43 protein-coding genes and 2 riboswitches (2 of these 45 running past the window's edge) are annotated in these 57,671 nt (G+C 61.3%); of the genes, 31 read left to right on the forward strand and 12 right to left on the reverse strand.

What is annotated here, in order from left to right; all coding sequences use genetic code 11:
* A protein-coding gene (locus DSCA_RS25775; protein WP_155319180.1) for a fumarate hydratase crosses the window boundary here: on the forward strand, positions 1-901 show its 3' portion. It extends 707 nt beyond the left edge of the window; only the last 901 of its 1,608 coding nucleotides appear in the window; its start codon lies beyond the left edge, outside the window; it ends in the stop codon at positions 899-901.
* A 204-nt stretch (positions 902-1,105) separates the two neighbouring features.
* Here the strand turns inward: DSCA_RS25775 and DSCA_RS25780 are convergent, their stop codons facing one another.
* Positions 1,106-1,816 carry a FadR/GntR family transcriptional regulator gene (locus tag DSCA_RS25780; RefSeq protein WP_155319181.1) on the reverse strand — a complete coding sequence of 237 codons (711 nt, stop codon included), beginning with the start codon at positions 1,814-1,816 and terminating at the stop codon, positions 1,106-1,108.
* 872 nt (positions 1,817-2,688) lie between these two features.
* Here DSCA_RS25780 and DSCA_RS25785 point away from each other — a divergent pair.
* From DSCA_RS25785 to DSCA_RS25810, 6 genes are all read left to right on the forward strand, one after another.
* Positions 2,689-4,848 (forward strand): acetate--CoA ligase family protein, encoded by a 2,160-nt coding sequence (locus DSCA_RS25785; RefSeq protein ID WP_155319182.1) that lies wholly within the window; start codon positions 2,689-2,691, stop codon positions 4,846-4,848.
* A 101-nt stretch (positions 4,849-4,949) separates the two neighbouring features.
* Positions 4,950-6,836 (forward strand): bifunctional acetyl-CoA hydrolase/transferase family protein/GNAT family N-acetyltransferase, encoded by a 1,887-nt coding sequence (locus tag DSCA_RS25790; protein ID WP_155319183.1) that lies wholly within the window; start codon positions 4,950-4,952, stop codon positions 6,834-6,836.
* A 16-nt stretch (positions 6,837-6,852) separates the two neighbouring features.
* Entirely contained in the window at positions 6,853-8,064 is a 1,212-nt protein-coding gene (locus tag DSCA_RS25795; protein ID WP_155319184.1) for an MFS transporter, read from the forward strand.
* A 191-nt stretch (positions 8,065-8,255) separates the two neighbouring features.
* Positions 8,256-11,903: a pyruvate:ferredoxin (flavodoxin) oxidoreductase gene (gene nifJ / locus DSCA_RS25800; RefSeq protein ID WP_155319185.1), complete on the forward strand. Its 3,648-nt coding sequence runs from the start codon at positions 8,256-8,258 to the stop codon at positions 11,901-11,903.
* Positions 11,904-12,071: 168 nt separating this feature from the next.
* On the forward strand, positions 12,072-12,878 hold the full coding sequence (larB, locus tag DSCA_RS25805; RefSeq protein WP_155319186.1) for a nickel pincer cofactor biosynthesis protein LarB: 807 nt from the start codon (positions 12,072-12,074) through the stop codon (positions 12,876-12,878).
* Positions 12,878-13,087, forward strand: a complete 210-nt coding sequence (locus DSCA_RS25810; protein ID WP_155319187.1) for a hypothetical protein — start codon at positions 12,878-12,880, stop codon at positions 13,085-13,087. The genes larB and DSCA_RS25810 overlap by 1 nt, the downstream gene beginning before the upstream one ends.
* A gap of 134 nt (positions 13,088-13,221) precedes the next feature.
* Here DSCA_RS25810 and DSCA_RS25815 read toward each other — a convergent pair whose 3' ends face one another.
* Complete coding sequence (locus DSCA_RS25815; RefSeq protein ID WP_155319188.1) at positions 13,222-14,940, reverse strand: methyl-accepting chemotaxis protein; 1,719 nt, start codon at positions 14,938-14,940, stop codon at positions 13,222-13,224.
* Between the two features lie 244 nt (positions 14,941-15,184).
* Between DSCA_RS25815 and DSCA_RS25820 the strand changes: the two genes are divergently transcribed.
* The gene (locus DSCA_RS25820) at positions 15,185-16,693 is read left to right on the forward strand and encodes a multiheme c-type cytochrome (RefSeq protein ID WP_155319189.1); all 1,509 of its coding nucleotides are present in this window, start codon (positions 15,185-15,187) and stop codon (positions 16,691-16,693) included.
* Positions 16,694-16,780: 87 nt separating this feature from the next.
* On the opposite strand, the gene DSCA_RS25825 is transcribed toward DSCA_RS25820, so the two are convergent.
* Positions 16,781-17,197, reverse strand: a complete 417-nt coding sequence (locus DSCA_RS25825) for a hypothetical protein (RefSeq protein WP_155319190.1) — start codon at positions 17,195-17,197, stop codon at positions 16,781-16,783.
* A gap of 262 nt (positions 17,198-17,459) precedes the next feature.
* Between DSCA_RS25825 and DSCA_RS25830 the strand changes: the two genes are divergently transcribed.
* The 6 genes from DSCA_RS25830 to DSCA_RS25855 all read left to right on the forward strand — a co-directional run bounded on the left by DSCA_RS25830 (position 17,460) and on the right by DSCA_RS25855 (position 23,791).
* A complete protein-coding gene (locus DSCA_RS25830; protein WP_155319191.1) occupies positions 17,460-18,410 on the forward strand; it encodes a hypothetical protein in 951 nt (316 codons plus the stop codon).
* 835 nt (positions 18,411-19,245) lie between these two features.
* Complete coding sequence (locus tag DSCA_RS25835) at positions 19,246-19,740, forward strand: universal stress protein (RefSeq protein WP_155319192.1); 495 nt, start codon at positions 19,246-19,248, stop codon at positions 19,738-19,740.
* A gap of 150 nt (positions 19,741-19,890) precedes the next feature.
* The gene (locus DSCA_RS25840) at positions 19,891-20,298 is read left to right on the forward strand and encodes a formate/nitrite transporter family protein (RefSeq protein ID WP_155319193.1); all 408 of its coding nucleotides are present in this window, start codon (positions 19,891-19,893) and stop codon (positions 20,296-20,298) included.
* A 482-nt stretch (positions 20,299-20,780) separates the two neighbouring features.
* Positions 20,781-20,885, forward strand: a riboswitch (TPP riboswitch).
* An 80-nt stretch (positions 20,886-20,965) separates the two neighbouring features.
* The gene (gene thiW / locus DSCA_RS25845; RefSeq protein ID WP_231716280.1) at positions 20,966-21,487 is read left to right on the forward strand and encodes an energy coupling factor transporter S component ThiW; all 522 of its coding nucleotides are present in this window, start codon (positions 20,966-20,968) and stop codon (positions 21,485-21,487) included.
* On the forward strand, positions 21,484-23,139 hold the full coding sequence (locus DSCA_RS25850; protein WP_155319194.1) for an ABC transporter ATP-binding protein: 1,656 nt from the start codon (positions 21,484-21,486) through the stop codon (positions 23,137-23,139). The genes thiW and DSCA_RS25850 overlap by 4 nt, the downstream gene beginning before the upstream one ends.
* The gene (locus tag DSCA_RS25855; RefSeq protein ID WP_155319195.1) at positions 23,132-23,791 is read left to right on the forward strand and encodes an energy-coupling factor transporter transmembrane component T family protein; all 660 of its coding nucleotides are present in this window, start codon (positions 23,132-23,134) and stop codon (positions 23,789-23,791) included. The genes DSCA_RS25850 and DSCA_RS25855 overlap by 8 nt, the downstream gene beginning before the upstream one ends.
* A gap of 119 nt (positions 23,792-23,910) precedes the next feature.
* Here DSCA_RS25855 and DSCA_RS25860 read toward each other — a convergent pair whose 3' ends face one another.
* The 3 genes from DSCA_RS25860 to DSCA_RS25870 are packed head-to-tail and all read right to left on the reverse strand — an operon-like array spanning position 23,911 to position 26,362.
* On the reverse strand, positions 23,911-24,855 hold the full coding sequence (locus tag DSCA_RS25860; protein ID WP_155319196.1) for an ABC transporter substrate-binding protein: 945 nt from the start codon (positions 24,853-24,855) through the stop codon (positions 23,911-23,913).
* The gene (locus DSCA_RS33025) at positions 24,852-25,628 is read right to left on the reverse strand and encodes an ABC transporter permease (RefSeq protein WP_269434619.1); all 777 of its coding nucleotides are present in this window, start codon (positions 25,626-25,628) and stop codon (positions 24,852-24,854) included. Before DSCA_RS33025 ends, DSCA_RS25860 begins: the two co-directional genes overlap by 4 nt.
* Entirely contained in the window at positions 25,625-26,362 is a 738-nt protein-coding gene (locus DSCA_RS25870; RefSeq protein WP_155319197.1) for an ABC transporter ATP-binding protein, read from the reverse strand. Before DSCA_RS25870 ends, DSCA_RS33025 begins: the two co-directional genes overlap by 4 nt.
* Before the next feature lie 48 nt (positions 26,363-26,410).
* Positions 26,411-26,519, reverse strand: a riboswitch (TPP riboswitch).
* Between the two features lie 283 nt (positions 26,520-26,802).
* Here DSCA_RS25870 and DSCA_RS25875 point away from each other — a divergent pair.
* From DSCA_RS25875 to ppdK, 12 genes are all read left to right on the forward strand, one after another.
* Positions 26,803-28,170 carry an APC family permease gene (locus DSCA_RS25875; RefSeq protein WP_155319198.1) on the forward strand — a complete coding sequence of 456 codons (1,368 nt, stop codon included), beginning with the start codon at positions 26,803-26,805 and terminating at the stop codon, positions 28,168-28,170.
* Between the two features lie 628 nt (positions 28,171-28,798).
* Positions 28,799-30,223: a F0F1 ATP synthase subunit beta gene (gene atpD, locus DSCA_RS25880; protein WP_155319199.1), complete on the forward strand. Its 1,425-nt coding sequence runs from the start codon at positions 28,799-28,801 to the stop codon at positions 30,221-30,223.
* A complete protein-coding gene (locus DSCA_RS25885; protein WP_155319200.1) occupies positions 30,220-30,609 on the forward strand; it encodes a F0F1 ATP synthase subunit epsilon in 390 nt (129 codons plus the stop codon). The genes atpD and DSCA_RS25885 overlap by 4 nt, the downstream gene beginning before the upstream one ends.
* A 30-nt stretch (positions 30,610-30,639) precedes the next feature.
* The gene (locus DSCA_RS25890) at positions 30,640-30,945 is read left to right on the forward strand and encodes an AtpZ/AtpI family protein (RefSeq protein ID WP_155319201.1); all 306 of its coding nucleotides are present in this window, start codon (positions 30,640-30,642) and stop codon (positions 30,943-30,945) included.
* The gene (locus DSCA_RS25895; RefSeq protein WP_155319202.1) at positions 30,938-31,237 is read left to right on the forward strand and encodes an ATP synthase subunit I; all 300 of its coding nucleotides are present in this window, start codon (positions 30,938-30,940) and stop codon (positions 31,235-31,237) included. The genes DSCA_RS25890 and DSCA_RS25895 overlap by 8 nt, the downstream gene beginning before the upstream one ends.
* Complete coding sequence (locus tag DSCA_RS25900) at positions 31,234-31,962, forward strand: F0F1 ATP synthase subunit A (protein WP_231716281.1); 729 nt, start codon at positions 31,234-31,236, stop codon at positions 31,960-31,962. The genes DSCA_RS25895 and DSCA_RS25900 overlap by 4 nt, the downstream gene beginning before the upstream one ends.
* Positions 31,955-32,233, forward strand: a complete 279-nt coding sequence (locus DSCA_RS25905; RefSeq protein ID WP_155319204.1) for a F0F1 ATP synthase subunit C — start codon at positions 31,955-31,957, stop codon at positions 32,231-32,233. The genes DSCA_RS25900 and DSCA_RS25905 overlap by 8 nt, the downstream gene beginning before the upstream one ends.
* A 3-nt stretch (positions 32,234-32,236) precedes the next feature.
* The gene (locus tag DSCA_RS25910) at positions 32,237-33,013 is read left to right on the forward strand and encodes a F0F1 ATP synthase subunit B family protein (protein WP_155319205.1); all 777 of its coding nucleotides are present in this window, start codon (positions 32,237-32,239) and stop codon (positions 33,011-33,013) included.
* Between the two features lie 7 nt (positions 33,014-33,020).
* The gene (locus tag DSCA_RS25915) at positions 33,021-34,538 is read left to right on the forward strand and encodes an alternate F1F0 ATPase, F1 subunit alpha (RefSeq protein ID WP_155319206.1); all 1,518 of its coding nucleotides are present in this window, start codon (positions 33,021-33,023) and stop codon (positions 34,536-34,538) included.
* 16 nt (positions 34,539-34,554) lie between these two features.
* Entirely contained in the window at positions 34,555-35,436 is an 882-nt protein-coding gene (locus DSCA_RS25920) for a F0F1 ATP synthase subunit gamma (protein WP_155319207.1), read from the forward strand.
* A 79-nt stretch (positions 35,437-35,515) separates the two neighbouring features.
* Positions 35,516-35,986 (forward strand): universal stress protein, encoded by a 471-nt coding sequence (locus tag DSCA_RS25925; protein WP_155319208.1) that lies wholly within the window; start codon positions 35,516-35,518, stop codon positions 35,984-35,986.
* Positions 35,987-36,045: 59 nt separating this feature from the next.
* Positions 36,046-38,775: a pyruvate, phosphate dikinase gene (gene ppdK, locus DSCA_RS25930; protein WP_155319209.1), complete on the forward strand. Its 2,730-nt coding sequence runs from the start codon at positions 36,046-36,048 to the stop codon at positions 38,773-38,775.
* Positions 38,776-38,799: 24 nt separating this feature from the next.
* Here the strand turns inward: ppdK and DSCA_RS25935 are convergent, their stop codons facing one another.
* Positions 38,800-40,215 carry a deoxyribodipyrimidine photo-lyase gene (locus tag DSCA_RS25935; RefSeq protein ID WP_155319210.1) on the reverse strand — a complete coding sequence of 472 codons (1,416 nt, stop codon included), beginning with the start codon at positions 40,213-40,215 and terminating at the stop codon, positions 38,800-38,802.
* A 332-nt stretch (positions 40,216-40,547) separates the two neighbouring features.
* On the opposite strand from DSCA_RS25935, the gene DSCA_RS25940 reads away from it, so the two are divergent.
* On the forward strand, positions 40,548-42,761 hold the full coding sequence (locus tag DSCA_RS25940; protein ID WP_155319211.1) for a response regulator: 2,214 nt from the start codon (positions 40,548-40,550) through the stop codon (positions 42,759-42,761).
* Positions 42,762-42,898: 137 nt separating this feature from the next.
* Here DSCA_RS25940 and DSCA_RS25945 read toward each other — a convergent pair whose 3' ends face one another.
* A complete protein-coding gene (locus DSCA_RS25945; RefSeq protein WP_155319212.1) occupies positions 42,899-43,054 on the reverse strand; it encodes a hypothetical protein in 156 nt (51 codons plus the stop codon).
* Between the two features lie 603 nt (positions 43,055-43,657).
* On the opposite strand from DSCA_RS25945, the gene DSCA_RS25950 reads away from it, so the two are divergent.
* Positions 43,658-44,935: a DEAD/DEAH box helicase gene (locus tag DSCA_RS25950; protein WP_155319213.1), complete on the forward strand. Its 1,278-nt coding sequence runs from the start codon at positions 43,658-43,660 to the stop codon at positions 44,933-44,935.
* Between the two features lie 153 nt (positions 44,936-45,088).
* On the forward strand, positions 45,089-45,784 hold the full coding sequence (locus DSCA_RS25955; protein ID WP_155319214.1) for a spermidine synthase family protein: 696 nt from the start codon (positions 45,089-45,091) through the stop codon (positions 45,782-45,784).
* 299 nt (positions 45,785-46,083) lie between these two features.
* Here the strand turns inward: DSCA_RS25955 and DSCA_RS25960 are convergent, their stop codons facing one another.
* The 4 genes from DSCA_RS25960 to DSCA_RS25975 all read right to left on the reverse strand — a co-directional run bounded on the left by DSCA_RS25960 (position 46,084) and on the right by DSCA_RS25975 (position 51,106).
* Positions 46,084-46,812 (reverse strand): DUF4197 domain-containing protein, encoded by a 729-nt coding sequence (locus tag DSCA_RS25960; RefSeq protein WP_155319215.1) that lies wholly within the window; start codon positions 46,810-46,812, stop codon positions 46,084-46,086.
* A gap of 212 nt (positions 46,813-47,024) precedes the next feature.
* On the reverse strand, positions 47,025-48,524 hold the full coding sequence (locus DSCA_RS25965; RefSeq protein ID WP_155319216.1) for a right-handed parallel beta-helix repeat-containing protein: 1,500 nt from the start codon (positions 48,522-48,524) through the stop codon (positions 47,025-47,027).
* 21 nt (positions 48,525-48,545) lie between these two features.
* Complete coding sequence (locus tag DSCA_RS25970; protein WP_155319217.1) at positions 48,546-50,786, reverse strand: C10 family peptidase; 2,241 nt, start codon at positions 50,784-50,786, stop codon at positions 48,546-48,548.
* 140 nt (positions 50,787-50,926) lie between these two features.
* On the reverse strand, positions 50,927-51,106 hold the full coding sequence (locus DSCA_RS25975) for a hypothetical protein (protein ID WP_155319218.1): 180 nt from the start codon (positions 51,104-51,106) through the stop codon (positions 50,927-50,929).
* 113 nt (positions 51,107-51,219) lie between these two features.
* On the opposite strand from DSCA_RS25975, the gene DSCA_RS25980 reads away from it, so the two are divergent.
* Complete coding sequence (locus DSCA_RS25980; protein ID WP_155319219.1) at positions 51,220-52,062, forward strand: hypothetical protein; 843 nt, start codon at positions 51,220-51,222, stop codon at positions 52,060-52,062.
* A protein-coding gene (locus tag DSCA_RS25985; protein ID WP_155319220.1) for a phage tail protein crosses the window boundary here: on the forward strand, positions 52,046-57,671 show its 5' portion. 383 nt of this gene lie beyond the right edge of the window; 5,626 of the gene's 6,009 nt are visible here — the first part of the coding sequence; its start codon is at positions 52,046-52,048; its stop codon lies beyond the right edge, outside the window. Before DSCA_RS25980 ends, DSCA_RS25985 begins: the two co-directional genes overlap by 17 nt.

Here is a 57,671-nt window from a genome sequence, read left to right on the forward strand (position 1 = left end):
AGAGTTCAACCTGAAGACGGTCAAGCTGGCGTCGGCCGGCTACCTGGACGGGCTGCCCACCGCCGGCAGCGAGACCGGCCATGGCTTCCGGGACCGGGGACTGGAAAAAGAGCTGCTGGCGCGGGCGCGTGACCTGGACATCGGCGCCCAGTTCGGCGGCAAGTATTTCTGTCTGGACGTCAGGGTCGTGCGCCTTCCGCGCCACGGCGCCTCCTGCCCCATCGGCATCGGCGTCAGCTGCAGCGCCGACCGCAACGTCAAGGCCAAGATCACCGCCGAAGGAATTTTCCTGGAGCAGCTGGAAACCGATCCCGCCCGTTTTCTCCCCGAACCCGCAGGGGCCGAAGATGACGCCGTGGCCATCGACCTGAACCAGCCCATGGACGACATCCGGGCCATCCTGACCCGATACCCGGTGGCCACCCGGCTGAAACTGTCCGGCAAGATCATCGTGGGCCGGGACATCGCCCATGCCAGGCTCAAGGAACGGATGGACAGCGGCGAGGGGCTGCCCCGGTATCTGAAAGATCACATCATCTACTACGCCGGCCCGGCCAAAACACCGGACGGATATGCGTCGGGCTCCTTCGGTCCCACCACGGCCGGCCGCATGGATCCCTACGTGCCCATCTTCCAGGCCCAAGGCGCATCCATGGTCATGCTGGCCAAGGGCAATCGCTCCCGGGAGGTGACCGACGCCTGCAAGAAATACGGCGGGTTCTATCTCGGTTCCATCGGCGGGCCGGCCGCCCGGCTGGGCAAGGATTGCATCACCTCGGTAGAGGTGCTGGAGTATCCTGAACTGGGTATGGAGGCGATCTATATGATCACCGTCAAGGATTTTCCGGCATTTATCCTGGTGGACGACAAGGGCAATGACTTCTTCGAAGGTTTGCTATAGAATGTTGAACTTAGAGATTGGAAATTAGAAATTTAGGGGAGATGAAACAAGATTGTGGATTAGGATGCCTGCAAATTGGCACCAACGCTATCAAATAGAAAATAAAGCATGAACAACCCAATTTCTAATTTCCAATCTCAACCTTACGTGAGCGGGGTACGAATGATCTAACCGTCTCCAACCTCCAACACCAAACCTCCCATCTCATTTCCCCTGGCCTTCGAAGAAATGGTAGACGAAGTCGATGTGCCGTTTCATGGCGCGGTAGGCGGTCTCCGGGTTGTGTTCACGGATGGCCCGGTAGATGGCATTGTGCTGGTCCAGAATGATGTCGATGTTGCCCGGTATTTTGTAAAGGCCCTCCAGGTTGACCTTGATGCCGGTAAACAGAAAATCGTAAAAGTTTTTCATGATGAAAACCTGGAGCGGGTTGTTCGTCGCATAGGCGATGGCCATGTGGAACGAGGCGTCGGCCTCGGTGCCCAGCCTTCCGGATCGGACTTCCTTTTGCATCTCCTCGATGCTTTTCTCCATGAACTGGAAATCCTTTTCCACGGCCCGGGTAGCCGCCATGGCGGCGGCATTGCATTCCAGCCCCATGCGGACTTCCAGCAGGTCGGTAATGGAAGCGTCCTGACTCTCCACCATGTTGGCCACGATGCTCTTCTCTCTGGATTCAGGCGACCGGACGAAGGTGCCCTGGCCCTGGCGCTGTTCCAGCAGCCCCATGACCACCAGTTTGTTGATGGCATCTCTCACCGAGGTGCGGCTGACACCAAAGGCTTCAGCCAGTTCCCGCTCGGTGAGTATTTTTTCGCCGGGTTTGAATTCACCGCGGAAGATCAGTTCCCTCAGCTGGTCGAACACCTGGTCGGAAATTCGTTTGGGTTTGATGGGTTTGAGTTTGTGTGGCATGGTCTGCTTACCGTTCCGTTTGATATTGTCGATGGCTCCCGTGAAGGACAGGTGTCTTCGATGGTTGGCGTGGCCGTCATCGTGGTGCCGGGCCGGGGCGGCTACGGGTGATGCGGTTCATGGTTCGTCCGTGCCCGAGGACGCTGGCGATACTAACGGATTTGGGACCGCACTGCAATTCAAAACTTTCCAGTGATGCCAGCCCGTTGCAGGAGGAACCGCGGGAAACGGCGGGGCGCTGGGGCGTGGAAGTTTCTGCCGATGGATTGACACATGGAAAAGGAATTAAATTGGTCTTACCATGTCAAACCCCGGGGATGTAGCCCTGCTTCCGCCGGATCTCTCCCTTCCGCCCAGGATCTCAATATCCGTATAATAGCATGGGGTTATTTATAGTTCAAGTCGGATAGCGCTTTGTGCTTGACAGGCGTCAGCGCCCTTCGTTATCTATGGTATAACCAATAATTAATCTGGTTTCTGGTCTGCCCGGAGCCCATAAGCGTTGCGGTTGATCAGGGAGGGGACGATTTTTATAAAAAGGGAGTTGCATCGGATCTGAAAATACGGATAATGATACTGTTGGTGGTCGGTCGGAGAGGGGCCTTTCGGTTCACCGAACAGCGGAATATCGGAGCGGCCGAGGCCATGGTGACGGCAGCCCGTAATTGTGGTTGCCGCATCGCATGATCGCGGATCCCGCAAGGACCGGATCACCGGCCCGGGCCGAACGATGCCTGCAGGGGCTGCTTGTAGCTTTACAAACAACTATCGATCGAATCGGGATGCGCGCACGGAATGGAACCGACGCGATCCCTTTTTTAATTTTTTAACGGCTGAATCAGCCGGATAATTACGAAAGCAGGTGTTTATCTATGGAAGGTCTTGATGCATTGTTCAACCCGTCCTCCGTGGCGGTGGTCGGCGCCTCCAGCAGCCCGGGGAAGGTCGGTCATGATATCTTTGTCAATATTCTTAAAGGCGGTTTTACCGGTACCCTGTACCCGGTCAATCCCAGGGCGAAGTCCATTGCCAGCGTTCGCGCCTATCCGGATATCAAGGATATTCCGGATCCCATTGAGCTGGCCATCATCATTCTTCCCCCGATTCACGCGGAAACGGCCATCAAGCACGCCATCGACAAGGGCGTCAAGGCCGTGGTCATCGTTTCCGCGGGATTCAAGGAGGTCGGCGGCGAAGGTCTTGAAATCGAACAGCGTATTGTGGCCATGTGCCGTGAAGCCGGCGTCCGGGTGGTCGGCCCCAACTGCCTGGGGGTGATCAACCCCATGGCCGATGTACGTCTTAACGCCAGTTTTTCCGCCCGCATGCCGGCGGCCGGCAACATCTCCTTCATTTCCCAGAGCGGCGCCCTGTGCACGGCCGTCCTGGATTTCGCTGCCGATAAGGACTTCGGGTTTTCCAAGTTCGTCTCCATCGGCAACAAGGCGGATGTGGATGAGCTGGACCTGTTGCGCTATTTTCACGCCGACCCGGAGACCGAAGTCATCATGCTCTACATCGAAGAGCTGCAGCGGGGGCCCGAATTCATCCAGGCGGTCAAGGAGATTACCGGCGGTGACCGGCCCACACCGGTACTGGCCATCAAATCCGGCCGCACCAGCGCCGGGGCCCAGGCCGCCGCGTCCCACACCGGCTCCCTGGCGGGCAGCGAAGCCGTCTACGATGCGATTTTTACCCAGAGCGGCATCATCCGCGTGGAATCGATCAACGAATTGTTCGATTTCGGAACCGCCTTTGCCTACAAGAACGAAAGCGCCCTGGGCAAGATGCGCCGCAAGGTGCCGCTGGGAAACCGGGTGGCCATTGTCACCAATGCGGGAGGCCCCGGCATCGTGGCCACGGACATGACCGTGTCCTCCGGACTGGAACTGGCAACGTTCAGCGACGACACCATCGAGGTGCTCAAAAGCCATCTGCCCCTGACCGCCAACGTGAACAATCCCGTGGATGTGATCGGGGACGCGGCCCAGGACCGCTATGAAAATGCCCTTTCCGCGGTCATCAAGGACGAGGAGGTGGACGGGGCCCTTGTGATCCTGACCCCCCAGAGCATGACCAATGCCATCGGCACGGCCGAGGCCATCGTCCATATCGCCCGGCGGTCACACAAACCCATCCTGTGCTGCTTCATGGGGATCATCGATGTGTCCGCCGGCGTCAAGTACCTGCAGGAAAACGGTGTTCCCGTGTATCGCTTCCCCGAAAGCGCGGCCAAGACGTTCGGCGCCCTGTACCGCTATTCCCGATGGCTCAACCGCCAGCAACTGGCACCCTTTCCCGTCAAACACGATAAAGCGCGCGCGGCGGAAATCATCGCCGACGCCCTGGATCAGGGCAACACCTACATCGGTGAAATCGGCGGCACCGAATTGCTGGCGTGTTACGGGTTTAACGTGCTGCCCACGGTGCTGGCCACCAGCGCGGCCGAAGCCGGGGATGCCGCCGACCGGATGGGGTATCCCGTGGTGATGAAGATCGTGTCCCCCCAGATTATCCATAAATCCGATGCCGGCGGGGTCATCGTGGGGCCGGACAGCCGCGAGGCCGTCACCGGGGCCTTTGAAACCATTGTGGACAATGCCAAAAAGTACAGTCCCGATGCAACGGTTGCCGGCGTGCTGGTTCAGCGGCTGGCACCCAAAGGCCATGAAGTGATTCTGGGAATGACCCGCTACCCCATTTTCGGGCCGCTGATCATGTTCGGCTTCGGCGGCATCTTCGTGGAAGTATTTCAGGACGTGGCCTTCAGGCTGGCGCCCCTGACGCGAAACGGCGCCCGCAACATGGTGCGCAGCATCAAGGGGCACAAGCTGCTTTCGGGATACCGGGGGGACCCCCGGGCAGACATCGCCGCCATCGAACGGATGCTGGTGTGCCTTTCCGAACTGGTCATCAACCACCCGGAAATCAAGGAACTGGACATCAACCCGCTGCTGGTTCATCCGGATGGCGAGGGGGTTACCGTGGCGGACTGCCGTTTTATTCTCGAAAAACCGGAAAAAGACAGCTGATATGATCAGAGGCGGATACGCCGGCTATCAAAAAAGGTGAACGCTCGACAGCGCAATAGCGTGCCGGTGCAAGGGGGCTTACTTCAAACAGGAGGCAGGCGATGACTCGGTCACTTTACTGGGCTGACAGTTATGTGGAGAAGAAGCGGACGGCAAAGGAGGCCATTGCCATGATCCGTCCCGGTAAACGGGTGTATATCGGCAGCGCCAGCGGCGAACCCCAGGAACTGGTCCGGGCGCTGTCGGCCGCCGCCGTCGGTATCAGCGGGCTCGAAATTGTCCGACTGATGAGCCGGGAGACGACCTCCCTGTCCGAAATCGCCGACAAGACCCGTGACCACAGCCTCAACATCCGGACCATCTATCTGGGATCGGCGGACACGGAGGGCATCGCCCGTTACATGCGCTTCATTACGCCGATCAACATGTCCGAAGTGCCCGGGTTGTTCCTGTCCCGGAAAATGCCCATTCACGTCGCCCTGGTCCAGGTGTCGCCGCCGGATGATTTCGGTTGGATGAGCCTGGGGGTTTCCGTTGACGTGACCCTTGCCGCCGCCCAGAGTGCGGACCTGGTGATAGCCCAGGTGAACCCGCGAATGCCGCGTACCATGGGACAGAGCTTCATCCATGTCAACAATGTCCACGTGCTGGTGGAGCACGAGGAGCCGATATTGTCCGTCAACCTCCGCAAACGATCCGGGCCGGCCGACTGGATCGGCAAGCACATCGCCCGGTTCGTGGACGACGGCTCCACCTTGCAGATCGGCCTGGACGCCGCCTCACAGGCGACGGTCAAAGCCCTGGCCGACAAGAACGACCTGGGGTTTCACTCCCAGTATATCACCGATGACGTCATGCACCTGTATGCCGCGGGGGTGATCAACAACCGCAAAAAAGGGCTGAACGACGGCAAGCTGGTGGCCTCCTGCGCCATCGGCAGCCAGAACCTGTATGAATTTCTGCACGACAACCCGGGGGTGGATTTCCGCCCCTCGGATTATGTGAATGACCCGTTTGTCATCTCCCAGCACAACCGGATGATCTCCATGAACGTGGCCCACACCATGGACCTCACGGGGCAGACGGCGGCCGAAGCTTCCGAGCACACCTTTTTCGCCGGTGTTTCCGGCATTCCGGATTTTGTCCGGGGGGCGAAACGGTCCAGGGGGGGGAAGTCCATCCTCATGCTCTATTCCACCTCGCGGGACGGCAAGCGCAGCAACATCGTTCCGGCCCTGAACGGCCCTGCCGTTGTGGTGCCCAGAGGAGATGTGCATTACGTGGTCACCGAATACGGCGCGGTGAACCTGTCCGGCAAAAGTCTTCAGGAGCGGGTGCTGGCCATGATCGGAATTGCCCACCCGGACCATCGTGAATGGCTTTTCGATGCGGCCAAGGAAGCCCGGCTCATCGGCCGGGAGCGTCGACTGGGAGAAGCCACCCGCGGGATCTATCCCATTCACCTGGAAGAGGCCGTCAGGCGCGACGGTGAAGAAATCACCATCCGGCCCTCCAAGCCGGTCGACGAGCGGCGGATCCAGGAGCACTATTACAGCCTGGACAAAAAGGATGTGCAGCTGCGCTTTTTCCACGACAAGATCAGCTTTGACCGCAGCGATGTGGAGACCCGTTCCCAGATCGATTACATCAAGGACCTGACCCTGGTGGCCGTGGTGGGGGAGTTCGGCTTCGGCAAGGTGGTGGGGGTCGGGGAATACCTGCTGCTCGTGGATGTCAACGTGGCCGAGGTGGCGTTTTCCATCTCCAAGGAATACCAGGGCAAGGGCCTGGGAAAGCTCTTCATCCGCAAACTGGCCAGGGCCGCCCGGGATAACGGCATTTCCGGTTTGGTGGCCTATACCTCACCGTCGAACAGGGCCATGATCGCGCTGTTCAAGACCCTTCCCTACAAGGTCAAAACCAGCTTTGACGGGGATTCGCTGATGCTCAAGTGCCGATTTGACGAGTTGGCGGATGGTCCGGCATGACAGAACGGATGCCGGTATGAAACGCTATCGAATCCTTTTTGCCGCCGTTGCCATGCAGATGTGCCTGGGGGCCACCTACGCCTGGTCGATCTTCGTGCTGCCGCTCAAGCAGACCACCGGAATCCTCCAGGGGACGGCCCAGCTCCCCTTCTCCCTGTTCTACTTCGCTTTTCCGGCCACCATGATCGTCACCGGCGTCCTGTTGCCCAGAATCGGACCGCGGCGCTGTGCGGTGGCCGGCGGCCTGCTTTTCGGCGGCGGCTGGATCATGGCTGCGATGGGACATTTTCATTTTGCGTTCACCATCGTTGGCATCGGTCTGGTTGCCGGTATCGGCGTGGGGTTTGCCTACATCGTCCCCATTGCCACCTGCGTGCGCTGGTTCCCCCGGCAAAAGGGCCTGGTCACCGGCGTGGCGGTGGCCGGATTCGGTGGCGGTGCCGCCCTGGTGAGCCATGCTGCCGATACCCTTATGGCCGCCGTCGGCATGAGTCCTTTCAACGCCTTCGGCGTTCTGGGAACCATTTTTCTGCTGCTGGTGGCCCTGGCCGGGAGCCTGATGGAAAATCCGCCCGGAAGTTCAGCGGAAGTCCCACAGCCGATTCCCGTGATCGCCCTTCTCAAGGAACGCTCTTTTGCGGTTCTTTACCTGGCGATGTTCGCCGGGCTTGCCGCCGGGTTTGCCGTCAACGCCAATATGAAGGAGCTTTACGGCGATGCCGGTGTCCAGGCCGGCGTCCGGGCCGTGGCCGCCTTTGCCCTGGCCAATGCCGCCGGCCGCATCACCTGGGGCTGGATATTCGATCGCGGCCGGTCCGCCCTCATCCTCCAGGCCAACCTGCTGCTCCAGGCGGGGCTGTTGATGCTGCACGGCCCCATTTTGCGATCCGATTCCGGGCTGATCGCCTTCGCCGTTCTGTCCGGTTTCAATTATGGCGGCATTCTGGTGCTCTATGCGTCGGCGGCGGCGGAAAGATGGGGCAGCGAACGGTTGGGCCAGATCTACGGGTGGCTGTTTTCAGCCAACATCCCGGCGGCGGCCGCGCCCATCGTTGCCGGGGTGGCCTTCGATCGCATGGGCAGCTTCACGCCTGTTTTATGGGGCATCGGCGGCCTGATGGCCGCAGGTGCCCTTGCGCTGGGCAAGGGGTTGCGACTTGACTGTCCAGATGAGGTAAATAGTGATTTAAATCGGTCGGTTAAATGCAATCCCACGCAAACTAATTAGTTCTTGTCAAGTCTGTGTCAATGTGTTTTAATCAGTCCCTTTTGCATCGAAAAAGACAGCAATCACCACGCAAATCCGAAGACCGTTCTTCCTTCTCTTTGCTGTCGAGCACTGGTTTTCTGCAGTGGCTCCCCTGAGACCCGCTGCTGCAGAGTGGATTCCATATTTTTAACCCGTTACAAGGAGCAGTTATGGCAAAGAAAATGAAAACCATCGACGGGAACACCGCAGCCGCCCACGTGGCCTACGCCATGAGCGAAGTGGCCGCCATTTATCCCATCACCCCTTCGTCCCCCATCGGCGAAATCTGCGATGAGTGGGCGGCGAACGGCCGCAAGAACGTCTTCGGCCAGCGTCTGCTGGTGCGCCAACTGCAAAGTGAAGCCGGTGCGGCTGCAGCGGTTCACGGTTCGCTGGCCGCCGGCGCGCTGACCTCTACCTACACTGCCTCCCAGGGACTCTTGCTGATGGTTCCCAACATGTACAAGATGTCCGGTGAACTGCTGCCCGGCGTCCTGCATGTCACCGCCCGGGCCATCGCCGCCCATGCGCTGTCCATCTTCGGCGACCACCAGGACGTCATGGCCGTTCGCCAGACCGGCTTCGCCCTGCTGGCCTCCGCGTCGGTCCAGGAAACGATGGACCTGGGGCTGGTGGCCCATCTGGCCGCCATCGAATCCAGCGTCCCCTTTCTGCACTTTTTCGACGGCTTCCGGACCTCCCACGAGATCCAGAAGATCGAGCTGATCGATTACGACGACATGGGCAAGCTGATCAATATGGAAGCCCTGGAAAATTTCCGCGCCCGTGCGGTGAACCCCGAGGCCCCCGAGCTGCGCGGCACCGCCCAGAACCCGGATATTTATTTCCAGGGCCGGGAAGCGGCCAATGTCTACTACCAGGAGGTGGCGGACGTCGTTGCCGACTACATGAAGAAAGTGTCCGCCCTCACCGGCCGCAAGTACAACCTGTTCGATTACGTGGGCGATCCCAATGCGGACCGCGTCATCGTCTCCATGGGGTCTTCCTGCGAGACCATCGAGGAGGTGGTCGACCACCTCAACGCCCGCGGCGAGTCCGTCGGGCTGGTCAAGGTCCGTCTGTTCCGCCCCTTCTCGGCCAAGCACCTGCTGGCGGCCATCCCGGCCACCGCCTCCCGGATCACGGTTCTCGACCGCACCAAGGAGCCGGGTGCCCTGGGCGATCCGCTTTACCAGGATGTGTGCACGGCCTTCATGGAACAGGGTGACATGCCCACCATCGTCAACGGCCGTTACGGGCTGGGCTCCAAGGAGTTCAACCCCTCCATGGTCAAGGCCGTGTTTGACAACATGAACGGCATGGCTCCCAGGAATCACTTCACGGTGGGCATTGAAGACGACGTCACCCACACCAGCCTGGACGTCGAGACCGGATTTGACGTGGCGCCCGAAGGCACGGTCCAGTGCAAGTTCTGGGGCCTGGGGGCCGACGGCACCGTCGGCGCCAACAAGAGCGCCATCAAGATCATCGGCGACAATACCGACATGTACGCCCAGGCGTATTTTGCCTACGATTCCAAGAAATCAGGCGGGGTGACCATCTCCCACCTGCGTTTCGGCCAGACCCCCATCAAGTCCACCTACCTGATCGACAGCGCCGATTACATCGCCTGCCACAACCCGTCCTATGTCAACACCTACGATGTGCTGGAAGGCATCAAGGACGGCGGGACCTTCATGCTCAACAGTCCCTGGACCCTGGCAGACATGGAAGACCACCTGCCCGTGGCCATGCGCCGGACCATCGCCCGCAAAAAACTCAAGTTCTACAACATCGATGCGGTTAAAATCGCCGGCGAAGTGGGCCTGGGCGGCCGCATCAACATGATCATGCAGACCGCTTTCTTCAAGGCGGCCAATGTGATTCCCGTTGATGAAGCCATCGCTTACCTCAAAGATCAGATCGAGAAGCTGTTCAGCAAGAAGGGCGACAAGATCGTCAACATGAACAACGAAGCCGTGGACAAGAGCCTGGACCACCTGCTGGAAATCGACTATCCGGACAGCTGGGCCGATGCCGGTCTGACGGCGGCTGCGGCCGGCGACGAACCCGAGTGGGTCACCGAAGTGATGAAGCCCATGCTGGCCCAGCAGGGCGACAAGCTGCCGGTGAGCGCCTTCTCCCCGGACGGCATTTTTCCCGTGGGCACCACCCAGTATGAAAAGCGCGGCGTGGCCATCAACGTGCCCGAATGGATCATGGAAAACTGCATCCAGTGCAACCAGTGTGCAATGGTCTGCCCCCACGCGGCCATCCGCCCGGTGCTGGTCACCGACGATGAACTCAAGGAGGCGCCCGAGGGGTTCGAGGCCAAAAAAGCCCTGGGCAAGGAACTCAAGACCTACAAGTTCCGCATGCAGGTGTTTACCGAAGATTGCCTGGGCTGCGGCAATTGCGCGGATATCTGTCCGGCCAAAAAGCCGGCCCTGGTCATGAAGCCGCTGGCGACCCAGATCGACGCCCAGGTGGCCAATCAGCGCTATGCGTCCGGCCTGCCGGTGCGTGAAGGCCTGGTGAACCGCAACACGGTCAAGGGCAGCCAGTTCTACCAGCCCCTGCTGGAGTTCTCCGGCGCCTGTGCCGGGTGCGGCGAGACACCCTACGCCAAACTGCTCACCCAGCTGTTCGGCGAGCGCATGGTCATCGGCAACGCCACCGGGTGCTCCTCCATCTGGGGCGGCAGTGCGCCGTCCATTCCCTACTGCGTCAACGCAGAGGGCTGCGGTCCCACCTGGGGCAATTCCCTGTTCGAAGACCCGGCCGAATTCACCTACGGCATGTTTCTGGGACAGCTGCAGCAGCGCCAGGTGCTGGCGGACCTGGTGACCGAAGCCCTGGACACGGACATCGATGACGACCTGAAGGCGGCCATGAAAGGCTGGCTGGAAAACATGCGGGACGCCGAAGGCTCCAAGCGCTATGGCGACCAGATCCGGGAAATGCTATTCGGCTATGCGGGCAACCCCCTGCTGGACCGGATCGACAGCCTGGCGTCCTACTTCACCAAGCGCTCCTACTGGATCTTCGTGGGTGACGGGTCGGCCTACGATATCTCCTTCGGCGGCATCGACCACATCCTGGCCACCGGGGAAGACATCAACGTGATGGTCTTTGATACCGAAGTCTACTCGAATACCGGCGGACAGAGCTCCAAAGCCACGCCCACCGGCTCCATCGCCAAGTTCGCCGCCTCCGGCAAGAAGACCGCCAAAAAGGACATGGGCGGGATGGCGATGACCTATGGCTATGTCTACGTGGCCAATGTGGGCATGGGCGCCAACAAGCAGCAGCTGGTCAAGGCGTTCACCGAAGCGGAGAGCTACGACGGCCCGTCGCTGATCATGGCCTACGCCCCGTGCATCAACCACGGCATCAAAAAGGGCATGGGCAAGAGCCAGCTGGAGACCAGCCTGGCGGTCAAGTCCGGTTACTGGCCGCTGTACCGCTACAATCCCATGCTGGCGGAAGAGGGCAAGAACCCCTTTGTGCTGGATTCCAAGGCGCCGGACGGCAGCCTGCAGGAATTTCTGGCCGGCGAGGTGCGGTACGCCGCCCTGCAGAAGATTTTTCCGGACGAGGCCAAACGGCTGCATACCCGTCTGGAGGCGGAATTCGCCGATCGCTACGCCACTCTCAAAGCTATGGCCGAAGCCGAGTTCGTGGCGGCCCAGCCGTCGGGAGAACTGGCCACTCCGGCTGAAGGGGACGGGGATGCCTGTACCCTGGCCGGCACCGCCGAGCATGCCGGCCGAGCCGGTGCGGACGATGCCTGCGACGATGGCAGAGCCGGGAAATAGCCGGTAGTCTGAACACAACCTTTAATCCATCAGGGCCGTGTCACCCACCGGGTGACCGGCCCTTTTTCGTCCGGATCGGTCAAGGGCGCCATGCCGGGAAGAGAAAGTCGTTGACAGAATCCGGCTCCTGATTCATTTTATTTACCTGAATCCCAACAGGTCCGTTCAATGAATCCCGATGGTTTGAAAAAATTACTGGAGCAGGTGAGAACCGGCGACATGCCGGTGGACCGGGCCCTGGATGCACTCAAGGACCTGCCCTATGCGGACATGGGCTACGCCATGGTGGATCACCACCGGGCCCTGCGCAGCGGCCACCCGGAGACCATCTTCAGCCCGGGCAAGACGGTGGACCAGATTGTGGGCATTGCCCGGCGCCTGCTGGAAAAAGATGCCAACATCATGGCCACCCGGGCGGAACGCCCGGTCTACGAGGCTCTGAAATCCGTCTGCGACCGGGTGGAGTACCACGAGGCGGCCCGCATCGTGGTGATGAACCGCAAACCGGTGGTGCCCACGCGAACAACGATCCTGGTCATGTGCGCCGGCACTTCGGACATCCCGGTGGCCGAAGAGGCGGCCGTGACCGCCGAGACCATGGGCAACCGGGTGCAGCGGCTCAGCGATGTGGGCGTGGCGGGCATTCATCGCCTGCTGTCCAATCGGGAGAAGATTCAGGCGGCCAGCGTGCTGGTTGTCGTGGCCGGCATGGATGGCGCGCTGCCCAGCGTGGCGGCCGGCCTGACCGACAAACCGGTGATCGCCGTGCCCACCAGCATCGGCTACGGCGCCAGCTTCGGCGGCCTGGCGGCCCTGTTGACCATGCTCAACTCCTGCGCCAACGGCGTCACCGTGGTCAATATCGACAACGGTTACGGGGCCGGATACGCCGCATCCATGATCAACCGGCTCGCCGACCGGGGGGGCGGGGACCAATCGCCGGAAGGCTTGCCAACCCTGCGGGAGGACTGCTGATGACCTACAACTTCGACCCGGACCGCTGGTATGACAACGAACTGGCCGTTCTGGACGACCAGCTGAAAACCGGACGGATTTCACCGGCGGCATACGAGGCGGCCAAAGACGAGCTGGAAGGCCGCTATGACGCAATGGTGGCACGGCTTGACGGCACCTATCGCATCGGTGCCGCAGATGGGGAGGCCCTTCACGGCCGTCGAGAGTGACGCCGCCGGGGGACCTCGGCCCGAGCCTTCAAGCTGCATTCAGAAAAGCTGAAACGCCCGGCAGACGCGCTGCCGATCCTTTCGTTCACGACCCGTCAGGGACGCATGCCCCCGTCCGTCTCCCCCGCCGCCAATCAGGTCTTGAAGCGGCCCACCATGGTGTTGAGCTGCCCGGCCAGTTTCAGCAGGTTGCCGGCGCTCTCTTTCACCCGAACGCTGCTGCCTGCCATTTCTTCAGCCGTTTGATCCACTTCGGATATGGATTCGGCGATGTCCCCGGCGACTGCTGAATTCCCGACGACTTTATCATTCATCTCGCTGATGCCCGCAGCCGCCTGGCTGATGTTGCCGGCGATCTCACGCGTGGTCGCACTCTGTTCCTCCACAGCCGTGGCGATGGTGGCGACCAAATCGTTGACATCATGGATGGTCCGGGTGACATTTTCAATTTCGCGAATCGTGGTGGATGTGGACGTCTGGATGCCGTCAATTTTTTCTTCGATATTCCCGGTGGCATCGGCGGTCTGTCGAGCCAGCGCCTTGATTTCGTTGGCAACCACCGCGAACCCCTTGCCGGCTTCTCCGGCGCGGGCCGCTTCGATCGTGGCGTTGAGGGCCAGCAGGTTGGTCTGCTCGGATATCTCGGTGATGACTTCGGTTACCTTGCTGATCTCCGCAGCCGCACCTCCCAGCCGATTGACCCGGGAAGCGGCAAGGCCGGCATTTTGAACCGCCTCCCCGGTGACCAGCCGGGCTTTCTCCGTGGTTTGTGCGATTTCCTCCACCGTAGCATTCATCTCTTCAACTGCCGTGGCCACCATGTTGACGTTGGTTGACGTCTCTCGACTGGCGGCCGCCACGGTGTTCATGTCGGTACTCATCCCCCTGGTGGCGGCAGCGACCTGGCTGGACCGTGAACGCATTCCGCTGGCACCGGCGGAAAGGGTGTCGGCAATGCGGGACATGTCCGAGGAGGATTGGTTCAGGGTCATGGCATTGACCATGATTTCGCCAATGAGATTCTGCATCCGTTCGATAAAGCGGTTGAACCAGCCGGTCAGCAATCCGATCTCATCCCGTGTCGACAGTTGCAGCCGCTTGGTCAGATCACCCTCGCCTTCGACAAGATCAGCGACCCTGTCGGTCAGATTCCTGATGGGTTTCACGGCAATGAAGCCGATGCAGATCACGATGGCCGCCACCAGTACGAAAAGGGTCACCCCCATGGTCAGGTACTGGATCAGGGTCACCCGGTCGACTCTGCCGTCTACCGTGTTTCGAAAGGCGGATATCTTTTCGGCGGCGGTTTTTTTATCAGCGTCCATCCGGGCCTGCAGGAGCGACTCCGTATAGTAGACGCGCAGGGATCCGACCTTTTCTCCATTGAGCAGGCCGTCGCTGCTGAATGACAGGCCCTGGGCCAGCTCGAGATCCGCGGGCAGCGCTTCACCGTTGTTGATGTCCGGATTTTTCCAGACGGCATAAAACGGTTCGTCGGCCTCATCCCACACCTGCACGGCCAGGAGATTCGGATCTTCGATCATTGATTCCAGCAGGCGTTGAAGTGAGGACATATCAAAATTGGCAAGAAATGAGGCGGATGCGTTGCCCAGTACCCGCGTGCTGATCTCCACGCGCTGTTGCAGTGCCGACTTCTGCTTGAGGCCCTGGTCGTCGATGGCCTGTTCGACGTTGGCCACATACTGACTGAAAATAAGCGAGACCAGATTGGATTCGAGGCGTTGGAAAACCAATGAATTAACGACCAGAACGACCAGTACTGCCGCACCCGAAAGCCCGGCGGTTTTGGTGGCCATTCCAAGGGTTCTGTTTTTAAACGGTGAAAATGACACGTCTGCTTCCTTTTTGCGAACGGTGGAACGGATCGTAAACGGCTCCCGGGCCTCGTGGACGCCCTTCTTCGGAGCCTTGTCCGGGGCCGGTGCATCCCGGCCCTTTGCTGTTTTCCCGAGCGTGGATTATCGGCCGTTTCAGGTGCCGCCTTGAGTGAAAAACGACATCCCGGCACTGGCTTTTGGATCGCTTAACTGCTATGGACAAAATAGCCGGACCTACCGACCAGCCATGGAGGGCCTCATGCCAAAAGCGTATCCGTTCGTCATCCTGTATATCATTCTGAACGCCGGGGCCGCCTTTGCCGGCGACGCCCCCGTCAGCGATGCCACCCAGGAGTGCCTGGATTGCCATGCCGTCTATCACCCGGGTATCGTTGCCGACTGGAAGAAGAGCCGCCACGCGGCAGTCACCCCCAAAGCGGCCATGGCCGTCGGCGACCTGCAGCGGCGCATGTCCGGCGGCAAGGTCCCCGAAGCACTCCAGGCGACCGGCGTGGGATGCGCCGAATGTCATACCCTGAGGGGCGACGCCCATGCAGACACCTTCGAGCACAACGGCTACGACATTCACGTGGTGGTCAGCCCGGACGACTGCGCCACCTGCCACGCCACCGAACGCCGGCAGTATTCCAAAAACATCATGGCCATGGCGGAGAAGAACCTGTCCGAAAACACCCTGTACGCCGACCTGCAGCGCAACATTCTGGGGGCGGCTGAAGTGACGCCGGATCGGGTCCATTTTACGCCGGCCGATGACATGACCCGGGCCGATGCCTGCTACTACTGCCACGGCACCCGGCTGCGGGTGACCGCAACCGAGATCCGCGACACCGATGCCGGGGAACTGGCGTTTCCCGTGATCGCCGGCTGGCCCAACCAGGGGGTGGGACGGGTCAACCTGGACGGCAGCCGGGGCGCCTGCTCGGCCTGCCATACCCGCCACCGCTTTTCCATCGAAATGGCCCGCAAACCCTATACCTGCAAGGAGTGCCATGTGGGGCCGGATGTGCCCGCGTTCAAGGTCTATTCCGCCAGCAAGCACGGCAATATCTTTTCTTCCATGAATGCCGGGTGGGATTTTGACACGGTCCCGTGGACCCTCGGCGAGGATATTCAGGCGCCCACCTGCGCGACCTGCCACATCAGCCTGACGGTGAATGCAGACGGGGATGTGATCAACCCGCGCACCCACCAGATGAGCGACCGGCTGGGGTGGCGCATCTTCGGCCTGATCTATGCCCACCCCCAGCCCCAGTCACCGGACACCACCATCATCCGAAACGCTGCCGGCCTGCAGCTGCCCACCGACCTGGACGGGAGCCTGGCCGCCGACTTTCTGATATCCGCCGACGAGATCGAAACGCGACGCACCGCCATGCGGCGAACCTGCCTGGCGTGCCACGACACCTCCTGGGTGAAAGGGTTCTTTGCACGCCTGGACAACACCATCGCCACCTCCAACCGATCGGTGAAGGCGGCCACGCAGCTGATGCGTTCCATATGGGACCAAGGCTATGCCCGGGGACTGGCCGGCGGCGGCAGTATGTTCGACCAGTACATCGAACGCCGCTGGAGCGACGTCTGGCTGCTGTACGCCAACAACATCCGGTTCGTGTCGGCCATGGCCGGCGGCGGCGACTACGGTGTGTTTGAAGACGGCCGCTACCACCTGACCAGAGCCATCATGGATATGCACGACTGGCAGCAGACCCGTGACCTGATCATGGAGGGTAAAAAGGGCGTGAAATAAGCCGGCCGACGGCAGTTTCCGATAGGCGGACGCCTGAAGGGGATGGACCATGGCCGGCCAATGAACCCGTGACGGGCGGGAGCAAGCCTATTCCGGCTCCATCAGATCTGCCATAATCTGCCCCGGCAGCAGGTCATACAGGCCAAGCAGGCCATCTTCCTCCGGATCCGGTCGCGTATCCCTGGCGGCCCCCTTTGCATCAGGGGCGGCAATTCCCCACTGGCGGCAGAGCTGAAATGCCTGGTGCCAGGTCGGCACCCATACCAGCTGCCGACGCATGTTTTCCCGGCTGCCGAAGATGTCCGTAAAGCGGCGCATGTTCAGGATGAAGTAAATGCGTCGGGGAAAAGGGGAGGGCGCCTGGATCGCGGCATCACGATCCCAGACGAAACAGCCGACATGGGGCGACCACGGCAGGCCGAGGTCCTTCAACCGCTGTGCGGATGCCAGGACCGCATCGTTGATGGGAATGGGGAGCGTCCGGTCTGTTTTATCGATTTTCATGGCTTCACTCCGATTTGTTTTTTTGCAATCTGACGGCTTTCCTACTGTATCCACTTTGCGTGCATCCGCAATGAGGGTCGTCAACGGGTCGTGTGTCGGGTAAAACCTATCAGTTGGCTGACGGCCCGCGATCCACCGTGCCTGCCGCAGGACGGGGAAGGGGCTGCCGGCAGCCGGCCGCATTGACACGCCGGCCGGCCATCACTATGGTTCCGGGGTGCCCAGGCATTGTCAACCGTGTCCAACCTGCGAGAAAATCCCCATGGCTACGATCACCATCGCCTATTCCAACCACCGTGCCGAAACGCTTCCGTACACGGAAAAAGCCATGGCCCGGCACCAGGTGGTTTTCCTCGAAGAAGCCCCTGATCCGGGGTTCGGCCCCATGCTCGACGGACGACTGGCCGTCGACGATTACGTGGCCGAACTGGATACCGAATACCCTGAATTCAGCCGGTTGAGTTGCCGCATGCTTCGCAGGCTGCATGCAAAGGGGACCCGGCTGGAGCAGGTCGAACCGTTCGTCGCGCGTCTGATCCAGATTCACGAGCGGTTCGCCTCCGGCCAAACACCCGGGGATATCATGGGGGATGCCGGCCTGGTGCCGGTTTATGCGGCTGAAAAGGAGGCCACGCGGACCCTGATCGATTTTTATGGGTCGGCCGCCGGGCAGCCGTTCGGGGATGTGCTCGCCGCACTGAAAGCCTTCGCGGTTGCCGACGCCCTTCGTTTTCGCCTGCGGGACCGCATGCGTGCCGAAGCACTGGCCCGGCGGGCCCGTCACTTTTCCTCGATCTACATCGAGGCGGGAACCATGCACCTCTGGCTGCGCAGGTGCATCAAGCGTCGACTCGGCGGCCTCCATGACATCCGCAGCCGACACCCCATGGCGGCGGCCGTGCGGGCCGTCACGGGCCGGTCCTATCTCATGGGGCCGGGGGATGAGCTGACCCTGAGATACATTTTCAATCCCCGGGCCGAGTCGTCCACGATCGACCTGCTGGCGGCCAGGAGTTTGATATTCAATAAAATCCTGGCCAAAACGGAAATGGTGAACGCCGCCGACGACTGCCCCCACATCCGGGACGAATGGCGGGCCCTGAAGACGGTAAACCGGCTGCAGCGGACGGATTGCGAAACCCTTTTCGAACGCATCCGCGGGGTCGGCACCCTGCCGGCCAATGCGCTTGTGGCGGCCTACCTGGTAAAATGAGGCCGGTGATGCCAGGCCGTATGTGCTTCCCGCCGATGGATGGCGCTGCGGGAACAGCAGGAAAAATCCCCGGAGATGTATCGATGCGTTAACCGTCCGCCGTCGCTCTCAACATCGATCCCCATCAACCCGCCGGATGCCTTGTGTGTCCGATGCACCGCCCTGACCTCCGAACGGATTTCCACCGAGCGCGGGGGTGCAGACCGCCCGTTATCTTTTGATAATTCCTGAACCAAAAAATCGTTTAAGCGTTTTTCATCCCGACGCCCAACGCTTTTTCACCCGGGTCGCGGCGAATGGCGGTTAACTGGTGTTCGTCCGGAAGCATGGAATTTTGGTGGAGATCGAGGCGCCCGAAAAATTTTACCGCAGGCATAGGGCTGATATGGCGGGAGGGGCTTATTGCCCGACGAACGACTCCCCTGACATCCCTGATGGTTAACCTGTCAGTAAATTTTCCAGCGTGGAAAAAACAGCCCCCGGGGGAATGGTTCCGGTACGACAGAAATCGTTATGCCGGGCAGGGCATGTATTGCGTTGCAGGAAACTGACGGCTCGGATTGCAGTCAGGGCTGGCGCATACCTGGAACGCAGGCCGTATGATCGGGATGCCCTGCCGGAAAAGGGTAATTCAACACCCCCAACGCAAGGACCGGGCATTCGGCTTTTGGGTGTGGCATGCAATATGCTGTTTCCTAAGACAGGGCGTCCCATTAAAGAAGAATTCCGGAAGCGGTTTCAAAAGAATGAGTGAATTCAATCCCGGACAGGGTCCTTCCGGTTGGAGAAGGGAAACGAAGGGATACGAAAGGGTATACTTGCCAGACAGGAGGATATGATGACACAGGAAATCAAGCGGGTTCTTTATGCTACTGATCTGTCCGATAATTCTGCTTATGCTTTCGGTTATGCCATCAACCTGGCCGCTAAATTTGATGCGGAGGTCGTCGTGCTGCATGTTATCGACAAGACCATGGAAAGTACGCAGATCATGTTTGCCGGCTATATAAACTATACCCCGATAGAAGGTGACCTGGAAAAAAGAATCGCTCTGATTCACGAAGACATCAGAAAACGACTGAAGGGGTTCATCGATAAGAACGTGGCCGCTGATCCCGAATCCGCCGGTAAAGTCGTTCAAATAGAGATCAGCAAGGGGTACCCGGCGGATGAGATCCTGAAAAAAGCGGATGAACTGCACTGCGATGCCATCGTCATGGGAACCCATGGCAAGGGCATTGTCAGCCGGTCCTTTTTCGGAAGTGTGGCCAAACGGGTTCTGCGCCGGGTCAGGAAACCGGTGTTTGTCATCCCCCTGCCCGAAGAATAGGCAGGCAGTCCGCTCCATTGCCGTCACACCGATTTACCCCCACTTCGGATTCGTTCAGGCCCGGTTGGCATGTAAAAACAGGCGGGGTTGAATCGATGGTTTCTTCCAATGAGAAATTTTGCACCGCCTCTCTGAAAAGGAGGAACTGCCATGAGGGATCAAAAACTGCCCCTGAACATGGACGCTTTCCCTCCGCCCAAGATCGCCGAACGGTGTGAAGCGGCGGGAATTCTCAAAGCGAAGCTGGATTTTTGGACCCTGATGGTGCTTTCCATTCTTTTCCCGATCACGGCTTTTGTGGCCGCTGGTTTCGAGCACTGTGTCGCCAACATGTACTTCATCCCCGTTGCCCTTCTGGTGAAAAAATGGGCGCCCCAAGGGTTTTGGTCCATGGTTGGCAAGACCGCAGCGGACTACCCTGATCTCAGCTGGCATAACTTCATCTTCGTAAACATGATTCCGGTTACGATCGGAAACATCATTGGTGGCGCGTTTCTCGTCGGGCTGGTCTATTGGATTGCCTACCGGCGCAAGGAGGGACTGCGTATCAAGTTATAGCTGTTCAGAGAGAGGACGTTTCCATTATCGGAACATGCATGTGAGGACGACATCGAAAATACCTTCTGGACGGCACTGGGTGCGAGTTCCCTGGCCGCAATCGTACCATTGACCGGCCTCTTCCGGGTGCCCTGCTGGCATTTTCCGCCGGCGCCCCGGTGTGCGTGGGCGCCACGCACCTTCTGCCCCAAGCGGAAACGGAACACCGCAGATACAGCCTTTTCGCCCTGGGTGCCGGTATTCTGGTGGCCCTGGTTGTTGTCTTCTTCAGGGGATGGTCGTTTAAAAATGTTTTAAATACGTTGACGACCCGGTCATGTCTGGTTGTCGCCCCGGTCCTCCGGTGTCCCGGCAACGGAGCGGGTGTCATCATTGGTCCGATCACGCCATCGCCCGGTATTTTTTGCCGGCTGCGATATTTCTAACCCACGCCCATGAAACCCCCTCTTGTCATTTCCGCCTGGGATTGATATGAAATCAATCCGTTCCGATTGGGGTGTTCTGGCCGCGAACCGGCAGAACTGAGATCAGACCCATTGAACCTGATGCAGTTCGCACTGACGTAGGGACTTCGGAAACGCCTTTCTGATCTTCCCGCCCCGGTGACCCGATCCCGCTGGCAGCCATTGCGGATTGCAGCAACCCATTAAAATTACAAGGAGTTCCCATGAGGACAAACAGCATGTCACCGGGCAGGTCCACCCGGAATACCCGGAAAACAGCCTACGCCGTGGTCCTGGTGGCCATGGGCGTGGCCCTGGCGCCCTATACCTCCTTTCCCATCGGCATCGCCAAAGTGAATCCCACGCAACATTTCGTCAACGTTCTGGCGGCGACGCTGCTGGGCCCCTGGTGGGCAATACTGACTGCCGCGGTGATCGCCGTCCTGCGCAATGCCATGGGTGTCGGGACGCTGCTGGCTTTTCCAGGCGGGATGATCGGCGCTTTTCTGGCAGGCATCGCGTTCCGGGCCGTGCGCCGCACATGGGCCTCGGCGGCCGGCGAGATCCTGGGCACCGGAGGCATCGCCCCGGTGGTCAGCGCACTTCTGGTCGCTCCGTCCCTGATGGGCAAATCCATCCCCCTGATGGCCCTGGTGCCCTCATTTCTTTGCAGCACGGTGGCCGGGGCGCTGCTGGGGATCCTGGCGCTGCGACTGCTCCAGCGAGCGGATATCGTCCATTTGTGAACACGCGGGTGAACATGACCGACGGCGCCATCATAGCCGCACGCAATCTGACCTATCGCTACCGGCAGGAAGATCCGCGGCCGGTCCTGAACGCCGTCAATCTCGATGTCGCGCCCGGCGATTTTCTCCTCATCACGGGGCGCAGCGGTTCCGGTAAATCCACGCTATGTCGAACCTTCAATGGACTCATCCCCCATTTCTACGGGGGCGTCCTCGAGGGCGACCTCTTCGTGGACGGCCGTCCCATCCGCCAGACAGCGGTCGCCGACCTGTTCGACCGGGTGGCCATGGCCTTCCAGAACCCCGACGCCCAGCTGTTCTGCCGATCCGTGGAGCAGGAGATCGTTTTTGGCCTGGAGAGTCTGGGGATTGCGCCACAAGCGCTCGAAGAGCGGCTGAAAGCGGCCCTCGACGGGGTCGGTATCGACAGGCTGCGGCACCACAGGCCCCAGGATCTGTCCGGAGGCGAGAAACAACTGGTTCTCATCGCAGCCCTTCTGGCCCTGCGGCCACGGGTGCTTGTGCTGGACGAACCGTTTGCCAACCTGGATCCGGTCCATGTCCTGCGGATCCGGGGCCTGCTTCGGAAACTGCATGCCGGCGGGTGCGCCATCGTCGTCTGCGAACACCGTTTGCCCCGCGTGGTGCCGGATGCCACCCGTATGGTCGTCGTCCACCGGGGCCGGATTGCGGCTGACGGTGACCCCCGTCAGATTCTTGCCCGTGCCGACGCTGACTGGGGCCTGGAACCCCCTCTGGCGACGCGTTTGGGTGTGGCCATGGGCCTGGATCCACCCCCGCGAACCATCGACGCGCTCGGGACGGTCCCGCCTCAAGAGGGCCTGCTCGAAAAGCTGGAACCCCAATTGCCGGAAGCTGTTTTCAAACCGGACCGCAAACCGGTGTTGACGGTTGACCACCTGTGCAGCCGCGTGGCCGGACGCCGGCTTCTGGAAGAGATCGGTTTTTCCCTCTACCCCGGAGAATGCCTGGCCATCGTTGGATCCAACGGGGCCGGCAAAACCACCCTCCTGAGGCACCTGATGGGCTTGCAGCGGCCCAGCAGCGGCTGCATCCGAATCGACGGCCGCGACATCCGCCCCATGCCGGTCAGCGAGATCGCCGGTGAAATGGGACTGGCCTTCCAGAACCCGGACAACCAGTTCTTCCGGTTTTCGGTGGAGCAGGAAATTCGGGTCGGCCCGGAAGCCCTCAACCGCCTGGATAAGGACTGGATCACAGAATTGATGGCGCGCTTTCAGCTGGAGGGCCATCGATCGAAGGCCCCCTACCGGCTGAGCGGCGGCGAGAAAAAACGGGTGGCTTTTGCCTCGGCCCTGGCCGCCCGTCCGAGGGTGCTGGCCCTGGATGAGCCCACCGCCGGCCAGGATTTTGAATTCCGCCGTAATCTGAGGACGTTCCTGCACCGCATGCAGGCCGGCGGACAGGCCATCATCATCGTCACCCATGATCTGACCTTCGCCGAGCGAACGGCCGGCAGATGGCTGCTCATGGCCGGGGGGCGCCTTCTGGCCGACGGCAGGCCGGATCGCATCATGGCAGACCGCACGCTCATGGCCCGGGCCGGCCTGGAGGCCACCGACCGCTTCCTTCTCAAACAGCTGTGGCAGAAGGGCGGATCCCGTGCTTGACCCGCGTACCAAACTCATGCTCGCGCTGGCCTGCGCTGTCCTGATCGCCCTGACACGAAAGCAGTGCTGGCTGATGGGGGAGTGGCTGGTTCTGGTTGCCGCCATCATCGCCATGGGGCAGCTAAAGAGCTACCTGCGCTGGCTGATTTCGCTGGTCCCCATGGCCCTCTTCTTCGGGGGGATCACCTGGTGGACCGCCGACCGGATCACCGGGCAGGCCGCCGCCCTGGGGTTGCTGGCGATCACGACCGTCTTCTTTGGTTTCTTTGCCAGCACGGAGCCGGAGGATCTCGGCAACAGCCTCGTCCAGGCCGGATTGCCCTTTCCCGTGGCTTTTGTCATGATGGCCGCGCTGCAATTTGTCCCCGTGGTGAGCCGGAAGGTCCGTGCCGTCGTCGAGGCCCAGCAGGCCCGGGGAATTGTGCTGAAACCCGGCTGGCGGGCAATGCGCAACTACCCGACCCTGCTGGTCCCGATTTTGATTCAGTCCTTCCAGACGGCCGAGAGTCTGGCCGAAGCCATGGAAACCAGGGGGTTTGGCCGCCCGGGTCGCAGTTTCCGCAAAGTCTATCGATTGGGGGGCGGGGATTGGGCGGCAATCATCCTCGGATGGGTGCTGGCAGTGGTTCTGCTTTACTGTTTCGCACGATGACGCATACGGCATGGCAGAACCATCAGAACAGCCGACGGATCCGTGTTACGTTTTGGATTAAACCCGAAACCTTCACGAGACAAGCCCGGTATTCATTCCATCCCCCCAGTCCCCGGACATCAATCCGCGTTGAGGTCCGGCAGCAGGGGGGCGACGGCCACCGGTTTTTCGATCAGGCCGTGCTTCAGGGCAAAATCGGCAAAAGCCTGCCAGCGAACGGGGTCGCAGGCCTGACCTGAGGCATAATAGGGCCGCGTCAGGCCGAAGGCGGCCGTCTCGACGGCGCGGTCGGCATCGGGCACGGCCTTGAAATAGTCCGCCAGGGCCTCGTCGGGCGATGCCGCCACCGCGTCGATCCCCCGGGCCACCGCCTGCACGAACCCTTTCACCTGTTTTTTCTTGCCGGCCAGCGTTTGGGCGCCGCAGATGAATACCAGTTCATCGTAATCCGGGATGCCCCAGCGCTCCAATTCGAAGAAACCGGCTTCCAGGCCTTCGGCCGCCATGGTCACCGTCTCGTAGGTCTTGAACGGTCCCATGACCGCATCCACCCGCCCCGCACTCAGGGCCGGCACGATGGAAAACCCCACGTTCACCAACTGGTAGTCCTTGATGCCGTTGACCCTGGCAAACGCATCCATGAGGACATCCATCAGGCCGGGAACCGTGTAGCCGATGGTGCGGCCGTTCAGATCCGCGGGGGCGGTGAAACCGGCCGACTTGAGAAACAGGAGGGTGGTCAGGGGATGCTCGATCAGGCGCCCCACGACACGCACGTCGATCCCTCTGGACGCGGCAATCACGGTCTGGGGTTCATAGGAAACGGCCAGGTCGACTTTGCCGGCGGCCGCCAGTTTCAGGGCGTCGGCCGTATCCGACGGGCTGAGAATTTTGACGGAGACCCCCTGCTCGGAAAAATAGCCGCGCTGCTGGGCGACATAGACGGGCAGGTGGTCCACATTGGGGAACCAGTCCAGCATGAGGGTCAGCGGGGCTTCGGCGCGCGCCGGGCCGCTCCAGGTCAGGCCGGCGGCGAGAATCAGGGTAAACAGGATGCGTTTCATCGGATGGATCCTCCTTGTGATGTTTGGGTCGATCGGTCTTTCCAGGACATGCAATGGCGTTCCAGCCATCCCACCGTGTGCCACAGGGCCAGGCCCATCAGCGACAACCACAGGATGGCGGCGAAAACCCAGTCGGTCTTGAGGCGGGCATTGGACTGGATCATGAGGTAACCCAACCCCTGCTGGGCACCCACCCACTCGCCGATGACCGCACCGATGGTGGCCACCGACACGCCCACCCGCAGGCCGGCAAAAAAGTACGGCAGGGCCCAGGGCCAGTAGAGCCGCCGGAGGGTCTGCCAGAAGTCGGCGCCCATCAGGCGGAACAACACCCGGTAGGCCGGGTCGCAGCTCCTGAATCCCTCCAGCAGGCTGACCGTGATGGGAAAAAAGATAATCACCGCCGCCATCAGGACCTTGCTGGCCAGACCATACCCCATCCAGACCACCAGCAGGGGGGCCAGGGCAAATACCGGAATGGCCTGGGAGGCCACCAGGAAAGGGGCCAGGGCATTTTCAAGGGACGGACGGGCGAACATGGCTACGGCCAGGGGAACGGCCACCGCCAGGGCCAGGGCAATGCCCGCCAGGATCTCCACCAGGGTGATCCCGGCATGGGGCAGCAGCTGGGGGGCGTGGCCCACCGCCACCTGGAGAATGCGGCTGGGAGGGGGCAGGATGAAATCAGGCAGGCCGCTCAGCCGGCTGCCGGCCTCCCAGATGCCGGCCATTACCAGCAGGATGCCGGCCGGTATGGTCCATGACCGCTTCACGATGGGCGTTCCTCCTGCAGCATGGCCAGAACGCGGTGTTTGATCGCCACCAGCTGGGGATTTTCCATACACCGCGGCTGCGGCACCTGGAGGGCCATGCGGGCCGTCACCTGCATGGGCGGGGGCGACAGCACGAGCAGTTCATCGGCCAGGAGCAGCGCCTCGTCGATATCGTGGGTGACCATCAGGATGGTTTTTTTGAAATCGGTCTGCAGCAGGCGCAGCATCTGCTGCAGACTGCGGCGGGTAATCGCGTCCAGGGCCGACAGGGGCTCGTCGAGCAGCACCAGGTCGCGCCCGAACATGAGGGTGCGGGCCAGGGCGCAGCGCTGGCGCATGCCGCCGGACACCATGGACGGCAGGTGCGCTTCGAATCCGGCCAGTCCCAGCCGGTCGAACAGCCGCTGGACCCGTCCTCCGGAGCGGGCCACCGGATCCCCGGCGATGTCGGCCGGCAGCCGGGCATTGTCGGCCAGCCCCAGCCAGGGCAGCAGCAGGTCGGATTGCTGCATGTAAGCGGCCAGGCGGCTCAGGTCCGGCACCGCGGCACCACGCCAGCGGATACTGCCGGCATCCATGGGCAGCGCCCCCATCAGCAGGTCGAAGAAGGTGCTTTTGCCGCAGCCCGACGGTCCGATCATGACGGTAAATCCGTTTTCCGGGACGGTCAGATCGACGTCCGATACCACCGGGCTGCCGCTGAAATGCTTGGAAATGGCTTCGATGATCAACACGCGTCACCCACCGGACAGGGCAATTACGGGGACGGCTGGGAGGGGAATCGTTTCGTTCAGTGGCTTCCCTACGCCGGCATGACCCGAATCAGGTTATAGGGGTCGAGGCTTCCAGCCTCCTCTCAGCCGATCGGTATCGACTCCCCCAGCAAAGAGGCCTTATCCCTTAGCATCGCTTGCGGTGGGTGTCAAACGAACCCTTGACGGTTTCCGGCCGCCCTGCGGCACCGGGGTGCGAGACGGTTGAAGCGACATGGCCATTGACATGCGAAGGCCTTCTTGGCATAACGCCCGGCGTGAAAAATGCGGCCCTGACCTCATACCGGCCCGTTTCCCGGCATGTTGCCGGCCTGCGGGAAATTCAATTCCCGGCGGCAGGCACCGGTCGCGTCCGGGGCTGCCCGGTTTATCGATAACCATCAGAGAGGAACGCGTGTCAGATGGAAACCCTTCAGAAAAAATATGGCTTCTGGACCGCAACCGCCATGGTTGTGGGCATCGTAATCGGCTCCGGCGTGTTTTTCAAAGCCGACGACGTCCTGGCAGCCTCCGGCGGAAGCCTGCCCACCGCGTTGCTCGCATGGCTCATCGGAGGTGCGATCATGGTGGTCACGGCCTTTGTGTTTGCCCAGATCGCCGTGCGCATCGAAAAAGTCAACGGGGTCGTGGACTATTTTGAATCGGCATACGGGGAAAAGGCGGGGTATCTGGTGGCCTGGTTCATGACGATGGTCTATTATCCGACCCTGGTCTCCGTACTGGCCTGGGTGTCGGCCAATTACACGATCGGGCTGCTGGGCATGGAGCGGGGTGTCTGGCTGCTGGCCGCGATTTACCTGGCGATCTTTTTTCTGCTGAACGGCCTGTCCCCCGTGCTCGCCGGCAAATGGCAGGTTTCGGCAACCCTCATCAAATTGATCCCGCTGGCCCTGGTTGCCGTGGTCGGGACGGCAGGCGGGCTGGTCAGCGGTCAGACCCTGGACAGTTTCGCCAACAGCGCCCATACCGTGGCCGGCGGCGGGCTGGCGGTCGCCACGCTGGCCACCGCCTTTGCCTATGAAGGCTGGATCATCGCCACCGCCATCAATGCAGAACTCAGGGATGCCCGGCGAACCCTGCCCCGGGCGCTGGTGGTCGGCACGGTCGCCGTCGCCGTCATCTACATGCTCTATTACCTGGGGATTTCCGGGGTGTTGTCCAATGCACAGGTCCTTGACGCCGGAGACGATGCGCCGGTCCGGGTGATGTCCATCATTTTCGGGCGGCTGGGCGGTACACTGCTGACCGTGTTCGTGATCATCTCCTGCCTGGGAACCCTCAACGGCCTCATCATGGGATGTGCCCGTGGCATGTTTTCCATTGCGTCACGGGGCTCAGGGCCCAGGCCGGAAATCTTCAAGGCGGTCAACCCGAAAACCAATGCCACCGTCAATTCCGCGATTCTGGGGTTTTGCCTGTCCGCTTTGTGGATGATTGTCTGGTACGGCAATTTTCAGGGATGGTGGGGCAAATTCATGGATATTTCCGAGTTGCCCATTGCGTTTTTGTACGTCATCTATGTCGCCCTGTACGTCTGGGTGATGAAGGAATATCGCGACCTCGGACCACTGTCCCGCTTTCTGGCGCCATTGTCTGCCGGGGCCGGGTCCGTCTACATCATCTGGGGCGCCGTCCAGAAAGACATGTTCATCCATTTCCTTGTTCTGACAGCGGTGATCATGCTGTCCGGCCTGCCGTTCATGCCCCGCCGGCAAAGATCCCGCCGCTGCCGACAGGACCCGGGGCACCCGCACATACGGCGCGCCTAGCGGCACCGGGGGACGAAGCGGAACGGATATCTGCTCCGGTCTTGCGTCGCGCCCCGGTCACTTAAAAATCCTGCAATTGACAGTTCACACGCAACCCGTTCACGAAGCACGCCCGGGCTCACTTTCTTCTCCCGTTTGAGGCATGCGGCGGTCCGAACGATAATGTCATGAAGCCTGTCTGCACCTGAATCCCGACGTCTCCGCGGGGCCGTTCAAGGGCTCCGTCGGATCCGCTCACCGGTTCACCCTTTCGGGAGCCGATGGGCACTGCATCGCCCCGGTTGCCAGAGGCCCGCCGTGGAAAACGACGGCGCCGCCCTTGCCGCCGGGATTTGTCCGCCGGTTTGCACGAATATCTTTACACCCTGTAAAAAAAACGGAACCGTGGCGGACTGTCCCCATTGCCGGCTCTCCTTCGGTATCCGTAATTGATTAAAAGCACTTGGAATTTTGTCTGGTTGGCGCCTGACTGCATGGTACGGGAATTGCTCTTCCCTTTGTTGCCCATCAGCGATTTCAGGCGTTTGGCCGGGCCTGATGTCCGGGGCCGCCGTGACGGGGGTCACACGTCTTCCGTGACGGCCGCTGAGGAAAACCATCTCCTGAGAAGAAAGGGCCGGGCGGATCGATGTCCCATCAGACAGACGCCAATCAGGTACCCGAAAACACCCGGCGGCAGGATCGGTCCCGCCAGGGGCGCGTGGTGTCGGTTCGGGGCAGTGTGGTCGATGCCCGGTTCGGCGGTCGCCCGCCTCTTTTGTACAGCGTGCTCAAGGCCGGTGAAAACGGGCGCACGGTCGTTGAAGTCATCACCCACCTGGATGATCGCACCGTCCGCGGGATTGCCCTGACATCCACCCAGGGCCTGGCGCAGGGCTCGGTGATCGTCGATACGGGGCATCCGCTGCGGGTTCCCGTGGGAAAACGACTGATGGGGCGGGTGTTCAATGTGTTCGGCGAGACCATCGACCGGGGCGATGCGGTCACAGGCGGCGGGTGGCGCTCCATCCACCAGGCGCCGGTGCCGCTGAACCAGCGGGCCACCACCTCGGACGTCTATTTGACCGGAATCAAGTCCATCGATGTCCTTGCCCCCATCGAAAGGGGCGGGAAAGCCGGCCTGTTCGGCGGTGCCGGCGTGGGAAAAACGGTGCTGATCATGGAGATGATTCACAACATCGTCGGCCGCCATCAGGGGGTCAGCCTGTTTTGCGGCATCGGCGAACGCTGCCGCGAGGGGGAGGACCTGTACCGGGAGATGAAAACGGCCGGCGTCCTGGATAGCACGGTGATGGTGTTCGGGCAGATGAACGAACCGCCGGGGGCCCGCTTCCGGGTAGGGCATGCGGCCCTCACCATGGCGGAATACTTCCGGGATGACGCCCGGCAGGACGTGCTGCTGCTGATCGACAATATCTTCCGTTTCATCCAGGCCGGCATGGAGGTCTCCGGGCTCATGGGCCAGCTGCCGTCGCGCCTGGGGTACCAGCCGACCCTGGGCACCGAACTGGCGGAACTGGAAGAGCGGATCTGCAACACCGCCACCGGGGCCATTACCTCCGTCCAGGCCGTCTATGTGCCCGCGGACGATTTTACCGATCCGGCCGCCGTCCATACCTTCGGCCACCTTTCCGCCTCCATTGTGCTTTCCCGCAAAAAGGCCAGCGAGGGGTTGTATCCGGCCATCGATCCCCTGGCGTCCGGTTCGAATATGCTGGTGCCCCACATCGTGGGGGAGCGACATTACCGCATTGCCCGGGAGGTCCGGAAGACGCTGGCCGGCTATGAAGAACTCAAAGACATCATCGCCATGCTGGGCATGGAGGAGCTGTCCCGGGAAGACCGCCGCATCGTCTATCGCGCCCGGCGCCTGGATCGGTTCCTGAGCCAGCCCTTCTTCGTGACCGAACAGTTCACCGGCCACGACGGGAAAATCGTCGACCTGGCCGATTCCCTGGACGGTTGCGAACGGATCCTGAACGATGAGTTCTCCGATCTGCCCGAGCGGGCGCTTTATATGATCGGGGCCATCGACGAGGCCGGAACCCGATGAAGCTCATGATCCTGCTGCCCGGTGAGGTGTTCATGGAAGCGGAGGTGGCCAAGGTGATCGCCGAAGCCCGCAACGGATCGTTCTGCCTGCTTCCCCGGCATGTCGATTTCGTCTCCGCGCTGGTTCCCGGGCTTTTCTCTTTTGAAACCGCCGAGGGCCGGGACGTGTTTCTGGCCATCGACGAAGGGATCCTGGTCAAATGCGGCCCCGATGTGTTTGTCTCCACGCGACACGCCGTGCGCGGCCCCGACCTCGGCGGGTTGAAGGAGACCGTGGTGGCGCAGTTCAAGGCGATCGACGGCCGGGAAAAAAAGGCCCGGGTCGCCATGGCAAGGATCGAGGCCGGTTTTGTCCGGCGGTTTCTCGAACTGAAAGACAGGGGCTGACCGGCCGACCCCATGAAGACGGGTGAAAAGATGCCCAGAAGACCCCCCCGGACGCATCAGGCGGAGGCGTTGATCCGCAAGGTGGCCCGGAAAGAATCCCGCAAGCTGAAGGCACGCCGGGAAAAAAGGCGCAGCCTCTGGTTCGGCATGGGGATGTTCGGGGTGGTCGGCTGGTCCGTCGCCATCCCCACGCTGGCAGGCATCGCCTTGGGGGTGTGGGTGGATACCCGGTGGCCCGGTCCCTGTTCCTGGACGCTGATGCTGCTGGTCGTCGGCGTGGGGCTGGGTTGCCTGAATGCCTGGTACTGGATAAAACGGGAGAGCCGACATGATTAAAGAACTGCTGCTGGCCGTATCGTGCGGCGTTGCCATCGGCGCCGGCTACTTTGCCGGTCTCTGGTGGACCGTCCGTCGGGTTGGGACATCGCGCCGGCCGGGCCTGCTGGTGTTTTCGAGTTTTCTGGTGCGGGCGGGATTGACCGTGGGCGCCCTTTACCTTATTCTGGGAGCATGCTGGGAGCGTCTGCTGCTCAGTCTGCTCGGTTTCCTGCTGGTGCGTAGCCTCTGCGTGCGTCGATGGTGTCCTGCTTCCCCGGTTTTTCCCATCAAAAAAAAGGTGCCGATGTGACCATCAACGATATCAGTCCCGATCAGGTGGTGCTCTGGCAGTGGGGGGGGGTATCTCTCAACGCCACGCTGTTGTTCACCTGGGGCATCATGCTTCTCCTGGTGGCGGGATCCTTTCTGGTCACCCGGCATCTCTCGTCGGGGGCGGGAATCCCCCGATGGCAGAACCTCCTCGAAATCGTGGTGGCGGGGATCCGGGATCAGATCCGTGACATCAGCCACCAGGACCCGGTGCGCTATGTTCCCCTGGTGGGCACCCTGTTCCTGTTTATCGGGCTGTCCAATCTGCTGGCCATCGTCCCCGGCTATGTCCCGCCCACGGCCTCCCTCTCCACGACAGCCGCGCTGGCCTTCTGCGTGTTCGTCGCCGTTCCCCTGTACGGCATCCTGGCCACCGGGCCGATGGATTACCTGAGGCAATATGCCCGGCCGACGATATTCATGCTGCCATTCAACGTGATGGGAGAACTCTCCCGGACCCTGGCGCTGGCCGTGCGGCTTTTCGGGAACATGATGAGCGGAACCAAGATCGCCGCCATCTTCCTGGCCCTGGCCCCGCTATTTTTTCCCATCGTCATGCAGGCCTTGGGACTGCTGACCGGACTGATCCAGGCCTATATCTTTGCCGTGCTCGCCATGGTGTACATTGCTTCGGCCACACAGGCCCGCCAGGAAAACCGCTTCGGAAAAGAGGCGTTGGAGAAAGGAGAAAAAACCAATGGATAACACGAGCCTTATCGCTATGGCCTCCATCATTTCCGCCGGTCTGTGCATCGGGCTGGGGGCCATCGGGCCGGCCCTGGGGGAGGGGCGGGCCGTTGCCCAGGCACTGAGTTCCATCGCCCAGCAGCCGGATGAAACCAATACCATCACACGAACCCTGTTCGTCGGGCTGGCCATGATCGAATCCACGGCGATATACTGCTTTGTGGTGACCATGATCCTGCTTTTCGCCAACCCGTTCTGGAATTATGTCATCTCAAAAGCGGGGGGATAATCCGTGCTGATCGACTGGTTTACCGTATGCGCCCAGATCGTCAATTTCCTGGTTCTCGTGGCGCTGCTCAAGCATTTTCTTTACGCCCCGATCCTCCGGGCCATGGATGCCCGTGAGCAAACCATCGCCGGCCGCCTGGCGGAAGCCCGGCAAAAGGCAGCGGCGGCCCGGGCGGCCGAGCAGTCGTTCCTGGAGAAAAACCGGGAGATCGCCGACCAGACCGCCGGCATGCTCGCCATGGCCAAGCAGGACGCGGACGCCCGGCGGGCCGAACTGATCGACCAGGCCCGGCAGGAGGTCGTCACCCTCAAGACCGGGTGGCAGGCCGCCGTGGTACGGGAGCAGGAGGCATTCGTGCGCCATCTGCGCCAGATGGCCGGCCGGCAGGTCTATGCCGTATCGCGCCGCGTCCTTGCAGACCTTTGCAACGCCAGCCTGGAGGCCCGCACCGTCGACGTGTTTCTCTCCCGGCTCCGCGGCCTGGCCCCGGCGGACCGGCAGAAATTTGCCGAAGCGGTTCAGGCCACGGACGCGGCGTTGACTGTCCGCAGCGCGTTCCCCCTTTCCCGAGGGCTTCAGGACACGCTGACGGCAGCCGTGCACGACATGATCGCCCCCGGCGTGGCGGTCGGCTTTGAGACCGTTCCGGACCTGATCATGGGGATCGAACTGAAGACCCGGGGGCGGAAGATCTCCTGGAACCTGGAAGACTACCTGGCAATCCTCGAAACACGGGCAAGGGCGGCCCTGGCTCAACCGGTTCAGCCCATGGGGGGGTAGGCAGACAATGGATGCGCCGGATCTGGAAACATCGCTGGACGATACCGCTGGGGTGCTGGACGGGATCCTGCAGTCCCACCGGCCCGAAATCCGGGTGGACGACGTGGGCACGGTGAGCTTCGTGGGGCAGGGCATCGTCCGGGTGACCGGCCTGAGGGGAGTCAAGTCGGAAGAACTCATCGCCTTTGCGGACGATCGTCTCGGAATGGCCTTCAACCTGGACGACAAGGAAACCGGGGTCATCCTGCTGGACGAAAGCACGGCGCTTTTCGCGGGGAGCGAAGCCCGGCGGACGGGCCGGGTGATGGACGTCCCGGTGGGAGAGGCGCTCCTCGGGCGGGTCCTGGACGCAAAGGGCCGCCCGCTGGATGGCGGGGAGGCGATCCGTACGGACCGGCGGCGCCCGGTGGAGCAGCCGGCACCGTCCATCATGGACCGGGCGCCGGTCACCGTGCCCCTGCAGACCGGTATCAAGGTGGTGGATGCGCTGATCCCCATCGGGCGGGGCCAGCGGGAGCTGATCCTGGGAGACCGTCAGACCGGGAAGACCGCCATCGCCCTGGACACCGTGATCAACCAGAAGGATAAAAACGTCATCTGCATCTACTGCGCCGTCGGAAAACGCGGATCGTCGGTCGCCAAGGTGATCGCCGACCTGCGGGCCCACCGGGCCATGGCCTATTCCACCGTGGTGGTGGCCACGGAGGAAAATCCGCCCGGGCTGCAGTTCATCGCCCCCTATGCGGCAACGACCATCGGCGAGTATTTCATGCAGCAGGGCAACGATGTGCTCGTGGTTTTCGATGACCTGACGCGCCATGCCCGGGCCTACCGGGAACTGTCTCTCCTGCTGCGGCGGCCGCCCGGCCGGGAAGCATTTCCCGGAGACATCTTCTACCTGCACTCACGGCTGCTGGAACGGTCCACCCACCTGCGGGAAGAGATGGGCGGCGGCTCGCTGACCGCCCTGCCGATCGTCGAAACCGAAGCCCAGAACATGTCCGCTTACATCCCCACCAACCTGATATCCATTACCGACGGCCAGATCTACCTTTCTCCGGACCTGTTTCAGAAAGGCAACCTGCCGGCCGTGGACGTGGGCAGATCGGTCTCCCGGGTCGGCGGAAAGACCCAGCTGGCGGCCTATCGGTGGGTCGCCGGCGATCTTCGCCTCTCCTACGCCCAGTTCGAAGAGCTGGAAGCCTTTTCGCGGTTCGGCACCCGCCTGGACGAACAGACGCGCAACACGCTGGAGCGGGGGCGGCGGGTGCGCCAGATTCTCAGGCAGCCCCAGTATGATCCCCTCCCGGTGGCCCGGCAAATCGCCGCCCTGGTGGCCGTCAACGCGGGCCTGTTCGACCCGATCGACCCGGATCTCGTGACCCGGGCGGAGAAAACCATTCAGCGTGCGGTTATCGGGCAGTTGCCCGAGCTGTGCGAGCGCATTGAACACAATGCGCGCCTGACCGCCGCGGATTCGGAAGCCATTGCAGAGGTCGCCCGCAAGGCCCTGGCCGAGCGGTGAGGAGACAGAGGCCAAGATGCAGACCATCGAAGGATTGAAACGGACCATTGGGAGCACCCGGGAGCTTCAGTCGCTGGTCAGGACCATGAAGGCCCTGGCTGCCGTCAACATCCGGCAGTATGAAAAAGCCCTGGCGTCCCTGCGGGCCTATGACCGGACCATCAAAATGGGGTTCAGGGCGATCTGCAGGGACCGGCCGGCGGTTGTGGCGACACCGGGGGCCTTTGCCGGGAGGCGTCGGGGAGCCGTGGTCTTCGGGTCCGACCAGGGGATGTGCGGGGCGTTGAACGAGCAGGTTGTTTCGTTTGCCCTGGAAACCCTCAAGGATCGGGCCGGTGATGCACGGTCAACGGTCCTGATGGCCGTCGGTGAACGGCTGCCGGGGCTTCTTGAAGACAGCGGCCACCCGGCTGAAACGGTCATGTCGCTTCCGGCGTCCGTGGCCGGCATCACCGCAGCGGTCCAGGACATACTGCTTAAGATCGACGACTGGCATGAAACGGCGGGTATCGGCCAGGTGATGCTGTTTTACAGCCGGCAGCTGCCCGGGATGGCCTGCCGGCCCCATGGGTTCGGGCTTTTGCCGGTGGACCCGGAGGCCATCGGCACCGGGGAGAAATCCGGATGGCCGGGCCGCGGCCTGCCGGCCTACACCATGGACTGGGCACCCTTGTTCTCCGCGCTGATTCGCCACTATCTTTTTGTCTCCCTGTTCCGGGCGTTTGCCGAAACCATGGCCAGCGAAAATGCAAGCCGGCTGGTGGCCATGCAGGGAGCCGAAAAAAACATAGACGAACGGCTGGCCCAATTGAATGCCAAGTTTCATCAACAACGGCAGATGACCATCACCGAAGAACTGCTCGATATCGTGGCGGGTTTCGAGGCGCTGAACGCCTGAACGGGGGCCACCCGGAATACCCGTTTCAGGATGCGCGTCCATTTACCGTTAAACTGACTATTCCCGAGAGGAGGCAGCCATGTACCAGACCATACTCGTTCCGGTGGACGGATCGAAGCGGGCGGAAGCGATCTTCACCTATGTGGAAAAGCTGGCCAGAATGAATGATGCCAGGGCGATTTTTCTCAGGGTTGAGGAAGAACCCATCATGCTGGGACGGGACGAAATTATTGAAACCACCAAATACCGGGAGGACTACAAGGCCCGTGTAGAACGCGCGACCGCCTATCTGGATGACCTCAAAGCCGCGTTTCGCGGCAAAGGCATCCATGCCGTCACCCGGCTGGCCTACGGGCCGGTTGTCAAAGCCATATTGAGCGTTGCCGCCGATACCGGGGCCGACCTGATTGCCCTGGCCACCCACGGGCTGGGCGGCCTTGCCCGGGTGTCCTACGGGAGCGTTGCGGCCGGGGTGCTGCAGGCGGCCGATGTTCCCATTCTGCTGATCCGATCCGGCAGCGACCCGGCAGTCGCATCGGATCGAGGGTAGACACCCCGAACAACTGCCTATTCATTTCCAGCGGGCGCAACTTGCAAAGGAGGCTTACCATGACGAATAAATGGGTTTTTTTGTTCTCTGAAGTCGATCAGGCCGCAGCGTCTGTCGGCGGCGAATGGGAAAACGTTCGCGCCCTTCTCGGCGGAAAAGGCGCCAACCTGGCGGACATGACGCGCATCGAGGTGCCGGTGCCTCCCGGTTTCACGATCACCACCCGTGCGTGCAACGCCTATCTGGCCTCGGGAGGGATTTTCCCCGAAGGCATGTGGGACCAGGTGCTCCAGGCAGTTGCCGGTCTGGAAAAAGAAAGCGGCAAACGGTTCGGCGACCGGCAAAATCCGCTGCTGGTGTCCTGCCGGTCCGGCGCTAGGTTCTCCATGCCCGGAATGATGGATACCGTTTTGAACATCGGCCTCAATGACGACACGGCCCGGGGACTGGTCCAGCTGACCGGAAACGAGCGCTTCGTCTATGATTCCTATCGCCGTCTGATTCAAATGTTCGGCAGCGTCGTGTCCGGTATCCCCGATGCGGTTTTTGAGCGCCAGATGGACGAATGCCGATCGCGTGCGGGCGTCGACACCGACGCCGAGCTGAGCGCCGACGACCTGAAGGGATTGACGGATGCATTCAAACGCATCTACAGGCGCCACACCACCTTCCCGTTTCCCGGCGAGCCCCGCGAACAGCTGAAAATGGCTACCGAGGCGGTTTTCAAGAGCTGGAACGGCAAGCGGGCCGTCGACTACCGCAATGCGTCCGCCATCCCCCACGATCTGGGGACGGCCGTCAATATCGTCACCATGGTCTTCGGCAACGCCGGCGCCGGCAGCCTGACCGGCGTCGCCCTGACGCGCAACGGAACCACGGGGGAAAACCGCATCGAAGGGGATTTTCTGAAGAACGCCCAGGGTGAAGATGTGGTGGCCGGTATCCGCCAGACCAATGATCTGTCGGAGCTGAAAGATGAGATGCCGGACATCTATGCCCAGTTTGAACAGATTGCAAGGCGTCTGGAGACGCATTACCGGGAGATGCAGGACGTCGAATTCACCGTTGAAAACGGCCGGCTGTGGATGCTTCAGACCCGCAGCGGGAAACGCACCGCCCGTGCGGCGGTCCGCATTGCCGTCGAAATGGCCGAAGCGGGCTTGATCACCCGGGAAGAGGCCATCCTGCGGGTCACGCCGGAACAGGTCGATTTCTTTTTACACCCCCAGTTCGACAGTCAGGCCAAAGCTGTCGCTGCGGCCGGCGGGGCCCTGCTGGCCAGGGGCCTGAATGTGTCCCCCGGGGCTGCGGTGGGGCTTGTGGCCTTCGATGCCGATCTGGCCGAGATGTGGGCCCGGGAAGAGGGCAAAGCGGTTATCATGGTGCGACCCGAAACCAAGCCGGACGATGTTCACGGGATGCTGGCGGCCCAGGGCATTCTGACCAGCCGGGGCGGGCGGACCAGCCATGCCGCGCTGGTCGCCCGTCAGTTCGGCAAGCCGGCCGTGGTGGGCGTTTCCGAGTTGAAAATCGATCTGGGCAAGCGCCTGATGACGATCGGCGATACCACCATCAAGGAGGGGGACTGGATCTCGCTGGACGGAACGGCCGGGGAAGTGTACAGCGGGAAAATCGATACCATCGTGCCCGACATCATGGATCCCTGGCTGATCAAGCTGCTCGGCTGGGCCGACGGATGTCGCCGCCTCGGCATATGGACCAATGCGGACAATCCCGACGATGCCCGTCGCGCGAGGACATACGGCGCCGAGGGCATCGGCCTGTGCCGTACGGAGCACATGTTTTTCGAAGCCCGGCGGCTGCCGTTCCTGCACAAGATGATCATGAGCGACCTGCCCGTCGAGCGGCGTGAGGCCCTGGACGCCCTGCTGCCGTTTCAGCGGGAGGATTTTGCCGGTCTTTTCCGGGCCATGGACGGGCTCCCGGTGATCACCCGGCTGATCGATCCGCCCCTGCACGAATTTCTGCCCAGCCACGTGGACCTGAGCCACGATCTCACCGACCTCAAAATCCGGCTCAAGCATGCCGATACCCTCGAGAAGGTCGACACGCTGCTGCAGCAGATCAACGAAAAAACGAAAGTGCTGAAAAGGGTCGAAAGCCTGCACGAGAGCAACCCCATGCTTGGCCTGCGCGGCGTTCGCCTTGGGATTCAGATCCCCGAACTGACCACCATGCAGGTGCGGGCCATTTTCGAGGCCGCCTGCATGGTCGCCAAGGAGGGGGGCGCGGTCCATCCGGAAATCATGATTCCCCTGACCAGCCACGTCAACGAACTCAAATCCCAGCGCGATATCCTGGAGGTCGAGGCCCAAACGGTGATGGCGGAGCAGGGCATCGAGATCGACTACAAGTTCGGCACCATGATTGAAATCCCCCGGGCCGCGCTGACCGCCCACCAGATGGCCGAGCACGCCCAGTTTTTCTCCTTCGGCACCAACGACCTGACCCAGACCACCTTCGGCATTTCGCGGGACGACGCCGAGGCCGGATTCCTGATCAGGTATATGAGCACGGGGATTCTTCCGGAAAACCCCTTTGCCACGATAGACCGCGATGGCGTCGGCCAGCTGATGGCCCTGTGCCTGGAAAAAGCCCGTTCGGTCAACCCGGACCTGGAATGCGGGATCTGCGGTGAACACGCCGGCGATCCCCAGTCGATCGCCTTTTGCCACCAGATCGGGTTGACCTATGTGTCGTGCTCGCCCTACCGGGTCCCTGTGGCCCGCCTGGCCGCCGCCCAGGCCGCCCTGCGGGAAAAACCCTGACCCCGCCCCGTCAGATGTGTCCCGTCAAGGCCCCCGACGCCCCCGGCCCCGGGCGGCGTCGGCGCGTCCGGCCTTGCGGGACAGCGCCGCCACCTTGGCCACGTAGGCGCAGATGTCGCACTTGCGTTCAAGGCCGCTTGCCGCCAGGTAGCGCACCTTTCCGAAAATCTCCCGTTCGAACCAGGCCCGGTCGTGCAGGCCGAATACCCAGCCCACGCCGGCAAAGGAATTGGGGTCCCGGCCGTCGAGAAAGTACCGGTTGTTCAGCGCCATGGCCGTATCAAATGCCGCTTCCGGCGAAGCCGACCACTCCAGGATTTTTTTGCCCCAGTACATGCGCATGTAGTTGTGCATGAATCCCGTGTCGCGCATTTCCGCCATGGCCGCATTCCAGTAGGGATCGTGGGTGTCGGCCGCCTCGAGTGTGCGCCGGTCGTACAGGGCCGTACGACGGTCCGCGGCATGCGCCGCCAGGCTCTTTTTCGCCCAGGCGGGCAGGCAGCTGAAGCGGTCGTAGTCCGGCGTGTAGTGCACGAAGTTGGCGGCCAGTTCCCGGCGGACGATGACTTCCTCCAGGTAGGCGTCCCGGTCCGCCTGCCCTCCCGTTGATGCACCGGCCACCGCCAGGGCCAGAAATACCGGCGAGATCTGCCCGAAATGCAGATAGGGGCTCATCTGGGAAATGTCGTCGGTCTGGGGCTGGTTGCGGTGTTTGTCATAATGCGGCAGACCATGGGTGATGAACCGGCCCAGGCGTTTTTTGGCCGTTCGGGGGCCGCCTTTGAAAAACGGCGTCACCGCCGGGACGGACCGGTCGATGTCCAGTCGACCGAGGATGGCGTCGATGGCGGTCAGGTCGAGTCCCGCCGGGTGGATGCCGACGGATGAGCGTGTCGGGCGGTAGCGGGGGCAGGGCACCAGGAATTGCTCCAGGTGCTTGTGGATCTTCGGGCGGATGGTCCGGGCGGCATATTCGGCCTTGGCGGACACGACGGCCACCGGCACCACCACATCCCCCTCCACGGCAACGGTGCGGCAGGGTGCCGATTGCGATACCATCCGGCGCCAGTCGTGCTGGTGGCGGGTGTAGCCCACATCGCAGACCAGCAGCGCGGTTTGCCCCAGCAAAGGGCCCAGCACCGCGTGGGGCTCGCCTTTCTGCACCAGCATACCGATGCGCCGCCGGGCCAGCAGCGTCCGCGTTTCGGCCAGTCCTTCCAGCATGAAGCGGTAGTGGCGCAGGTTGGCCTCCGGGTAGCTGTCGGTCAGGGCGAAGGCGACCAGCACGGGCAGGTCCAGGCGATTGGCCCGAAGGATGGCGTATTCCAGGGCCGGGTTGTCATGGGCCCGCTGGGACTGCTGCATCCAGTAGAGCACCCACTTGCCCTCCCGAATGGGGGTGTCGTTGAGAATGGTGACCCGTTCTTTGGCAATGCCCATTGGCCCTGGATCCTTTCCGCTGAAGTCCGTTCGTCGGGTTGCCGCCCGCGGCGGTGCCATGCTCAGGCGTTGCCGACAGGGTAAAAAAGTGAGCCGATCCGGCAGATTCCCGGAAAGGCGCCATGGTGCCGTCCTGACCCGGGTACAAGCACGTGCCGCAAGGTCATGTTATCAAATAAATCGTATCACCATGTTTTTTATGCTGCGCTGGTGTAAAGATGCCGCCCAAAAGGGCGATAAGGATCATACATGGCCTGGTCCGGGACCCCTGTTAACCGAATAACCATTCAGATGGATGACGACTGTTGCGATGTCTGCCGGAGTAAAGGTGAATGATTCTACAATTCGCAGATATTAGCAAGCTGCTGAATAAGATATTTTCTTTTCCGCACCTCGGGGTCGAGGAGCGCCGCCGGCGACGGCTGTTGATGCTGTTTTCCCTGATGGCGCTGGTCATCCTGGCTGTTTTCTCGGCCGTTGACCTGATCCAGGGGCATTATGGCGAGTCGGGCATTGAATGTTCCGCCGGGGCATGGATGCTGGTCTGCCTTTTCATGCTGCGCTCGCCGGGGCGGATCGATTGGGTATACAACAGCATGTCGGCGGTCCTTGCGGCCCTGTTTCTCTACCTTGCCTGTGATGGCGGTGTCCAGGGTACGAAACTCTATTTTGCCTTCGGGTTTCCCGTTTTCACCTTTTTCCTGCTGGGATCCCGTAAAGGGCTGCCCTGGAACATTGCCTTCTTTGCATGCCTGATCGTCATTTTCGGCAATCCCGGTGACCGGCTTCCCTTTTACGCCTATCCGCAGGAAGGCGCCGTCCGTTTCAGTGTCGTCTTCATACTGATTGTCCTGCTCAACTACACCTACGAAAAGGTGCGCGAACGCACCCAGCGCAGCCTTGAACGGGAAAAGGACAAGCTGGATGCCGTCAATCTCAAGCTTCATGCGGCCAGCGAGGAAGCCGAACGGGCCAATCGCGCCAAGAGTGAGTTTCTGGCCAACATGAGCCATGAAATCCGCACCCCCATGAACGGGGTCATGGGCATGACCGGTCTGCTGCTGGGCACCGAATTGGGAAAAGAACAGCGTGAATACACTGAGACCATCCAGAAAAGCGCCGAATCGCTGCTCGACATCATCAATGATATTCTTGACTACTCCAAAATCGAATCCGGAAAGGTTGAAATCGAGACCATCGATTTTGACCTGAGGCTGGCCGTCGAATCCCTTGGAGACCTGCTTGCGGTAAAAGCCCATGAAAAAGGGCTGGAGTATGTGGTGCGCATCCATCACGATGTGCCCTCGCTCCTGCGCGGTGATCCCGGCCGGCTGCGCCAGATATTGATCAATCTGGTCGGCAACGCCATCAAGTTCACCGACGCCGGCGAGATTGTGATCCACATCCAGCTGGAGAATGAAGACGACAGGCGGGTGTCCATCCGTTTCAGTGTGTCCGACACCGGCATCGGTATACCGGCCGGGCACATGAACCGCTTGTTCGACTCTTTTTCCCAGGCCGACAGTTCCACCACCCGGAAATACGGCGGCACCGGACTGGGGCTTTCCATTTCCAAACGGCTTGCCGAAATGATGGGCGGCCGGATCAGCGTCGATAGCGAGGACGGCCATGGCACCACCTTCCGGTTCACGGCCATTTTTGAAAAACAGCCGGCCGGTAAGGAGAAGACGCTGGTCGTTCCCGAGGATATCCGGGGCCGGCGCATGCTGATTGTGGATGACAACGCGACCAATCGATATGTGATGCGGGAACAGCTCAAATCATGGGGCTGCCGCTTCGGCGAGGCCGCCGGCGGGAAAGCGGCGCTGGATTGCCTGGATCGGGCGGCATCGGTGAATGACGCCTTTGACATCGCCATTCTTGACATGCAGATGCCCGAAATGGACGGGGAGGAACTGGGCGTTCGGATCAAGCAGTCGCCCGGCCTGCAACATACCGTTCTGGTGTTGATGACATCCATGGGCAACCGCGGCGATGCCGGCCGACTGGAGCAGATCGGTTTCAGCGCCTATTTGACCAAACCGGTCAAACAATCGCAGCTGTATGAATGCCTCGCGCTGGTCTGCGGAGAGACCGCCCGGCCGGCCGGCCACCCGGGCGCGGGGCTGATCACCGTCCACTCCCTGGCCGAAAAAAAGAAGCACAACCGGAGGATTCTGCTGGCTGAAGACAACCTGATCAACCAGAAAGTGGCCTTGAGCATTTTAAAAAAGCTGGGCTACCACGCCGATGTCGTCTCCAATGGCCGCGAAGCCATCACGGCCCTGCAGCAACATCCGTATGACATGGTGCTGATGGACTGCCAGATGCCGGAGATGGACGGTTACGAGGCCACGGGGCATATTCGAAATTACCCGGCCACCGTGGTCGACGCCCTCGATCCCGATATCCCCATCATCGCCATGACCGCCCACGCCATGAAGGGGGATCGGGAAAAATGCATTGACGCCGGCATGGATGACTATCTGGCCAAGCCCGTCGTTCCGGATCATCTCTCCGACATGCTAAAAAAATGGCTGACCTGACCACCGGCTGTCACTTCGGGCCGTCATTTCGCAGTCCCGCCCGCGATGGGCAGGGCGGAGGGGGTGCATGCGGGCGCAACCTCCGCCCCATGACCGGTGTGTGCCGCCGATGCCGTATTTTATCGCTGTGCCGGACCTCATCGCCGGTAGATCTGATCGACCCAGTCCTTGAACCATGACGGCTTCTGAAAAAGGACCATGATCAGGGCCATCGCCGTGACCGGAATGGGGATGACCGCATCGACGATGGCAAGCAGGGCAAGGTAGATCAGGATTTGCGTTCGTGTTGACAAATTGTGCCTCCCTTTTCTGGGCAGGAATGCCGGATGGATGCCACCACGTTAACGGGAATTGGGTCTTCGGGCAAGAATAAATCATGCCCGGACCGGCCAATCGCACCGTACGCCGCGGGTTGTCGGCCGCCGGCCGGCTTATATGTCCTGTGGCCTGACAATTTGCTTGATTTCTGACCAAATAGGTTTATTGTAGTGATGTCTGGCGCGTCCCCCCGGGATCGGTGATTCCGTGGGGATCTTTTTTGTGGGAACCATCCGGCATGCCAATGCGGCTTCCTCTAGGGGACACTCCTGAAGGACGGTGGCCGGGTGACCGTTGTCGGCGGGCCATAAGGAAAAGGCCCTGCTGACGCCCACGAGCGGCCAGGCGATACATTTGTTTCTCTCCTAAAATGGGGCAATGCCGATACCTGCAAATGCCCCTGGAAGCTCCCGCCGCGAATTTCCCGGGATACAAACAAAGCGAGGCGAAACCCCGGAACGGGTCGCGCGGATTAACGCATGGCAGCGGACGTGTTCCCCCATGTGCGCGGGATGCCGATTCTCCGATTCACTAACCGAGATCAGCCATGTCTGATCTCCACGAAGGAATTTATCCATTTGAATTTTAATTCATTTTCATTTCACCCGGCTGTTGTCAAAGGTGTTGCGGAGGCGGGTTACGAAACCCCCACGCCAATTCAATCGAAAGCCATTCCCGAGGTCTTGAAGGGCCGCGATGTGATGGGACTGGCCCAGACCGGCACGGGCAAAACCGCCGCATTTGCCCTGCCTATTCTCAATCGGCTGGTGGACGGCCCGCGCGGCCGGGCGGCGGCACTGGTCGTCGCCCCCACCCGCGAACTGGCGGAACAGATCCACGACGCCATCCGGGCCCTGGGCCGCCATACCCGCCTGTGCAGCGCCGTGGTCTATGGCGGCGTGGGCATCAACCCCCAGATCCAGGCCCTCAAGCGTGCGGATATCGTGGTCGGCTGTCCCGGCCGGCTGCTGGACCATCTCGGCCGGGGGACGGTTGACCTGTCCCGGCTGGACGTACTGGTGCTGGACGAAGCCGACCAGATGTTCGACATGGGGTTCTTCCCCGACATTCGCCGCATCCTGTCGCATATCCCCGCAAAAAATCGCCAGACCCTGCTCTTTTCGGCCACCATGCCCAAGGCGATCCGTTGCCTGGCCAATGACGTGCTCCGGAATCCGGTCACGGTTCAGATCGGCACCACCGCCCCGGCAAAGACCGTCAGCCATGCCATGTTTCCGGTTGCTCCGCATCTGAAGACAGCCCTGCTGATGAAACTGCTCGGCCGCACCCGCACCGAGTCGGTCCTGGTGTTTACCCGCACCAAGTACCGTGCCAAGAGCCTGGACAAAAAGCTGGCCAGGGCCGGCTATCGGTCGGCCTCGCTCCAGGGCAACCTGTCCCAGAACCGGCGCCAGGCGGCGATGAAAGGTTTCCGTTCGGGAGAATTCCAGATCCTGGTGGCCACGGATATCGCCGCCCGAGGCATCGACGTCTCCAATGTGTCTCACGTGATCAATTTCGATATTCCCGCGACCCCGGAGGCCTATATTCATCGCATCGGCCGCACCGGGCGGGCGCAATGCAGCGGCGAGGCCTTTACCCTGGTCACCGGGGAGGACACGGCGATGGTCAAGGCCATCAACCGGGCCATCGGCAGCCCGGTGGCGCAGCGCACCCTGCCGGATTTCGATTATGATGCCGCGCCGCAAGGGCCGGGGGGCAAGAAGGTCAACTCCTCCGCCAGCCGCCCCCAGGCGAGGGGAAAACGGAGAGCGCCCAAGCCCCGGGCCAGGCGCCGGGAAAGCAAAGGGGCCTTTGCCTGGCTTGCACCGAAAACGGCCGGGGGGACCCCCTGATTTGGGCCGCAACTGCCTGTAGTCAACGGCCGGCAGCAGGATTGCCGGATTTTTCCACCTGAGTCGAGCGATTCCTGCTCAGGCACGTATTCGTTGTCATTTTCCGAAAAAGGCGGAACGCTCAACCCAGGTTCCAGAGAGGTGACCCCACCCATGGCCCAGCCCTGGCAGACCATTGAACGTATTTCCACCGAAGAAGGCCCCCTTGAGCTGCGACAGCGCGGGGACGGCGACTTTCTCATTACCGTGGACGGCCGCGTGCTGATGAACAGCATGACCCATCGGTCCGAAGTGGCCCTGGGGCAGCTGGCCTGCGGGCACCTCACGGGCTCGCACCGACCTCGGGTGCTCGTGGGGGGACTGGGCATGGGCTACACCCTCAGGGCCGTGCTGGACACCCTGCCCGCCACGGGCAGGGTCGTGGTGGCCGAATTGAATCCGGTGGTGCTGAAGTGGTGCCGGGGCCCCCTGGCGGCCTTGACCGGCCATGCCGCGGCAGACAGCCGCGTGGGTGTGGAGGTCTGCGACGTGTCCCGCCTGATCCGCCGTTTTGCCGATGACCCGGCGCACGGGAAATTCGATGCGATCATCCTGGACCTGTATACCGGTCCCTACGTGCGCAGCCACCGGCGCGACGATCCGCTTTACGGAAGCATCGCCATCAGCCGGACCCGGTCGGCCCTGAAGCCCGGCGGCGTCTTTGCGGTGTGGGGTGAGAACTACGATGCCGGCTTCGCCAGACGCCTCGCAGAAGCCGGATTCACCACGGCCCTGCACCGGTCGGGCAGAGGCGGATCACGACATGTGGTTTACCTGGGAAGAATGGGGGGTGGCCCCGTAAAAAGTTGATGAACAGGAAAAAGCCTCCCCTCCTGTCATTCCCGAGAAGGCGGGCTCACGCAGTGACGCTTCAGCGCTATCCCTGACCACCAAAATGATGGATCCCCGCCTTCGCGGGGACGACAGCAAAAAGTGGATTCTGGCGTCTAATCAACTAATTGAAACCGGGTCGTTTTTCGTAGGAGCGGCATCCTGCCGCGATGCAAAAGGATAATCGCGGCAGGATGCCGCTCCCACGCCATTGCATTTCCTTTGGGATAGTTTGGTCCTGCCGGGCCCGGAAAAGCTTTTTACGAATCCGTCACGTTTTACCGGAAGACTTTCTGGAGTAATTCCGTCACCCGGGCCGCGGGATCGTTGCGGATCCTGGCCTCTTCCTGCGCCAGGCGGATAAACAATCCGTCGATTGACTTTCCGGTGACATAGTCGTCCAGATCCACCGCGTAATCCGCTGCAAAAGGAAGGGTCTCCATTTTTTCCGACAGTGACCGGTAGGTCCGGGTGACCCCGACCCTGTCCATGGATGCGTGGACGATGGGCTTGAACAGGGCCTGCAGCTGATCCGCGGTTTTGTCCCTGAAGTAAACCGTCGCCGCGTCATCGGCGCCCTTGAGAATCTGTTGCGCGTCTGCAAAGGTCATTGCCTTGATGGCGTCGACGAACAGGGCCTCCGCTTCCGGCGCTGCCTTTTCCGCCGCCCGGTTCATGCTCAGTTCGAACGCATCGAGTTGCGGTCCGAATCCGGTGGTGCGCAATAATTTTTCAACCGTTTGAACGGATTGGGGCAGGGGGATGTTCACTTCCGGATGGCCGTAGTAGCCGTCCAGTCGGGAAAGGGCTCGAACCGTGTTGCCCGTTCCGATTTCAAGCGCCTGCTTCAAACCGTCCACGATCTCCCCCCGGGATGGCCCCGAACTTCCCTCGACGGCCTCCTGCACCGTTTTCAGAAGATCTCCCCAACCGGCGAAGCCGGGAGAAAAAGGGGTTAACAGCAGAATCATCGTGCAGGCACCGACAAGCAATTTTTCTCTGTTCATGGCTGCTCCTCACAATGGGTGTCCGCCTGCGGCGACGGCTCCGGGCGGCGGTCAGGGCGTTTTCCATTCGGGCGTTCCCGCCGTCGCCATCGATCCGCCGAACAGGCGTTGCATCAAAGATAAAGCATCCACAATCAAATAACAATCGTCAAGGCCTGCGCCGCCGGTCCGATGGGGAACCGTCCGTATACGCCCCGTCCGATTGATCCGGATCACTCGGACGACAGTAAAAGATGAAGCAGCGGCGCGACCACAACCGGGAACTGCTCAACGGCACCGATGTCAGGGCCGGCTCCCCGGGGACGGGGCTTTCCCAGGATGTCCTCGGCGGCCGCCTGTTCCGGGGCTGCGGCGTCCACGGCAGGGCTGCCGTGGGCCGGGCGGCCATAGCGCCCCACCAGGCGTTTGAAAGCCTGGCGAACGGTGGCGGAACCATCGGCAAACCGGCCGCCGGCCTCATCCCAGCGGGGGAGGACCAGGTCGTTCTGGCCGCCGAGCCGCGGATCGGCGATCCGCCGCCGGGCATCGTCGGAGGGGTTGATCCGTTCCTCCGCGTCTTCGGGAATCGGCAATCCGCCATTCCAGTAAAGGTTGCTGTCCAGGGTGTAAGACAGGGTCTCGTCCACGGGGGTGTCCGAGAAGTCGGTCGCGCCGCCGGCCGCGGTGGCCCCCATGGTGCCGGACGGGTCGCTCCAGATGTTGTTGAAAAAGCGGATATTCTCGTTGGCCGGGTTCGATCCCTCGGTATTGAGCCGCATGGCGTAGGCCATGGACGGCAGGTCGCCTGCAATGGTGTTGTGCCGGAAAAGGATGTCTTTCCCGCCTTTCACCCCGAAGGGCGCCCGCATGACATGGACGCTGTTGCCCAGCATGAGGTTGTTTTCCACCAGCACGTCCCGGCCTTCGAAATAGGGATTGCCGTCTTCTCCCACGAGCACGAAGTTGGAACCGGTCGATCCCTGCCAGTTCAGGAATACATTGCGGCGCACGGTGATATCCCGGCTGCCGACAAAGGCGTCGCTGTCGCCGTTGCTGTCCTTGATGACGATGGTACTGCCCGTATCGTTGGCATCGACCCGCCCGCTGCCCTCGAAGTCGTTGAAAAAGACATTGTCCTGAACCGTGACACGGGCGACGCTGTTGATGTCGATGTGTTCGTCGGACCCGCTCTGGTTGTAGAACATATTGCCCTCCACCGTGATCCGTGTCGCACCGTTGTTGATCTTGAGGATATCGTTGTTGAAGCTGTCGTGCAGGATGTTGTTTCTGATGGTGATGTCGCTGACCGCGTCGTCGCCGCCCGCCAGATCCTGGATCTGGACGACCAGGGCGCCGGCGCCGGGCCCGCTGTGGGCGATGTCAAAGCCCTCCAGCGCAATTCCCTTGCCGTAATAGCAGGTCACGACGGTGGCGTCGTTCCTCAGCCTGGCCTGGTAGGGGATCTGGGCGGCGACGGTCACCCCCTGGCCGAAGGTCCCGCGCAGGCGGATGCGGCCCGTGTAGGTGCCGGGTTTGACCAGGACCAGGCTCTGGTCGGGGACGGTGTCCAGGGCGTGGGTGATGGTGGCCCAGGGGCTGGCATCGGAACCATCGCCGCAGGTGTCATTGCCGTCGACGGCGACGTAGTAGGTCCGGGCACCGGCGAGGCCCGCCATCAGCAGCCAGACGGCCAGGATGCGCAGGCCTTCGATCATCCTTTCCGGCCGCATCATTCGGCATCTCCTGGTTTCGGTCTATTCATCCAGTAACAGCAGGGGGATCCATGGCATCGCTGCCGGCCGCGCCGGTGAATCCGGATCCGTCCCCCGGCGATATTCATCGATGTTGGACACCCCGTCGCCATCACGGTCGCCGTCGGCGTCGTCGACGGTGGGATCGAGCCCGTTGGCGATCTCCCATGCGTCCGGCATGGCGTCCCGGTCGACATCGGCTTCGAAGGTGGCCGTGCATTGCCTCTCACCGTCGATCACCACGGATACAGATGCCGTATCTCCCGTGCAGTCCCCGGACCAGCCGGTAAACATGGACGTCGCATCCGCCACGGCGGTCAGGGTGACTTCGGTACTGCAGGCGAAGGGGTCGCTGCAGTCCGCGCCACAGTCGATGCCGGCCGGTACGCTGGTCACCGAACCGGCGCCGCTGCCGGTTTTTTCCACCTGCAGGCCGCAGGCGGTGAGGCTGATGCCCCGGCTGGCGGCCAGATCGGCCACCGTGTAATCCAGTTCGTCGGCGACAACGCTTAAAATGTAGCCGCTGTAGTCTTCATCATACGGATAGTACGAGCCTGAGGTGAGTGAGGCGGCAATCGTGTAGACACCGGGTGCCAGGTTTCCCGCTACCGGTTCATTGCTGGGACCTATCACCGTATTGCCGTTCGGGTCGTTGATCCAGACGTAGAACGCCTGATTGCTGTATCCCCGGTTTCCGGCGATGGTTATCTCCCCATCGAGGTAGGCGCGGTAGGTATCCACCTCGCTAACGTCTGAGAACTGTCCGCCGATGTCGTAGCGGGTGCCCAGGTAGACCTTCTCGTCAAGGCTGAGCACCTTGAAGGGGGTTGATGTCGTCCCGTCATGGGATTGGGCCAGGATGCTCACCTCGCAGAAAACATCTGATTCCAGGGGCGTCAGCGTCAGCAGGTTGCCATCCATTTCCGCCTGAACGCCGTTGCAGGACGACGAGGCCGACAGCGTTACCGTGTCGCCGTCCGGGTCGGCTGCATCGATGCGCACGGTGGCGGCCCTGTCGATGATCATGTCGGGAAGCGCCGAGGCGATTGCCGGCGGCTGCCCGTCCCCCAGGGGAGGGTAGGGATCGCATTCGTCTCCCTGGCAGGGACGGATGTTGTAGTAGATGGCATTGTCGGGCGGAAAGGAATAACCGCCGGCAACGATGGTCTGGTCCAGGTAGTAGTAGTCGTCCCAGGCACCGCCCCAGCCCATGTTCACATGGATGTTGGTGCCGGAAGCGTCCGACGAGTAACCGTCGGCAACCGTCAGATGGTTGGGGATTCTCAGCAGCACCGGCCGCAGGCTGTCGATCTCATTTTTGATGGTAAAGAAAAAATCGGGGTCGTCGATGGTCTTGTACTCGATGGGTGCGTATCCGAAGGCCCGTTCAAATTCCCAGTCATCGAAGGATGTACTGGTGCTTTTAACCCCGAAGTTGGCGTTGTTGAGAATGGCCAGGTCACGCATCAGGGCCGCCACCTCATCCTGCTGATGGACCGGCACGCTGCCGTTTATGGCGTCCGGCATGGAAAGCCAGTTGAACGGCCGGTTCATGGCCGCGGTCAGGATCTGGCCGTGCCAGTTGTAGGTAAATACCCCGCTGCCCTTTGCCGGATGGGCATGGTAGCGCATGACCTGGGCGACGGCGGTCTGGGTGCAGCCGGTCAGGGTCAGTTCGCCATCAACGGTCGGGTTGAGCTTGTTGTACGGATAGCCCTGGTTCCATCGGGTCGTGAGCAGGAACGTATCCGGCGTGTAGCCCAGCGTACCCGCCTTGGCGGTGGTCGGCGGACCGGGGTGGACCAAGAATTCCCAGTAGGGCGCATTGGTGGCATCGGTGGCGGGAACAGAAAGGCTTTTGGCCGCCGACGGTGCGGGGATTTCAAGCTCCCGCAGCAAATTCTCACGGTACGCCTCGGGCAGGTCGTAAAAAACGGTACTGAGGGAATACCCCTTGACCGGAACGCGGATGTCGTCCCCGGCCACGAGGATGTAGCCCCGGGGGGACAGATGCACCAGGTAGCCGACCCCCTGTCCGCCGCTTGCCACGGCCTCGGTGGATGCCATCGTGTGTGCTGTGCCCACATGGTTCAGGAAATTGGCGGCCACCGTGTGGGCCAGGTCCGCGGAGATGGGGGCCGGGTATCCGGGACGGGCGAACAGCGCCATGCAGATCAACACGCCAAGCCAATGCCGATGGCAGATAAGCCCGGCGGACACTTTTTTCAAGGTCTGGAGATTCATTATGCTGCCTTATACAGGGGTAAACCTGAACGGTTATGCAACGGCCATTTATGAAAAGGAAAGCGCAAGGGCGACACCGGACAGGTGCCATTTTTTAATGCCTTCCAACTCTCATATATCGCCCGGAAGGGCGATTAACCTTAGCCGATTTTTCCGATGAGGTAAAACAGATATTTTATGTTGTCATCCGGCCGTTTCACAAAGGCGGACAGGATGCCGCAGGCGGCACCGGAACTGAGATTGCCACCCTCTCCGCCGATTGCCGGAATTGACCGGATCGTATTGCCGGACAGGAAAAGACAGATTGTGCGGGGCGGCATGGCATTGCATTTTTATCCATATTATTATAAGTGAACGAAGTTCCATCCGAATCAGACAATCGCCGACAGTGATACAACCAGAACCAGAATCTCTCGCTGCAGTGGAAACTGGAATGAACGAACTGCTCCGCAAACCGTTGCGATACGGGTTTTCCATCCTGATCGCTGCCGCACTGGTTTTTTTCGGTTTTCAGTTATACCGCCACCAGCAAGCCTATGGTGTGGCGTCTCCTGTCAGCAGATCCTCTTCCTTCGCCCCTTCCGGGTCGTCCATCAAGGGGTTTCGATTCAGCGCCAATCGCGATGGCCGTCCCAGCCTTGCCATCCGTGCCGATCGATTCGAGCTGAAGAAAAAAAAAGTGGGCATGCTGCGATTCGGGCTGCTGAACGAAGCCCTGTTCCGCAACGCCCGGATCGATCTTTACGGCTACCAGACCGCATCCGTTGATTCACGCTCCGGTCAAACGCAATCAGCACAACAGAAAGACTCACCCTTTCCGTTGAACGGGGCCTTCTCGTTCACGGAAACCCTCGATGCCGAATCGTTAACCGCCATTCCCATGAAAAAAGTGTCTGCCCTCCGTTTCACCCCGATCGCCCTGCGGCTGCATGTCGACGGCCGGTTGAAAGTCGCGGTCACGGCGGACAGGGCCTCGGTCAAACCGCAAACCAGGGAGCTTGCCTTCAAGGGCAATGTCCGCTGGACCTGCGGTCCGGTAACGCTTAGCGCGGACCACCTGCTGGCCTCACTGGAAGAGAATGTGCTTCGGGTGCCCCGGAGCTACCATATGGACAACCATGGCACGGTCACTTCGGGCCGGGGCCTGCGATGCGACCTGATGCTCAACGATATCGCCGACGCCACCGCCCTTGCCGCCAAACCGGAAACCAGCCCGCCAACCCCGCAATCCAACACCAGCGCGAAGGAGGTTCATTCCCATGCAGAACGCCGTTAGTCGAACCCTGATTGTTGTTTTTGGTCTCCTGCTTCTTCTCGGTCCCCCCCAGTTGGCTTTGGCCAACGAGGCCTCCGAACTCCTGGTGACCCAGGGCAGGGGGCAGTTGTTCAACAGCGGCGACATGACCGTTTCCGGCATCCTGCAGTCCCGGGACACCTTTGCCCTTGCGGTCGCCGCAGACGGCGAAGATCAGGAAGCCCAGGCCTTTTACGGGTTCACCCACGCCCTGGCCTTTATGTTCGAAGACGGCACCACCGCAGGGATCGACAATCTGGGCGAGTTGCTGGAGGCCTTCGGCGTTACGCGCACGGCCAACGACGGGATCGACCTGGATCTCTTCAACGACCTGCCCCTGCATGACAATGACTACGACCCGCCGCAGACCCTGCCGGACGGGGCGGACGTGCGGGCTTTTGTACAGGGCCCCCTGCTGACCCGGCTCGACGAGGTGCTCACCGCCCTCGACTCCGTCCGGGTCGGGTTCAGCGCCTCCGTCTCGGCGGCGGAAACCGGAGATGAGCCGCTGGCCATCGACGATGCGGACATCCAGGTGGTTCGCTCCTGGGTCCATGCCGCCCGCACTTTCGCACTGATCATCAGCGCCTTTGACCTGTCGTGCGACCTGAACGACATCGTTCAGCTGCTCAACGCCGATATGCTTCAGTTTCAGCGCGACCTGCTGGACCGCTATCCGACCCTGCTGCAGCTTCGCCCGGAAGATGGTGCCGGGGCAGAGAACCTCACCGACGCCGAGCAGGCGCTTCGAAGCGCGATCGACAACTACCACGGGGCCCACGATTTTATCGTCGAGCGCATCGAAACTGATGGCGACTGGCGGGCCGACCACCTGTTTTACTTCGACAGCCTTGCCGAGGCCAATGCCTCCGCCTTCTACGTTTTCCAGCTGGAGGAAATCCGGACGTCGCTGGACGAGGGGCGTGCGGCCCGCCTGGAATCGTCGGAGCAAAACTGGCTGCTGACCGAGGTCCTGGAAGGGGGGGGCAGCGGCCAGTCGATCTCCATGGACCTGGAAATGGACGCGGAAAGCAACGTTGCCTACGGCGAATGGCACGGCCCCTCGGACCACAGTTTTATCTGGGATCACGGCCAGGTCCAGGATGTCGATATCGATGGCACAACGGTCACCATCCTGCTCAGCGTCGGCGACGATGGCTCCTGCGGAGACGTGACCTTTACGGGGACGATCGGCGAAGACGGGGCCTCCATCATTGATGGAACCTACTCCGGCAGCATCTGCTCCGAGCCGGTCGAGGGCGATTTCACCGGCACCCTGGTGGAGGAGGACACCCTGACCGACGTGGTCGATGCCACCCGGATTTTCGGCACCGGTTCGGCCACCCCCCTGGATATCCGTGCCGTGCTGCCCGACTTCAATGCCTTCAACGAGCCGGTCATCGGCACGTTTCCCGGCAATCCGATCCTCAACGGCATTTTGCCCACCGAACCCCAGATCATCAGCAACGACGATGCCACCCGCCAGTTCGAGTTGATGCCCGGCGGCCCGTTCGACATCCCCACGGCCGCCATCGCCATTGACGGGAGTTTCAGCGACTGGCCGGAAACGGCAAAGGTTTTCGACGACATCAGCCAGGATGATCCGGAAAAAAACTACGATGGAAACGAGGACCTGAAGTCCTTCTGGATGGCCCAGGATGACACCTACTACTATTTTCGCACGGTTTATTACGACGGCGCGGCATCCTCGGGCGCATCGCCCTATATCTTTTTCGCCGCCAACGAACATCCCCAGAGAGATTACTGGAACAGCCAGCCGCCCACCTGCCACGTCTACCCGAATCCCGACGGCGGTGGGGCGATCTATGCAGGGAAATATAGCTTCAACGACTACTACGGCGCCGAGAATATCGAGGTTGGCACCGACGGCGCGGATGCCTGCGTCGAGTGGCGGGTTCCCAAAACGGATTTCGGGGACCTGAGCGGTCGTTTCATCGAACTGCAAACCGGCTATGACGATTACAACCGCACTTTTGTGCAGTTCCCGGGCTACTCTGTCACGGGTACGGTGGACCTCGACGGCTACAACGGGGGTAAGATTATTCTTTATCTCTACAACGGAGAGGATCCCGATTACAGCATGCTGATCGGCAGTGCTGTCATCGATGGGCCGGGAGCATTCAGTATCGACGGCATGGCCAACATGGAGTACTCGACCTGCTATCTGTACGCCCTCTGGGACCGGGACGGCAACGGAATTGTCAGCTACGACGACATGTTCGGCGTTACCGAGTTTTTGATCAACGATGATGTGGTTGTATCGGGTCCAGATCTTTCGGTCGACCAGACCATCGATTTCAGCGTTGAAGGCGGTGTCTGGAACGTACACCAGCCTGACGGCTCATTTGCGACCTACCTGGATGTCTACGTCAACAATTTTGACCACGGCATTCTTCCGGAGGATATCGACAATATCGAGATCGAAGGTCCCGGCGGCGTTGTCGCCACCCTGGACCATCCGGATATGGAAATCATTCTCTATGAAAACAACGAGTGCGAATTTTTCCTCTCCATCCCCGGGCAGCCGGAGCCGGGAGAATATACCTTTACGGTGACCAGCGGCAGTGCCGTCCGGGTGAGCACCGACTTCCAGTACGTGATCCAGACCATCCCGGCACCCGATACGGCTGCCTTTTCACCTGCCGAGGGTGCCGTGGTGGCCGGCAAGACGCCCATTTTCACATGGGAACCGGTAGACATGCCCGGCGTGCCCCTGTACTACCGTTTCGAAGTGGTGGATGACACCACCGGACAGCGCGTGTGGGCCAGCGACCGCAGCATGGGGATGACGGACATCACCTTGTGGGAAGGCCTGCTGGCGCCGGGCGGCAGCTATCGCTGGCGCGTGCGGGTGACCGACAGCGGCAACTGGTTGGCGGTGCAGAACCGGGCCAACAGTGCCTGGGTGCATTTTACCGTGCCCACGGAACTGGACGCCCACGACGCCCTGCCGGCCATTCATCCCAACGAATGGAACGGCCTGTCCTGGATCGGCGGGGATGCCTTTGCCTGCTCGGTGAAGGTGGTCGACCTGGACGGGGTTGCCGTTAACGGTTCCTCTCACACATTGATGGTTACTCCTCCCGAAGGGAACACCTTCCCTGACGGCACCGATGTAAAATACGCGAGCTTCGACGGCGCCGCCGGACCGACCGCCTGTTACTTCTGGCTGCACGTGGGTGGCGGCATCCCGGTTTCGGGTGAATACACTTTCACGGTGACCGATCCCGAGGACCACTCGGTCAGCTTCGTCGAGCAGGTGGATGTCAATCCGCTGGACGGGCCGGACGAAGCCTCGCTGACGCCCAGCAACATCGACCATTTCATCACTGCTGTTTTTGACGATGTTTATGTGAACGGCCAACCTTACGAAGACTTCGATCTGACCGATATCTCCCAGCTGGATTCCTCCCGGTGGAAGGGGGTCAGCGAAGCTGCGATCGTCGACAATAAGCTGATGATCAGCCTTGAGGAGTTTGTCGGACGCGCCCACGGCGGGATCAGCTTTGCCGACATCGAACCGATCACCTCGGTGGCGGCGGACGTCACCGTCATCGACATAAGCGACAACCGCGCAAAAGCCCGGATCGCCGGCGCCTTCTTTAATGACGGCAGCAACGCCGACTTCTGGTTTTCGATTTCCAACGACGGCACACGTGTTTACTACAGCGTTTCCAAACAATGGTTCAACGGTCAGGGTAACTATCAGTGGGAAGATGTCCAGAGTGGCGACCTTGTGGCAGCCGCCCTGAACGATGTGGTCACGGTGGGGGTCTCCTGGAATGAAGGCGCCAAGACGCTGTCCTTCAGCGCCACCAACCAGACCCAGGGCCTGACCCACTCGGAAGATTACGTTCACGTCGGGCCTGTATATCCGCCCATCAATAAAGAGTTGAATCTTCAGGCCCGCATCAACCTGACCACGAACACAACACCGACCTTTACCTGGGATCCGGTGGCCAACGCCAGTCGCTACCGGGTGCGCATCTTCACCTACGACAACAGCCAGACGGTCTGGAAGGGCTACACCGGCACTGAAACCAGCGTTACCGTACCGCCGGGCGTGCTGGAGCCCGATTCTTACTACCGCTACCGGGTGGAAGCCTGGGATAAGCCCAGCCCGCTGGGCATTGACAACTTCGGCCGCACCCCGATCTCCAGCAGTGATTACTACCGTTTCTACACCAACAGCGAAGTTCCTGAAACGCCGTATATCGATCTGGATGGCGGCGGGGTGCAAACCGTGCAATCCGACGAGCCCGGGGTCATTCCGACCTTCTGGGTCCGGGTGAACGACCGCCAGGGCGTGCCCGGGAATATCGCCTCGGTGAAGGTGCGGTTCCCAATCACCGGGCACGAGGAGTTTTTATATCTGGATCATACCGACGGGCCCTACCGGGGCTATTATCATACCGTTTCGGAACAGCCGCTCGAAGCCGGCACCTACACCTTTACCGTGACCGACGAAGAGGGCCATACGGCCACCGTTAGCGACGATCTGGTCATCAGCCCCATTGGCTACCCGCTGGCCGACAGCCTGACGGCCACCGTGGGGCCCGATGATATCCAGGTCAGCTGGGGTGCCGTCGACGGTGCCGGCTTTTACCGCCTCGAGATCTACAACGAAGCCTACCAGCGAATCCACCGTTTTGCCGTGGATGCCGCAGACGGCCCATCCTTTGCCATTCCGCGCGGCCTGCTCGAAGATGGCCGCTTGTACCGTTACCGGATCAAAACCTATCGCGAATTTTACAGCGACATCACAGGAGACGACACGGAAGGCAATAACGACAACAGTTCACAGATCCCCTGGCGGAGCAGCCAGTATCCGACGTTCATGCTCTCTCCGATCACCGGAGGTGCGGGTACCCCTGATATCGATATGGATAACCAGGGGGTGTACGTCTCCCACGCCTACGATCCGGTGCTGGGACAGGACGCCTATGTTCTGGCCTTTCTGGTCAAGGTCACCGACGCCGACGGCGTGCCGGGCAACATCGACCGGGTGTATGCGACCCTGCCGGATGACAGGCAGGTCGATCTGACCTTCGATGAAAGCCTGAGCGATACCCAAGGCTATTACTACGCCGACCTGCGTTTCACCGACATTGACGAAATCGTGCTCCTGGAAGGCGATTACACCTTTACGGTGGCGGACCGCGACAATCCCCCTGTGACCTCGAGCCCCGATAGCCTGAGCGGGGTGGCCGCCAATATGCTGGCCACGCCGGCCAACCTGTCGCCGGCGGCGGATGCCCTGCTGGACAGCACCACACCGACCCTATCCTGGGATGCGGTTGCCGGTGCCGACTATTACCGCGTAAGGATCTTTACCAGCTGGCACAGCACCCTTTACAGGAGCGACTATCTTGCCTCAACGGCCACCAGCTGGGAGGTGCCTTACGGGGTGCTGGCGCCGCACACCACATATGCCTACCGGGTTTACGCCTATCGCGGCAACTATCCGGCCGAAGACCTGGATTTCAGTGCCTTTAACCTCCTGTACTACAGCTGGCATCCTCATTTTACCGTATCGGGGGATCCGGACAGCGACGCTGACGGCCTTTCGG

The sequence above is a fragment of the Desulfosarcina alkanivorans genome, from assembly GCF_009688945.1.
Classification (GTDB): Bacteria; Desulfobacterota; Desulfobacteria; order Desulfobacterales; family Desulfosarcinaceae; genus Desulfosarcina; species Desulfosarcina alkanivorans.

What these genes read in the sequence shown, in the direction of transcription:
- DSCA_RS25940 (WP_155319211.1), top strand. Translation starts at nt 40,548, where the DNA reads ATGATTCTACAATTCGCAGATATTAGCAAGCTGCTGAATAAGATATTT.
- DSCA_RS25960 (WP_155319215.1), bottom strand. Translation starts at nt 46,812, where the DNA reads ATGAACAGAGAAAAATTGCTTGTCGGTGCCTGCACGATGATTCTGCTG.
- DSCA_RS25835 (WP_155319192.1), top strand. Translation starts at nt 19,246, where the DNA reads ATGATGACACAGGAAATCAAGCGGGTTCTTTATGCTACTGATCTGTCC.
- thiW (WP_231716280.1), top strand. Translation starts at nt 20,966, where the DNA reads ATGAGGACAAACAGCATGTCACCGGGCAGGTCCACCCGGAATACCCGG.
- DSCA_RS25915 (WP_155319206.1), top strand. Translation starts at nt 33,021, where the DNA reads ATGGATGCGCCGGATCTGGAAACATCGCTGGACGATACCGCTGGGGTG.
- DSCA_RS25840 (WP_155319193.1), top strand. Translation starts at nt 19,891, where the DNA reads ATGAGGGATCAAAAACTGCCCCTGAACATGGACGCTTTCCCTCCGCCC.
- nifJ (WP_155319185.1), top strand. Translation starts at nt 8,256, where the DNA reads ATGGCAAAGAAAATGAAAACCATCGACGGGAACACCGCAGCCGCCCAC.
- DSCA_RS25890 (WP_155319201.1), top strand. Translation starts at nt 30,640, where the DNA reads ATGCCCAGAAGACCCCCCCGGACGCATCAGGCGGAGGCGTTGATCCGC.
- DSCA_RS25905 (WP_155319204.1), top strand. Translation starts at nt 31,955, where the DNA reads ATGGATAACACGAGCCTTATCGCTATGGCCTCCATCATTTCCGCCGGT.
- DSCA_RS25830 (WP_155319191.1), top strand. Translation starts at nt 17,460, where the DNA reads ATGGCTACGATCACCATCGCCTATTCCAACCACCGTGCCGAAACGCTT.
- DSCA_RS25795 (WP_155319184.1), top strand. Translation starts at nt 6,853, where the DNA reads ATGAAACGCTATCGAATCCTTTTTGCCGCCGTTGCCATGCAGATGTGC.
- DSCA_RS25895 (WP_155319202.1), top strand. Translation starts at nt 30,938, where the DNA reads ATGATTAAAGAACTGCTGCTGGCCGTATCGTGCGGCGTTGCCATCGGC.
- DSCA_RS25935 (WP_155319210.1), bottom strand. Translation starts at nt 40,215, where the DNA reads ATGGGCATTGCCAAAGAACGGGTCACCATTCTCAACGACACCCCCATT.
- DSCA_RS25925 (WP_155319208.1), top strand. Translation starts at nt 35,516, where the DNA reads ATGTACCAGACCATACTCGTTCCGGTGGACGGATCGAAGCGGGCGGAA.
- atpD (WP_155319199.1), top strand. Translation starts at nt 28,799, where the DNA reads ATGTCCCATCAGACAGACGCCAATCAGGTACCCGAAAACACCCGGCGG.
- DSCA_RS25780 (WP_155319181.1), bottom strand. Translation starts at nt 1,816, where the DNA reads ATGCCACACAAACTCAAACCCATCAAACCCAAACGAATTTCCGACCAG.
- DSCA_RS25825 (WP_155319190.1), bottom strand. Translation starts at nt 17,197, where the DNA reads ATGAAAATCGATAAAACAGACCGGACGCTCCCCATTCCCATCAACGAT.
- DSCA_RS25970 (WP_155319217.1), bottom strand. Translation starts at nt 50,786, where the DNA reads ATGAATCTCCAGACCTTGAAAAAAGTGTCCGCCGGGCTTATCTGCCAT.
- DSCA_RS25920 (WP_155319207.1), top strand. Translation starts at nt 34,555, where the DNA reads ATGCAGACCATCGAAGGATTGAAACGGACCATTGGGAGCACCCGGGAG.
- DSCA_RS25885 (WP_155319200.1), top strand. Translation starts at nt 30,220, where the DNA reads ATGAAGCTCATGATCCTGCTGCCCGGTGAGGTGTTCATGGAAGCGGAG.
- DSCA_RS25860 (WP_155319196.1), bottom strand. Translation starts at nt 24,855, where the DNA reads ATGAAACGCATCCTGTTTACCCTGATTCTCGCCGCCGGCCTGACCTGG.
- DSCA_RS25955 (WP_155319214.1), top strand. Translation starts at nt 45,089, where the DNA reads ATGGCCCAGCCCTGGCAGACCATTGAACGTATTTCCACCGAAGAAGGC.
- DSCA_RS25975 (WP_155319218.1), bottom strand. Translation starts at nt 51,106, where the DNA reads ATGCCGCCCCGCACAATCTGTCTTTTCCTGTCCGGCAATACGATCCGG.
- DSCA_RS25785 (WP_155319182.1), top strand. Translation starts at nt 2,689, where the DNA reads ATGGAAGGTCTTGATGCATTGTTCAACCCGTCCTCCGTGGCGGTGGTC.
- DSCA_RS25965 (WP_155319216.1), bottom strand. Translation starts at nt 48,524, where the DNA reads ATGATGCGGCCGGAAAGGATGATCGAAGGCCTGCGCATCCTGGCCGTC.
- DSCA_RS25790 (WP_155319183.1), top strand. Translation starts at nt 4,950, where the DNA reads ATGACTCGGTCACTTTACTGGGCTGACAGTTATGTGGAGAAGAAGCGG.
- DSCA_RS25875 (WP_155319198.1), top strand. Translation starts at nt 26,803, where the DNA reads ATGGAAACCCTTCAGAAAAAATATGGCTTCTGGACCGCAACCGCCATG.
- DSCA_RS25810 (WP_155319187.1), top strand. Translation starts at nt 12,878, where the DNA reads ATGACCTACAACTTCGACCCGGACCGCTGGTATGACAACGAACTGGCC.
- larB (WP_155319186.1), top strand. Translation starts at nt 12,072, where the DNA reads ATGAATCCCGATGGTTTGAAAAAATTACTGGAGCAGGTGAGAACCGGC.
- ppdK (WP_155319209.1), top strand. Translation starts at nt 36,046, where the DNA reads ATGACGAATAAATGGGTTTTTTTGTTCTCTGAAGTCGATCAGGCCGCA.
- DSCA_RS25980 (WP_155319219.1), top strand. Translation starts at nt 51,220, where the DNA reads ATGAACGAACTGCTCCGCAAACCGTTGCGATACGGGTTTTCCATCCTG.
- DSCA_RS25820 (WP_155319189.1), top strand. Translation starts at nt 15,185, where the DNA reads ATGCCAAAAGCGTATCCGTTCGTCATCCTGTATATCATTCTGAACGCC.